The organism is Thalassobacillus sp. C254 (genome assembly GCF_001310615.1).
Genome location: NZ_BAXQ01000028.1, coordinates 1 through 48,970 on the forward strand (window position 1 = coordinate 1; position 48,970 = coordinate 48,970).

General features: G+C 37.9%; 48 protein-coding genes and 13 pseudogenes. 13 read left to right on the forward strand and 48 right to left on the reverse strand.

From position 1 onward, the window contains the following. The first annotated feature begins 59 nt into the window (after positions 1-59). Entirely contained in the window at positions 60-572 is a 513-nt protein-coding gene (locus tag JCM19033_RS18655) for a TetR/AcrR family transcriptional regulator (protein WP_269758381.1), read from the forward strand. A 927-nt stretch (positions 573-1,499) separates the two neighbouring features. Here JCM19033_RS18655 and JCM19033_RS18660 read toward each other — a convergent pair. Further along, positions 1,500-1,700 (reverse strand): hypothetical protein, encoded by a 201-nt coding sequence (locus JCM19033_RS18660; RefSeq protein WP_054637439.1) that lies wholly within the window; start codon positions 1,698-1,700, stop codon positions 1,500-1,502. A gap of 312 nt (positions 1,701-2,012) precedes the next feature. Here JCM19033_RS18660 and JCM19033_RS18665 point away from each other — a divergent pair. After that, positions 2,013-2,632, forward strand: a pseudogene (locus JCM19033_RS18665) (NAD(P)-dependent oxidoreductase). Between the two features lie 102 nt (positions 2,633-2,734). Here JCM19033_RS18665 and JCM19033_RS18670 read toward each other — a convergent pair. From JCM19033_RS18670 to JCM19033_RS26555, 4 genes and pseudogenes are all read right to left on the reverse strand, one after another. Beyond that, a complete protein-coding gene (locus tag JCM19033_RS18670) occupies positions 2,735-3,682 on the reverse strand; it encodes an SDR family oxidoreductase (RefSeq protein WP_054637440.1) in 948 nt (315 codons plus the stop codon). 110 nt (positions 3,683-3,792) lie between these two features. After that, positions 3,793-4,292, reverse strand: a pseudogene (locus JCM19033_RS28470) (rhomboid family intramembrane serine protease). 409 nt (positions 4,293-4,701) lie between these two features. Next, positions 4,702-4,977 (reverse strand): hypothetical protein, encoded by a 276-nt coding sequence (locus JCM19033_RS26550; RefSeq protein ID WP_269758383.1) that lies wholly within the window; start codon positions 4,975-4,977, stop codon positions 4,702-4,704. Between the two features lie 11 nt (positions 4,978-4,988). Beyond that, a complete protein-coding gene (locus JCM19033_RS26555) occupies positions 4,989-5,276 on the reverse strand; it encodes a TetR/AcrR family transcriptional regulator (protein WP_269758384.1) in 288 nt (95 codons plus the stop codon). A gap of 344 nt (positions 5,277-5,620) precedes the next feature. Between JCM19033_RS26555 and JCM19033_RS18690 the strand changes: the two genes are divergently transcribed. After that, the gene (locus JCM19033_RS18690) at positions 5,621-5,833 is read left to right on the forward strand and encodes a hypothetical protein (protein WP_054637443.1); all 213 of its coding nucleotides are present in this window, start codon (positions 5,621-5,623) and stop codon (positions 5,831-5,833) included. A 204-nt stretch (positions 5,834-6,037) separates the two neighbouring features. On the opposite strand, the gene JCM19033_RS18695 is transcribed toward JCM19033_RS18690, so the two are convergent. The 12 genes and pseudogenes from JCM19033_RS18695 to JCM19033_RS18745 all read right to left on the reverse strand — a co-directional run bounded on the left by JCM19033_RS18695 (position 6,038) and on the right by JCM19033_RS18745 (position 13,423). Beyond that, positions 6,038-7,153: a D-alanyl-D-alanine carboxypeptidase family protein gene (locus JCM19033_RS18695; RefSeq protein ID WP_054637444.1), complete on the reverse strand. Its 1,116-nt coding sequence runs from the start codon at positions 7,151-7,153 to the stop codon at positions 6,038-6,040. Positions 7,154-7,640: 487 nt separating this feature from the next. Continuing rightward, the gene (locus JCM19033_RS18700) at positions 7,641-8,261 is read right to left on the reverse strand and encodes an RsiV family protein (protein ID WP_054637445.1); all 621 of its coding nucleotides are present in this window, start codon (positions 8,259-8,261) and stop codon (positions 7,641-7,643) included. A gap of 772 nt (positions 8,262-9,033) precedes the next feature. Beyond that, the gene (locus tag JCM19033_RS18710) at positions 9,034-9,417 is read right to left on the reverse strand and encodes a VOC family protein (protein WP_054637447.1); all 384 of its coding nucleotides are present in this window, start codon (positions 9,415-9,417) and stop codon (positions 9,034-9,036) included. Positions 9,418-9,509: 92 nt separating this feature from the next. After that, the gene (locus tag JCM19033_RS18715; protein WP_054637448.1) at positions 9,510-9,788 is read right to left on the reverse strand and encodes a helix-turn-helix transcriptional regulator; all 279 of its coding nucleotides are present in this window, start codon (positions 9,786-9,788) and stop codon (positions 9,510-9,512) included. A 238-nt stretch (positions 9,789-10,026) separates the two neighbouring features. Then, the gene (locus JCM19033_RS24500) at positions 10,027-10,203 is read right to left on the reverse strand and encodes a hypothetical protein (RefSeq protein ID WP_198153573.1); all 177 of its coding nucleotides are present in this window, start codon (positions 10,201-10,203) and stop codon (positions 10,027-10,029) included. A 28-nt stretch (positions 10,204-10,231) separates the two neighbouring features. Further along, the gene (locus JCM19033_RS18720; protein WP_054637449.1) at positions 10,232-10,699 is read right to left on the reverse strand and encodes an SRPBCC family protein; all 468 of its coding nucleotides are present in this window, start codon (positions 10,697-10,699) and stop codon (positions 10,232-10,234) included. A 344-nt stretch (positions 10,700-11,043) separates the two neighbouring features. Then, positions 11,044-11,154 (reverse strand): annotated as a pseudogene (locus JCM19033_RS28475) (ArsR family transcriptional regulator); the annotation flags it as partial. Next, a complete protein-coding gene (locus tag JCM19033_RS18730; RefSeq protein WP_054637450.1) occupies positions 11,155-11,595 on the reverse strand; it encodes an SRPBCC domain-containing protein in 441 nt (146 codons plus the stop codon). 241 nt (positions 11,596-11,836) lie between these two features. Next, the gene (locus tag JCM19033_RS18735) at positions 11,837-12,409 is read right to left on the reverse strand and encodes a class I SAM-dependent methyltransferase (protein ID WP_269758394.1); all 573 of its coding nucleotides are present in this window, start codon (positions 12,407-12,409) and stop codon (positions 11,837-11,839) included. A gap of 20 nt (positions 12,410-12,429) precedes the next feature. Continuing rightward, the gene (locus JCM19033_RS27690) at positions 12,430-12,684 is read right to left on the reverse strand and encodes an FAD-dependent oxidoreductase (RefSeq protein WP_306301400.1); all 255 of its coding nucleotides are present in this window, start codon (positions 12,682-12,684) and stop codon (positions 12,430-12,432) included. Further along, entirely contained in the window at positions 12,632-12,988 is a 357-nt protein-coding gene (locus tag JCM19033_RS27695; protein ID WP_306301401.1) for an FAD-dependent oxidoreductase, read from the reverse strand. Before JCM19033_RS27695 ends, JCM19033_RS27690 begins: the two co-directional genes overlap by 53 nt. 33 nt (positions 12,989-13,021) lie before the next feature. Further along, positions 13,022-13,423: an Rrf2 family transcriptional regulator gene (locus JCM19033_RS18745; RefSeq protein WP_054637452.1), complete on the reverse strand. Its 402-nt coding sequence runs from the start codon at positions 13,421-13,423 to the stop codon at positions 13,022-13,024. Between the two features lie 877 nt (positions 13,424-14,300). Between JCM19033_RS18745 and JCM19033_RS18750 the strand changes: the two genes are divergently transcribed. After that, positions 14,301-15,302, forward strand: a complete 1,002-nt coding sequence (locus tag JCM19033_RS18750) for a tRNA-dihydrouridine synthase (RefSeq protein WP_054637471.1) — start codon at positions 14,301-14,303, stop codon at positions 15,300-15,302. A 107-nt stretch (positions 15,303-15,409) separates the two neighbouring features. On the opposite strand, the pseudogene JCM19033_RS18755 reads toward JCM19033_RS18750, so the two are convergent. The 10 genes and pseudogenes from JCM19033_RS18755 to JCM19033_RS23780 all read right to left on the reverse strand — a co-directional run bounded on the left by JCM19033_RS18755 (position 15,410) and on the right by JCM19033_RS23780 (position 23,600). Beyond that, positions 15,410-16,128 (reverse strand): annotated as a pseudogene (locus JCM19033_RS18755) (polysaccharide deacetylase family protein). Between the two features lie 218 nt (positions 16,129-16,346). Continuing rightward, entirely contained in the window at positions 16,347-16,955 is a 609-nt protein-coding gene (locus JCM19033_RS18760; protein ID WP_054637453.1) for a response regulator transcription factor, read from the reverse strand. Positions 16,956-16,973: 18 nt separating this feature from the next. Beyond that, complete coding sequence (locus JCM19033_RS26560; protein ID WP_269758385.1) at positions 16,974-17,138, reverse strand: hypothetical protein; 165 nt, start codon at positions 17,136-17,138, stop codon at positions 16,974-16,976. A gap of 2 nt (positions 17,139-17,140) precedes the next feature. Continuing rightward, positions 17,141-18,079 carry a sensor histidine kinase gene (locus JCM19033_RS18765; RefSeq protein WP_269758386.1) on the reverse strand — a complete coding sequence of 313 codons (939 nt, stop codon included), beginning with the start codon at positions 18,077-18,079 and terminating at the stop codon, positions 17,141-17,143. A gap of 49 nt (positions 18,080-18,128) precedes the next feature. After that, positions 18,129-18,815 carry an ABC transporter permease gene (locus JCM19033_RS18770; RefSeq protein WP_054637454.1) on the reverse strand — a complete coding sequence of 229 codons (687 nt, stop codon included), beginning with the start codon at positions 18,813-18,815 and terminating at the stop codon, positions 18,129-18,131. Next, entirely contained in the window at positions 18,812-19,549 is a 738-nt protein-coding gene (locus tag JCM19033_RS18775) for an ABC transporter (protein ID WP_083465585.1), read from the reverse strand. The genes JCM19033_RS18770 and JCM19033_RS18775 overlap by 4 nt, the downstream gene beginning before the upstream one ends. After that, positions 19,546-20,493 carry an ABC transporter ATP-binding protein gene (locus JCM19033_RS18780; protein ID WP_054637455.1) on the reverse strand — a complete coding sequence of 316 codons (948 nt, stop codon included), beginning with the start codon at positions 20,491-20,493 and terminating at the stop codon, positions 19,546-19,548. The genes JCM19033_RS18775 and JCM19033_RS18780 overlap by 4 nt, the downstream gene beginning before the upstream one ends. A gap of 944 nt (positions 20,494-21,437) precedes the next feature. Further along, positions 21,438-22,553 carry an ABC transporter permease gene (locus JCM19033_RS18785; RefSeq protein WP_269758387.1) on the reverse strand — a complete coding sequence of 372 codons (1,116 nt, stop codon included), beginning with the start codon at positions 22,551-22,553 and terminating at the stop codon, positions 21,438-21,440. Then, a pseudogene (locus tag JCM19033_RS18790) lies at positions 22,546-23,448 on the reverse strand (ABC transporter ATP-binding protein). The gene JCM19033_RS18785 and the pseudogene JCM19033_RS18790 overlap by 8 nt, the downstream one beginning before the upstream one ends. Then, on the reverse strand, positions 23,445-23,600 hold the full coding sequence (locus JCM19033_RS23780; protein ID WP_157049970.1) for a hypothetical protein: 156 nt from the start codon (positions 23,598-23,600) through the stop codon (positions 23,445-23,447). The pseudogene JCM19033_RS18790 and the gene JCM19033_RS23780 overlap by 4 nt, the downstream one beginning before the upstream one ends. Before the next feature lie 869 nt (positions 23,601-24,469). Here JCM19033_RS23780 and JCM19033_RS18795 point away from each other — a divergent pair. Further along, on the forward strand, positions 24,470-24,718 hold the full coding sequence (locus JCM19033_RS18795; protein WP_054637456.1) for a hypothetical protein: 249 nt from the start codon (positions 24,470-24,472) through the stop codon (positions 24,716-24,718). 848 nt (positions 24,719-25,566) lie between these two features. Next, positions 25,567-26,949, forward strand: coding sequence for an NADP-specific glutamate dehydrogenase (gdhA, locus tag JCM19033_RS18800; protein ID WP_083465586.1), 1,383 nt, complete (start codon positions 25,567-25,569; stop codon positions 26,947-26,949). 98 nt (positions 26,950-27,047) lie between these two features. On the opposite strand, the gene JCM19033_RS26565 is transcribed toward gdhA, so the two are convergent. The 4 genes and pseudogenes from JCM19033_RS26565 to JCM19033_RS18815 form a co-directional block, all read right to left on the reverse strand. Next, positions 27,048-27,602 (reverse strand): MFS transporter, encoded by a 555-nt coding sequence (locus JCM19033_RS26565; RefSeq protein ID WP_269758388.1) that lies wholly within the window; start codon positions 27,600-27,602, stop codon positions 27,048-27,050. 56 nt (positions 27,603-27,658) lie between these two features. Continuing rightward, positions 27,659-28,260, reverse strand: a pseudogene (locus JCM19033_RS26575) (MFS transporter). Between the two features lie 59 nt (positions 28,261-28,319). Beyond that, positions 28,320-28,694, reverse strand: a complete 375-nt coding sequence (locus tag JCM19033_RS18810) for a hypothetical protein (protein WP_054637457.1) — start codon at positions 28,692-28,694, stop codon at positions 28,320-28,322. A 689-nt stretch (positions 28,695-29,383) separates the two neighbouring features. Next, positions 29,384-30,165, reverse strand: a pseudogene (locus JCM19033_RS18815) (class III extradiol ring-cleavage dioxygenase). 180 nt (positions 30,166-30,345) lie between these two features. Here JCM19033_RS18815 and JCM19033_RS18820 point away from each other — a divergent pair. The 3 genes and pseudogenes from JCM19033_RS18820 to JCM19033_RS18830 all read left to right on the forward strand — a co-directional run bounded on the left by JCM19033_RS18820 (position 30,346) and on the right by JCM19033_RS18830 (position 32,595). Further along, positions 30,346-30,886 (forward strand): annotated as a pseudogene (locus tag JCM19033_RS18820) (helix-turn-helix domain-containing protein). Between the two features lie 383 nt (positions 30,887-31,269). After that, positions 31,270-31,620, forward strand: a complete 351-nt coding sequence (locus tag JCM19033_RS18825; protein ID WP_054637458.1) for a hypothetical protein — start codon at positions 31,270-31,272, stop codon at positions 31,618-31,620. A gap of 312 nt (positions 31,621-31,932) precedes the next feature. Next, positions 31,933-32,595 carry a hemerythrin domain-containing protein gene (locus JCM19033_RS18830; RefSeq protein WP_054637459.1) on the forward strand — a complete coding sequence of 221 codons (663 nt, stop codon included), beginning with the start codon at positions 31,933-31,935 and terminating at the stop codon, positions 32,593-32,595. 593 nt (positions 32,596-33,188) lie between these two features. Here the strand turns inward: JCM19033_RS18830 and JCM19033_RS18835 are convergent. From JCM19033_RS18835 to JCM19033_RS23785, 6 genes and pseudogenes are all read right to left on the reverse strand, one after another. After that, positions 33,189-33,395 (reverse strand): hypothetical protein, encoded by a 207-nt coding sequence (locus tag JCM19033_RS18835; protein WP_054637460.1) that lies wholly within the window; start codon positions 33,393-33,395, stop codon positions 33,189-33,191. A 246-nt stretch (positions 33,396-33,641) separates the two neighbouring features. Beyond that, positions 33,642-34,352 carry a hypothetical protein gene (locus JCM19033_RS18840; protein WP_054637461.1) on the reverse strand — a complete coding sequence of 237 codons (711 nt, stop codon included), beginning with the start codon at positions 34,350-34,352 and terminating at the stop codon, positions 33,642-33,644. A gap of 70 nt (positions 34,353-34,422) precedes the next feature. After that, positions 34,423-35,235: an ABC transporter ATP-binding protein gene (locus tag JCM19033_RS18845; protein WP_054637462.1), complete on the reverse strand. Its 813-nt coding sequence runs from the start codon at positions 35,233-35,235 to the stop codon at positions 34,423-34,425. Continuing rightward, entirely contained in the window at positions 35,232-35,603 is a 372-nt protein-coding gene (locus tag JCM19033_RS18850) for a GntR family transcriptional regulator (protein WP_054637463.1), read from the reverse strand. The genes JCM19033_RS18845 and JCM19033_RS18850 overlap by 4 nt, the downstream gene beginning before the upstream one ends. Before the next feature lie 858 nt (positions 35,604-36,461). Further along, positions 36,462-37,360: pseudogene (locus JCM19033_RS18855) on the reverse strand (macrolide 2'-phosphotransferase). Continuing rightward, the gene (locus JCM19033_RS23785) at positions 37,353-37,496 is read right to left on the reverse strand and encodes a hypothetical protein (RefSeq protein WP_157049971.1); all 144 of its coding nucleotides are present in this window, start codon (positions 37,494-37,496) and stop codon (positions 37,353-37,355) included. Before JCM19033_RS23785 ends, JCM19033_RS18855 begins: the two are co-directional and overlap by 8 nt. Positions 37,497-38,458: 962 nt before the next feature. On the opposite strand from JCM19033_RS23785, the pseudogene JCM19033_RS26580 reads away from it, so the two are divergent. Both JCM19033_RS26580 and JCM19033_RS18860 read left to right on the forward strand, forming a co-directional pair. Next, a pseudogene (locus JCM19033_RS26580) lies at positions 38,459-38,656 on the forward strand (MerR family transcriptional regulator); the annotation flags it as partial. Between the two features lie 54 nt (positions 38,657-38,710). Then, on the forward strand, positions 38,711-39,193 hold the full coding sequence (locus tag JCM19033_RS18860) for a hypothetical protein (protein WP_269758396.1): 483 nt from the start codon (positions 38,711-38,713) through the stop codon (positions 39,191-39,193). Positions 39,194-39,223: 30 nt separating this feature from the next. On the opposite strand, the gene JCM19033_RS18865 is transcribed toward JCM19033_RS18860, so the two are convergent. The 3 genes from JCM19033_RS18865 to JCM19033_RS18875 all read right to left on the reverse strand — a co-directional run bounded on the left by JCM19033_RS18865 (position 39,224) and on the right by JCM19033_RS18875 (position 40,886). After that, a complete protein-coding gene (locus tag JCM19033_RS18865) occupies positions 39,224-39,874 on the reverse strand; it encodes a CPBP family intramembrane glutamic endopeptidase (protein ID WP_269758390.1) in 651 nt (216 codons plus the stop codon). Positions 39,875-40,290: 416 nt separating this feature from the next. Further along, entirely contained in the window at positions 40,291-40,680 is a 390-nt protein-coding gene (locus tag JCM19033_RS18870) for a TetR-like C-terminal domain-containing protein (RefSeq protein ID WP_054637465.1), read from the reverse strand. Continuing rightward, the gene (locus tag JCM19033_RS18875; RefSeq protein WP_054637466.1) at positions 40,677-40,886 is read right to left on the reverse strand and encodes a TetR/AcrR family transcriptional regulator; all 210 of its coding nucleotides are present in this window, start codon (positions 40,884-40,886) and stop codon (positions 40,677-40,679) included. The genes JCM19033_RS18870 and JCM19033_RS18875 overlap by 4 nt, the downstream gene beginning before the upstream one ends. Positions 40,887-41,083: 197 nt before the next feature. Between JCM19033_RS18875 and JCM19033_RS18880 the strand changes: the two genes are divergently transcribed. Further along, positions 41,084-41,575, forward strand: a complete 492-nt coding sequence (locus JCM19033_RS18880) for an isoprenylcysteine carboxylmethyltransferase family protein (protein WP_198153574.1) — start codon at positions 41,084-41,086, stop codon at positions 41,573-41,575. A gap of 211 nt (positions 41,576-41,786) precedes the next feature. After that, positions 41,787-41,912 (forward strand): annotated as a pseudogene (locus tag JCM19033_RS22700) (recombinase family protein); the annotation flags it as partial. Positions 41,913-42,279: 367 nt separating this feature from the next. On the opposite strand, the gene JCM19033_RS18885 reads toward JCM19033_RS22700, so the two are convergent. The 8 genes and pseudogenes from JCM19033_RS18885 to JCM19033_RS18910 form a co-directional block, all read right to left on the reverse strand. Beyond that, on the reverse strand, positions 42,280-43,332 hold the full coding sequence (locus JCM19033_RS18885; protein ID WP_054637468.1) for a homocysteine S-methyltransferase family protein: 1,053 nt from the start codon (positions 43,330-43,332) through the stop codon (positions 42,280-42,282). Between the two features lie 94 nt (positions 43,333-43,426). Further along, positions 43,427-44,345, reverse strand: a pseudogene (locus JCM19033_RS18890) (LysR family transcriptional regulator). Between the two features lie 680 nt (positions 44,346-45,025). Further along, positions 45,026-45,774: pseudogene (locus JCM19033_RS18895) on the reverse strand (ATP-binding protein). Then, the gene (locus JCM19033_RS26585; RefSeq protein WP_269758391.1) at positions 45,774-46,409 is read right to left on the reverse strand and encodes a hypothetical protein; all 636 of its coding nucleotides are present in this window, start codon (positions 46,407-46,409) and stop codon (positions 45,774-45,776) included. Before JCM19033_RS26585 ends, JCM19033_RS18895 begins: the two are co-directional and overlap by 1 nt. 325 nt (positions 46,410-46,734) lie before the next feature. Beyond that, positions 46,735-47,052 (reverse strand): hypothetical protein, encoded by a 318-nt coding sequence (locus JCM19033_RS26590; RefSeq protein ID WP_269758392.1) that lies wholly within the window; start codon positions 47,050-47,052, stop codon positions 46,735-46,737. Next, positions 47,049-47,315, reverse strand: coding sequence for a hypothetical protein (locus JCM19033_RS26595; protein WP_269758393.1), 267 nt, complete (start codon positions 47,313-47,315; stop codon positions 47,049-47,051). Before JCM19033_RS26595 ends, JCM19033_RS26590 begins: the two co-directional genes overlap by 4 nt. A gap of 732 nt (positions 47,316-48,047) precedes the next feature. Continuing rightward, positions 48,048-48,383: a hypothetical protein gene (locus tag JCM19033_RS18905; protein ID WP_054637469.1), complete on the reverse strand. Its 336-nt coding sequence runs from the start codon at positions 48,381-48,383 to the stop codon at positions 48,048-48,050. Between the two features lie 37 nt (positions 48,384-48,420). Next, positions 48,421-48,672 carry a hypothetical protein gene (locus tag JCM19033_RS18910; protein ID WP_054637470.1) on the reverse strand — a complete coding sequence of 84 codons (252 nt, stop codon included), beginning with the start codon at positions 48,670-48,672 and terminating at the stop codon, positions 48,421-48,423. Between the last annotated feature and the right edge of the window lie 298 nt (positions 48,673-48,970).

Genomic DNA, 48,970 nt, shown 5'->3' on the forward strand with positions numbered 1-48,970 from the left:
TATATGTTATTTACAGCTACATTTTTTATAATAAATTTACTAAGTAAGTGGGAGGATTTATGAGTAGGCCATCTGGAATTAATAGTGAAGATACCAAAAAGTTAATTGAGGATAAAGCAACTAAATTGTTTGAATTAAAAGGCTTCGCAGCGACATCTATGTCAGATATAAAAACTGAAACACAATTAAGCAAAGGAACTATTTATTACCACTTTAAAAATAAGGAAGAGCTTTATTTATTCTGTATAGAACAAGCATTAAACAAATTTATTAACGAGTGGGAAATACTGATGGTAAAAGAAGAGTGGGCTACTGATAAATTATACTTGTGGGCGCGTTTATGCAGTTTAGAGATTCACAATCCTTTAATCACAACATTATCGGAGTATATGATATCAACAAAGAAAGAAAAATCTTTTGTCGTAGAACTGTTCAAGCCTGAATTTGAGGTCGTTTCGGAGATAATTAAAGAGGGTATTCGTAAAAAAGAGTTCAATAAGGACTTAAATGTTGAAGAGATAAGTGTCATTCTATTAGCCTCATTTCCGGATTATACGATACAGCATTATTAGCGTTCAATACTCAAGAATCTAAAGAGCTTCTTTATAAAAAGGCCATAGACACTGTTATCAACGGAATTAAAACTAACTGACAAATTGTTATTGCGGTTCACCTTTAGTGGAATTCCATACCTTAGATAACGGTCATCTGAACAGTACCTTGCTCGGGCTTATAAAGTTACCAGGGCTTCTGTTGAAGAAGCCCAAATGGACGGATACATTTCCCTGCGTCAATAAAGTATTCCTTTTCTACACCCTTGTAGTCCATTTGGACATCACCCTTTTCCTGAATGTAAGAGATTCGCATTAGTCTTAAACAATGGAATGTTTTTCTAAACGGCCGATGCATTGATACCATAAGTTTTTCAAAATGCTTTTGTAAAAGATATATTAATACTTACGTGCAACATCCATCACCTTGAGTCTAGTTATTAACCAATTTTTAAGCGGCTGCTGTCTGTACGTACTTTATAATAACAAAATATGGAATATATACATAAGAGCGAATATTCTTGTATAGTGAGGAAAATTTGTACATGAAAATTCATTACCCAATCTTGATTTTAAATTCACAAATGCAATTTACAAATGACCTACAACAATACTAATATGATTTAACAAGCGAGAGCCTTTGAACAATGAAACCCAAAAATTCGATTCCTCTAACGTTAAGGAATCGAAATTTTAGGTTGAATTTTATTTAGTGTACAAAATTTCCGAAGTGTTGACGAGAATCTAGAAAGAGACGACTTTTATGAGTAACAACCAAACGGTCACAGTGAGTTTTCATATGTCTCTTCTCATTTTTTTAGACGTAATTTTGGCATCACAAAAGGTGACAACAATGAAGAGTTTATTTTATGGGCTTATGGGACAGCCCTTTGCTGTAGCGAATTCCCCCTGTCACTAAGGCGAATACGAAGTAAGGGCAAACCTTTGCTATCGTATCGCAGCCTTCTCTGTTCCTTCGGGTATCTCGTGTACAGCATCCATGAGCCGAAGAGAAGCTGGGTGCTCAAGCTGATAAAGGTTATTAATATTATCGATATTTTCCATAATTCTACCGTTATCCGTTACGGCGACAGAATCTGCAATATATCTAACCACTTGAAGATCGTGAGATATAAAAAGGTATGACATATAGAATGTTAACTGAAACCAATTTCCTTCATAAAATAAACCTTTCTGAATATACCATATAACTATTTTAACAATTTATTAAGTTTCATTAGAGAATAAATACCAATAAAAAAAGGTAATTAATGTATACGCGATTTGCTATTTTCTTTAAAGATTGGTTTAGTATAGCGAATTTATCAACAGCATCAATCTACTGTACAGTAATGACTCTGTTGTTTTCACCTTTCTTATTAAACATACACAGCGTTGAATAAGACAATTGTATAGATTTTATAGTAAACTATTAGTATTTGCAAAAGGAGGCTCATTCTTATGAATATTTTACTTTTAGGGGCAACTGGACGAGTGGGAAGTCATTTAGTTACTCACGCCCTGGACGCCAGACATCATGTTACTGTATTAGTCCGTACTCCAGAAAAAATTCAAATAAATAATGAAAATTTAAACGTTATTCAAGGGAATGTTTTAAATAAAGAAGATATCGCACAGGCTATGCATGAAAGTGATGTGGTTGTAAGCGCATTAAACACTGATGGCACAACCACTCTATCAGAAAGTATGCCACTTATTATCGAAGCAATGGAACATGAAGGTACAAAACGTATAATAACTATAGGAACTGCAGGTATCCTGCAAAGTAGAACCACGCCAACTTCCCTGCGCTATCAATCAAATGAATCAAAGCGTAAGTTAACCCGTGCAGCGAAAGAACATCATAAAGTTTACGATATGCTCAAACAATCAGCCTTGAATGGACGATTGTCTGCCCTACCTACTTGCCAGATGGCGAAAAAATAGGCAAATATCGTATAGAGCGAAATTTTTTGCCGGAAGATGGAGTTAAAATATCCGTACCGGATACCGCGGAATTTACATTCAGCCTGCTTCAAACAAGCGATTATATAAAATCACGTGTAGGGATTGCCTATTAATAGTACTTTTATACTACTTCCGGATTGGGAATTGCCTCAGGTGAAGATTGTGTTCTTTCATATCAATACTTAAGTGCAACACCCATCACCTTGAGTCTAGTATTAACCAATTTTTGAGCGGCTGCTGTCTTTACATAGTGCCCATAGTTTATCGCTAACATTTGTGTTCTCTTCATAAGCAGGATAAACACTGGTACCAGTAATTTGTTTCATTTGCTTGATGAAACCCGGAAATTCTTTTGGTGACGGTTGCATGATTTCCAGTTTATCGTTGAATAGTTTCCCGGTTGTACGTTTAAAGTCTTCCTCTGTACAAATCTTGAAATACTTATCAGCCATATAGGAAGCCGGTGGAATGAATAAATTTTGTACCCAGGCGATCATTTTGTACTTTGGTTTGAATTTTTGAATCGTTTCCTTAGACATTTTTGCGCCATTGATTTGTAAGGCATTGACTTTGATCCCGTCTTGTTCAAACTTCTCAGCCATCTTAAACGTTAATAAAGTGAGTGCCATTTTCGATTCGGCATACATTTTATACACACTGAATGACTTAATGATTTCTTCGTGCTTACCATCCAAATAATCTATCTTTCGTTTTGTGTCAAAGAAATGCTTAATGATATTGCTTCCTGCATGAAGGATTCTCGGATCTTCAGACTTTCTCAATTGATCCAATAATAAGTGTGTCATAAGAAACGGACCAAAAACATTGGTGGCAAATGTGAGTTCAAAACCATCAGCACTCTCTCGGTATGGTTCTCCGTGGTTAAAATAAGCAGCGTTATGAATAAGAATGTCCAGCTGTTCATAGGAACTTTGAAAGGCTGAGCAAAACTTACGAATCGATTCGAAGGAGGATGTATCGAGTTCCATCAGCTCGACTTGATTATTGGTAGTGGCTTCTATGATTTCTTTTTGCACTTTTCTACTAATATCCAAGTTGCGACAGCCCATAATAACCTTGTAACCCTCTTTAGCAAATCGTAACGCAGCTTCCTTCCCAATTCCCGAATTTGCCCCGGTAATGATCACCGTCTTGTTTTTCATTTTTATATTCCTCCTCGAATATACCTTTCCTTGTTTTCTTCCTTATGCAGGCAAAGCGCCATGTTTCCTCCTAAATAAGAACAAGCATATTGTCCCTGCAATTCCACCTGCTAAATGAGGATATGACCAACAGAACCAAACAAACCAAAGACAATAGCTATAATAGAAACTCCAAATAAAATAATAGGCAATACAACATTCGGCAGTTGAAAAATCAACTCTTTATCCCTCGGGAATGCCAAATAATAATAGAATAGTAGTCCAAATCCTGCCCCACTAAATCCAATACCAGCTTCTCTCCATAACACAATGGATAACCCGCCTGCCAAAATACATAAAACAATCAATGAAAAATACCTGTTTTCCCTAGTAATTGTTCCACCCACGGGCCTACTAACAGCAACACTGCCATATTTAATAAAAAATGATAAGGTTCTACATGTACAAGACCATGGGTAAGGATTGTGTACCATCTTTCTGGTAGCTCATCATTATTTAATGCTAGAAACCGTATATGTTCTGGGTCACTTAAACGGGCAACAAGGAAGATCATCGACGATAACGTAAAAAATAACAAAGTAACAGGCGACTTTTTCAACCTTTGGATCATTTCCAATTGTCTACTCTCCTCTTCCTTTCTTTACATCTATAGCTTTGTTGGTCCCCTCTTTCCCGCTTCTTACATTTCATTTAAAATAACATATGTTATATATCATGTATTATTTTATATGCCGAATCATGTTTTTGTAAATACATTTTCATTGAAATTTTTTCCTTTTTTATTTTCATTTTCATTTAATTGGGTTATGGGCGAAGGGAAAACTGGAAGTTAGACGTAAAATTGCATAACGTAAATCACTGAATATTAACATTGAAAAAAGAGGGCACCCAAAAGTGTATAAATTTTGGGCACCCTCTTCATCTCAAATGTTTGATACGTGTAATAACATTACCTTTACTGTAAAAAAACGAACCAAGAAAACTTGATATTCAAGCTTGGTTCGGGTAAGCAATTCCAATTATTCTTTTTCTTTTCGCACTCGAGTAGCAATCATCACATCTTCAGCAACATCGTCTGAGATCGCAATCATTTTGTCCAAATCAAATTCCTTCGGGAGCAGCCCGTTGGCAACCATGATCGTAAGTCCCATTTGAAAGGCTCTCATCTTAAATAAAATCATCATCAGTTCGTCATCTGTAAAACCTTCAAGCGTTGCATCCTTTTTCATATGTTCTACAAGGTCACTACCCATTTCTTTCTCATGATTCTGAAAGTAATCGTTTGGTTTCATCACAAAATCCCTGATCAGAACTGGATATTCCTGAGCAAAACGAAGACTGGCAACCCCAATATCTCGAAAGGTGTTCCCGGAATTTCTTCATATATCATGTGTTGGCTTAGTTGAACGACTTTATTTGCTACGGCCTGTTTAAGTTCATCAACATCATTAAAATTTACATAAATTGGTGCAATTGAACTCCCTAAACGATCCGCTACTTTCCGTATGGTGATACTGTCAATTCCTTCGCTTTTTGCGATTTCAAATGCTGCATTAATAATTTGTTCCTTCGTAAATTTCGTCTTAGGCGGCATGGAAGTACATCTCTCCTATTTACATACTATAAATATCAACCAATATATATCAGTTATTATATATTAATTTTATCATGTATCATAGTACATTAGCAAAAGGGCAGACATGGGCGAACTGGAAGTACGCAACGTTGTTAGTCCTGGAAAAGCTAAAACGAACCAATGAATATCTTCTTAGGTCATGACCTAATGGTAACAATATTCTAGTTCTTCACAAATAATGTAGGAAAAAAGTTCTTTTTAAAACAATGTAAGCGCTTAATATGTATTTTTCTGCCAATCTATTATAAAATATGAAAAAGGTCACTTATGCAAATACAGCTTCCCAAAAAGGAGGTAGAAAAATGAGGTTTATGAGTTTTCAAGATCAAACAAACGTAATCAAAGTGAATGACGAAGATTATGGCAAAGCAATAGACCAGTTTATCGAAGAAACGAAAAGAAGCGAAAACACAGATAGAGTGACAATGTTAAATATTAACAAAGTAGAAGATGAAGAAGGTGTGTATTCAGTGCATTTCCGTGTGTATAAAGATAAGAATAAAATTGGCCATTAGCATCAATTGGATCTAATTTTTAACAGAGTTTGATCCCTTTTTCTCTAGGCTTCTTTCATAGGGTGACTGTTTCTGTCAACACTTGTTCTCACCTTCTTTCCTTTTAGTCAAGTACAGTAGTAAAAACACCTCCTCAATTTTTTTATGAGGAGGTGTTTCTATAGTTGGTTTAATTTTTATCAGGTCCTTATGGTCTCATTAAGCCTACCCTGCTTTGCTGGAACTGGGCCACTTTGTCCAGTCACTGTATTTTAGTTCTCTCTCAGCCGATTCAGTTTCCAGTCCCTCTTTTTCTTTTTTTAGAGACTCTTTATTCCTCTTTGGCAAATACACTTCATAAATCTCATCGTTACCATCTTTTATTTTCAGGAGCCCCTTCTCTTCATCCTCTACATTGAAACCTGGTTCTGCTCCTTTTTTTAAGGAAAATTTTATTTCATGAGGTGCATAAAAGAGAGTCCCTTCTTCTGAAGAAAACTCTTTACCTTCAGGAAGTGTTTCTTGATCGTATGCCTTATACCCATAATCTAATAACTTTTCTGTGTCCTGATAACTTTGCTCAGCCGTTCCACTCTTTAACACTACAGCAATCAGTTCATGTCCGTCTCTTTCGGCAGCTGTTACGAGTGTAAACCCTGACATTTGGACAAAACCATTCTTCACGCCAAACGCTCCCTCGTAACGCCAAAGCATGCGGTTGTGGTTGTAAATGTCTGTTTCCCATCCTTCACCGTTCCATTCCATTTCTTTCGTGGAAACTATATTTCGAAAGTCATCATTTCGTAAAGCATACCTTGTGATTTCAGCCATATCATAGGCTGTCGTATAATGGTTTTCATTAAAAAGCCCGTGGGGATTTGTAAAGTTAGTGTTTTCAACATTTGTCTTTTTCCTTACAAACTCATTCATTTTCTCTGAAAATTCTTCTTCACTGTCTGCAATATGTTCTGCAATTGCGTGACCCGCGTCGTTGCCTGAATTAATCATTAACCCTTGAACCAATCGCTGCAAGGAAACTTCCTCGTCTTCTAGAAGATAAACACTTGTTCCTTCCACCTCAGTAGATTTCTTACTAATGGTAACCCTTTCTTCAGGGTCTGCCATTTCCAGAGCCATGATTCCCGTAACTATTTTTGTAATAGAAGCAGGATACATTTGTTTATGTCCTTGCTCTTCGTATAATACCTGGCCTGTTTTACCATCCATTAAAAGAGCAGCTTCACTGTGAAGAGTAATCTCTTCCTGTGCGAAGGATTGGATTGATAAAGAAGTTGATAGTGTGATTATTGAGAAAATGACTACTAGAATTCTTGCTAACATGCGTATGATTTCTCCCTTTTATTAATTTTGTGATAAAAGTAAATATCATGGAAACTATACAGATAATTGTTTTACAGGCGGGAGTATTTATTATACCGCTCAATAAAACAAAACCTTCTCATCCTAACACTAAATAAAAAGTATGAAAAAACTGTGAAGAACGAAAACCAATAGGGTGTACATGGGATAGGATTTGTCTTTAAAATAATTCTTTCAACGAAAAAAATTTGCAGAACCATGTCAAATAACATTTTACACTTTTATATAAAAAGTAAAAGAGCAATAACATGACTAACAACTTTTACATCACTCACGATTCATATGAGGTGTTTACTTACGCTTTTCCACCCAGGCATAAGAGCGTCACTTCGTGCATACTAAACGTAAATAGCTGCTTCCCGCGAAAGGAAGCAGCCATCACTTATTACTATTATCTAGTATTACTAATGTTTTATTTCCAGAAACTTTCGTATCAATATTTTTGCTTCTATCCTCTCATCCTTGCTAAAGGACCTTCTTCATTTATGATATCGTCAAGCTTATAAATAGGAATGGGAAACATTGGATAACCTGCATAGCCAGGACTGATCGAATACCTCTGAAAAAAGATGACAAGAGATTTATCAGCGATATAAAAGTCCTGGTTTTCACTCACTGTTACAGGAGTTTCAAAGACCGGTATTTGAAGCTCTTCTATCTGCTCATTAACTAACAAGGATAGCCGTTCAGTGTACGGACTCCCTGGTATAAACAAATCCTTCAGTTCGTATTCTTCTCCCGTCTGTAAATCAAAACTGAGAGAAGAAAATGCACTTGCAGGATGTGCCATACCAGGCATCTTGGCTTCACTACCAAGAGTAAGACTCAAAACATTTCTCTGCAGGTTTTTTATTTCAAAGCAGCCATTTACCGACGTTTTTCCCCAATGAAGGTAACCTAGTTTAGCGAAGCTTTGAAGAAGCTCTGTTACTTTGCTCGTAATCTTTCGGTTTATTGTTTGTTGGGTAATGAATGAAGGCACGCCAAACAATTGAGGAAAATAAACCACAGACAAGGGAAACTTCCAGGATACGGTGACCACTATAGGAGGAACAGGAAAGGAATTCATCAAATCACCTCATTGTACATGAATTCCTTTAAAGGTATTCAGGGACAAGAGAAGATATTTCATTTCCTTATTTACTATGTAGTAAATTTGTTTTTAAAAGCTCATGAAATGCATCTTATTTTTATATTTTTTTCAGAAATATGTGTGAACCGCTCCCTTTTAAAACCAGGAGTTCGCTACTTTTTTGTACTATTTTAGGAATATCTATTCCGAATCCTACTACACTTTTCAAAAAGTCTGTCCTAACAATATCGCAAATACTAGAAAGATGAGAGCCCTCGCCACACCCTGTATCAAGTATAGAGATTATTTTTTTGTCATAAGGAATGAAAAGGTGTTCATTTATAATTTTTGGCAATTTCATGGCTTAATGGTTTATAAAATCCACCTTCGGTAATAAGTTTCCTTTGTGCTACCTTTGCTGTACTTGGTGTTTACTGTGTGAGTTGTCAAGTTCATATATCCTTGCTTGGCAAATCAAACGTATGGTAAGTTGAGCAGTTTAAACTTTTAAAATCAATAACCTTCATAAACGATTTACATATTGGACAAGCAAAAATTATGAGAGCTTTATTTTTTTTACTTTTGTGTTTCTTAATTAATGATTGTGGCAATGATTTATTTGATAAAACTAAATATGATAAGTCATCTTTTGAATAAAAAAAGACAATTACTTTTGGCGTAATCGTCTCAAGATTGTTGTTGTATAGCTAATATGGTTGTACTATGCAGCAAAAAACTTTGTTTGGTATTTGTTCCTTCCCAAATGAATTTACTGCTGTATTATCTGAATAAGGTTGCCGCAAGTATCATCGAAGACAGCTATTGTAATTTGTCCCATTTCTGTTGGACCCATAGTAAACTGCACTCCTTTTCCCACTAATCGTTTATACTCCTTGTGAATATCCGAAACACCAAACATTGTTACTGGAATTCCATCGTCAAATAATTTCTGTTGATACTCTTTTGCTGCTGGGTGTTCATTCGGTTCGAGTATAAGCTCAGTTCCGTCTTGTTCATCTCGTGAAACCACCGTAAGCCATCTATGTTCTCCTGTAGGAACGTCATGCTTTTTTACAAATCCCAACGTTTCTGAATAAAATTCTAATGCCTTGTCTTGGTCTTCTACGAATATACTGGTAACAATAATCTTCAAATGTTTTTCCTCCCTTAATATTTAATTGATGCTCTACTATTGATCGAGCTTGGAGCATAAACCCTAAAAACCGTTAAATGTTTTTAGAAAAGTTACTCAATCCAGCCTTTCAGCAAATTTTTAAGTGGCTCATTGTTAAATATAAGTACTCGATATTTCCCCTTTCTTTTTGATTTTACGAGCTCAGCATCTTCCAATGCAGTAAGATGTTTTGCTATCGCTTGTCGTGAGATGGAAAGGTCGTGCTTCATAATGAGACGTGTTGTAAGTTCATACAACGTTAATTCATTGCGTTCAGATAGCTCGTCTAATATAAGCCGCCGAGTGGAGTCACTAAGTGCTTTGAATATAGCGTCTTTGTCCCAGTTCATATATCGAGTATAAGCAACCATGAGGTTGCGTGTCAATCATAAGCAACTAAAAGGTTGCATAATAAACTAAAGAAGTTATCATTCAAATCATTTTATAAACTAATTAACAATGTGCAATAGTCTCTGTTGGAAAAACGCTTTAGGAAAATGAGCATCCTATCTGCTTTTATAACTAGTTTCTTTCTCAAGACACATCCTTCATCCATTTATTGCTGGTCTTTCATATAAGTAATATTGGTCAACCTTGCTGCACAGTGTCTGTCAAATACGAAAGACGACCACCCAAAAAAGTGATCGCCTTTTTAATCATTACCAGGATATTTGTGTCTGCAACAAATAAGCTCATACGTGAATTCAACAGAAATAAACGACCAACATTGTTGATCGTCAATCTTATTGTGCATTCGACTAACATATATGTAAGATAACTAAGTAACCTTTTTTTACAAACTTTTTTTGTAGTATTCACGTAATTCAAGTGCATTATTTTCCCATACTATTGTACGACCGTGAATTAATTGACCAAGGACATCCAAGCACCTATGCCATCCTGCAGCTATATATAACGCCATCGTTCGATCATCAAACGTATGTCTAAACGTCAAGGCGCACCCTTGATCATCTTCATGTAGGCTTATCTCTAACAAATCATCAACTTCCCGAAAACAAAAAGAATATGGAGGATTTAGTTCGGTAATAACCGCCTCATAAATTGAACCTTCACCGTCATCGAACTTTATCTTTCCACCAACCCTAAGATCCATATCTCCAGTTGCAAATGGATACCACTGTGTGAAGTATTCTGGATTCGTTATAAAACGAAATACTTTTTCAGGACTAACTGGATATTTGCGTTCAAAAACCAAAACGGGTCTTCCTTCTTTTTCATGGAGACTGCCATAGTTACTCATGTGTGTTACCTCCTTTTTTCTAATGTTAATATTCCACGTGTGTCAATGGTAAACTATATAAAATTTAATAATCATAACACTAGGGGCTTAAAAAGTCCTAGAGAGATACGCAACTGCTTCGCTCTCCGATCGCCTATGTTTTAAAAATCCACTTATGTCATCGCCTAAAAGCGGGGCAGCTGCTAAGCTCCAATCCAGAGTGATGTCTAAAAAGTAAAAATCGAATTTGAGACACCACTTGCCATTGTAACTACCATTATTCACGGTCCGCTTCTGTATCTTTAAAACAATTTTCATTATCATTTTCAACTACATGTTTAAGGATTGACATCTTATTATTCCAAATATGAAGTTATTTCCGAGATTGCTAATTCCTTCTTGGCAAGCAAGCGGAGAACCTCTCTTCTAGTTGGATCAGCAATAGCTTGAAAGACATCATGCTTTACTGCTGTCACTTATCCTTCAACAACCTTTCGAAGTCCTTCATTAACAATCCCATCCCAACCATTATCCATTCTTTCACGAATAACAGAACTTTTCTCGTTTGCTTTTGGAAGGACAGTATCTGGAGTTTTCCAACCAGCATGTATAAGTGTAAATTCCGTTTTTTCACCCAAGTCTTTAAGTAGAAAAGAAACGACCCAACCATCTGTGTCCCATGAAAACGAAATTTTGTTCGGTTCATCCACTTCTAAAACTATACATGGAGATGGACCAAAAGGGGATTGTACATGGAACTCATGTCCAACTTTAGGTTCAAAATCATTTGGCATAAACCATGATTCAATCCCTTCGGAAGTTGATACCATATCCCAAACTTTTTGTATAGGCGCTTCAAATACTACTGTTTGCTTAATATCTTGTAGTGTTTCCATTTTTATTACCCCATTTAACATAAATTAAATTAAACCATTTGGTTTCATGTCTACAATACGTTCTTTTTATATTTCCTTTATTGTTGCACAGTATCCGTCAAATACAAAAGACGACCACCCATAAAAGTGATCATCTCTAAGATTTTTTATCTTACCAGTATTGTTGTACTGTTCAGTAAAAAATCATTTGTGTATTATATGAAGAATCAATTACATACTTTAGAGACACTTAATATCCTTAATTAGAGGAAAAAATAATTGCTTACTCCGTCTTCTGCGCAACTAGCATGTATAGAGATTCTGCCGGAAAGAATTTCCCCATTACTTTGAATCCTGCTTCGTTCATTTCACGCTCCATTCCTTCCAAGGTAATTCTCGGCACTTTCCCGGAACTTATCTTTGGTTCAAGTTCTAGACAGATTAGATAGCCTTCATTTTTCAGTACATTTTTCATTTGCTGTAATAGCGCTGAGAGGGGCTGAATTTCATGCAGGACCAGAGAAGCAATAATGATATCGATAGAACCATCTGCTAAAGGAAGTGCCTCCATACTCCCCTGCACTGGGACAATATTTGTCACCTGTTCCTCCGCAGCTTTCTCATTTATTATTTCCAGCATAGCAGCGTCGATATCAAGTGCGTATACGTTGCCCTTAATCCTTTTCGCCGCAGGGATGGAAAAATAACCGGTTCCAGCGCCAAAATCCAACATGCTATCCGTTTCTTTTAAAGGAATCATGTTCAGCAGTTGCTCTGGAGAGAATTCCTTTCTCCTTTCGGGACTTTCCAAGTACGATACTTTTCCTTTACTGTGTTTACCATGTGAGTGATGCATCAAATAAATCCTCCTATTTTCTATTTCTCCTGGCTAAATTTTTCTTCAATAAGTGCTGCATTCACAGCAATGGCAGCCATACTACCTTCCCCTGCCGCATTAATTAACTGGGAAGGACCGGCAATTCGCGTATCACCGCAGGCATACAGTCCTTCTATGTTCGTGCGTTGCCAGCTGTCAGTTGTAATCCCTCCCTGCTCATTTAACGTATAATCGAGTGAATCAAAAGAAGCAGCCTGTTTGTTTCCACTCCGCAGTGATAAACCCTCCTTCACGGAGCACTGATACTTCCCCGTTTTCTGTTTCTACTTGAAACAAGTTGTTTTCTTTATTTATACGATACACCCGTTGCCGTTCCAACCTCACGTCCGGGTACCTACTTAATTCTTCTTGGGCAATCCTTTTGAATTCCTGGGGATGTATACCATCCCTTGTGATAAACCCGTGGGACTCAGAAGTCACCGCATTTCTCGGTTTGTTGTCATCAAACAGGACCATTTTACGTCTTGATCTTCCAAGTACTAAAGCAGCATTTAACCCAGCCGGTCCTCCGCCAATCACAGCGCAGTCTAATATCATCTTGTTCCCTCCCTCAATAAATGTATATTTTTCTTATTTCTGTTTTGATTCTGCCTCTTTAGCAATATCGATCAGAAGCTTTGATGCCAGTTCAGTTTTCATATTTTCCTCTGCCTGTCTCATGACGTTCTCAATCAAGCAGCCTTGATGATGAATGGAGCAATCGAATAAGCTAGTCTCTCCTTCAATCGCATGAATAACATCCAAAAAGGATATTTCATGTTTTGTTTTGGAGATTTTATAACCTCCCTTCGCGCCAGGAGTCGATTCAATCAAACCCGCTTTCGTAAGTTTGGTTAAAACCTTGGAAAGATACGTCGGAGAAAGGTGCTGCATTTCGGCTAATTCCTGCACTCCCACTGAGCTCCCCCCAGGCTGCAGCATTAAATGGACCATCGTATGCAGAGCGTAGTTTGTAGCGTTTGAATACCTCATACATAACCTCCTTACACTTAAAGGATATTAAAGACTCTTAATATCTATAATGAGGTTGAGTTTATCACTTGACATAAAGGAAGTCAACTTGAGGGTTATTAAACGTCGACTAAAATCCATTACCTTAAGTACAATATTTCACAAAATAGAAAATTTTATTTGTTCGTTGCCCAGTATCTGTCTAATGACAACCACTCTTTTTGAATTAGATATCTTTTATACTATTCACGTTTCGTTCATGAGAAATTTTGGCGTACCTTAGAGCTGGATCAGGTGATCTGTGACCTAATAATTTTTGAATAGCTAGGAGTTTTGCTCCATTATTTAATGATAATATTACAAAAGCATGTCTTAAAAAAATATGGATTTATTGTATCTTCCAAAGCTGTCCTTTTAGCTCTTCCCGATTTCTCTTAGACTTCCCCGTTTAGATAATCCTCTATGGGATTTTCTCTCTTTGGCCATCAAGGCTTTACTATCATCTTTTTCGTTCTTTTGAATATTTATTAGTTTGGCATGTAACGGGAAGCTTTGTTCTAATCATAATCAACACAACTTTATTGCACTTCGTTGCTTTATTGGTGGGTTTTCGTTACGCATCTTGCTAGCGTTTTATAATGTGGAAAAGAAGAATGACGATTACTCTAAGCATAACTGTCTCTTAATGATTGAAATTGCCAATATCGTTGTACTGTGCAGTGATCTTAGAGGGGTAGCTTTAATAAAGTTATGGATGAGTTATACACTTGAACTTTTTGATTGATGCTATTAAAGTATATATACAGTGAAGGACTGTCATTAGTAATGAATAAGCTCAATATTTTCAACTTTTATTTTCAGGAACACAGTTTCCTTTGAGAAAGGGTTCGGATAGATGATGAAAGAAAATTTTTGGCATGAGTTGCCTCGTCCATTTTTTGTATTGGCACCAATGGAAGCGGTGACGGACGTCGTGTTCCGTCATGTTGTCAGTGAAGCCGCTAGGCCTGACGTGTTTTTTACAGAGTTTACAAACACAGAAAGCTTCTGCCACCCGGATGGGATTGACAGTGTGCGAGGGCGTCTGACGTTCACAGAAGACGAACAGCCAATTGTTGCTCACATTTGGGGAGACAAGCCTGAAAAGTTCCGAGAAATGAGTATCAGAATGGCTGAAATGAACTTTCGTGGCGTAGATATCAATATGGGGTGCCCGGCGCAAAATGTTGCGACGAAAGGGAAAGGTTGTGGACTGATCCGGCGCCCAGAGCTGGCAGCAGAAATTATCCAAGCTGCAAAAGCAGGCGGACTCCCCGTCAGTGTAAAGACCCGTCTTGGGTATACGGAAGTTGATGAATGGCACGACTGGCTGAAGCATATCTTGGAGCAGGACATTACCAATCTGTCCATCCACCTCCGCACGAAAAAGGAAATGAGTAATGTTGATGCCCATTGGGAGTTGATTCCCGAGATCAAGCAGCTCCGTGATAAAGTAGCTCCGGATACGTTACTAACGATCAACGGAGATATTCCTGACCGACAAAAGGGATTAGAACTCGTTGAAAAATACGGCGTGGATGGTGTTATGATCGGACGGGGTATCTTCCACAACCCATTTGCCTTTGAAACAGAGAAAAGAGAGCATACCAGTGAAGAGCTACTCGATCTCTTGAGGCTGCAGCTCGATCTTCATGATAAATATTCCGAAGAACTCGAACCACGGATTTTCAAACCTCTCCGCCGCTTCTTCAAGATTTATGTTCGTGGTTTCAGAGGTGCGAGCGAGTTGAGAAATCGATTGATGGAGACGAACTCCACTGATGAAGTGCGGGCCATACTTGATGAATTTAATAAAGAGAAAGACGGAGTGAAAGAGCAGAAAGGATTTTCTGTTTCTTAAATAGACAAAAGAGAGAGGAGAGCTAGTGCTTTCCTCTTTTTTCATTTAGAAAAAGAAAAACGTTCCTGCTCATGACAGAAACGCATCCATTGAGGATTTTTACAATATCATTCTTGCACTTCATATTTTAACAGTTCCGAGATTGTTACAAATTTATACCCTTCCTCTTTTAACGAAGTAATAATACCTTCTACTGAATTGAGAGATTCTCTTCTACTTTCATACATGACATGCAATAGAATGATTGAGCCAGGTTCTATATTCTCTTCAACATGGTTTACAATTTTTTTTCATCATCAGCAATTTCGGGATAAGAATCAGGCTCGATATTCATATAAATCGTATTTCTATCTTGCTTGGATAGATAATACGGTAACAAAACTAACCTTCTCCCAAAAGGTGGACGGAAAGTGATTTCTCCCCCATAACCGATTTGTCGTATTAGCTCATCCGTTTTATCTATTTCAGCTTTAATAAAAGATGGAGATTTAAAAACCATTCTTTGATGGGAATAAGAGTGATTTCCAATTTCGTGTCCTTCTTGCACGATTTTACTCGCATCTTCAAAATTTTTTTCAATTTCATAACCTGTTAAGTAGAAAGTACCTTTGACATTATGTTTTCCTAGTATATCTAAAATTTCATGAGTATTTACCCCAGGCCCATCATCGAAAGTTAAGGCTACGACTTTCTCGTCTGTTTCTACACTAGTAACTAAACCACCAAAGAATTGGAACGATCTTGATTGAGATAATTCATTTATTAAATAACTGACAGCAATCGATAATATGATGATAAAGATGCTGATTTTTATTATTTTTTTCATTTGTCCCCCATAATTAAACGATATTCCACTTAATACAATGTTTCCTTTTCAAAACAGGTATTCTGTCTTTCTTAATTCTAGCTCTTTTAAATTAACACATCCGGTGTAGCAGCTTATTATTACCATCTTCATACGTGTATTATCAGCTCTCACCTGAGGAACCCCATGGGCAATCTCCAGTATCTGATTTGTGCTTTCTCCTTTGCTCCCTTCCCACCTCAAGTCTTTTTCCAGTAGTAAATCGCCAGCTGGGTCCGGTCGCGAAGCTCTAATTTTTCCAATATTATCGACAAGGTGTTTCTGACTGTCCCTTCCCCAATAAACAGCTGTTCCGCTATTTCCTTGTTGGCTAGGCCCTGGGCAACCAGTACAACAATGTCCTTTTCACGTGAAGTCAACAGCTCCAACCCTTCTCTTTCTGCCGGTTGGATGAGCTGTTTCAGCACATCCGCACCTAAAATTGTGGAACCGGACATTAGGGCGCGAAGCTGCTGTGCCATGCTTGATACAGAGGTTGATTTGATCACATACCCCTCTGCTCCTGCAGAAATGGCGAGCCTGATATTTTTTTCATCTTTAAAGGTTGTCAGCATCATGACACGAACTTGCGGCCAATTTTCCTTTATCTGCCGGGTGGCTTGAATGCCGTCCATAACTGGCATCTGGATATCCATCAGCACAATATCGGGCAGGTCCTCACGGCATAAGCTGATCGCTTCAGCACCGTTGCCTGCAGTACCATGAACCACCATATCTTTTTCGCGAGAAAGAAGCACCTTCAAGCTCTTGCACACAAGCGGATCGTCATCTGCAATTATTATTTTCAAGTCCTGGTCCTCCTCCGTCTATTTTCTATCTAAAGGAAGTACACATATCAACCGGAATCCATCGCCGGCATCTGTAGTGATACTGCCGCCAACAGCTTTTGCTCTTTGGCGGAGGTTTCTCAGGCCGACTCCGTCAAACCTTTTCCCCTTTCCATCTACCACCCCATCATTATAGACGGACATCCTCACGATGTATGGCTGATGTCCAACGTCACCTCGACCTTCGTTGGGTTAACCGCATGGCGGAAAATATTGGTCAGCCCCTCCTTTAAGCACGGGTAAAGAACAGTCCATAAATGTGAAGGCACAGTGGAAGTATCCCCATAAACGTGCAAACGGACAGCACATAACTCAAACCGGCGGCAGATCTCCTCCAACCCATCTATACCTAGTTCTTTGACAGGCTTCATGTTATGTACTGTTTCCCTCAGATGGAAGGCACTGTTATTGATTCGTTGCTGCGCCTGGGCGAACATTTCCTCTGACGCGGGGTCCCCTTCTTTCCAGAGCTGTTCAAAAGCCTGCAAAGCCAAAACTGATGCGGTGAGTTCATGACCAACCTCATCGTGAAGCTGCTGGGCAATTCGATTCCGTTCACTAAGCTCTGCCATCCGCACTCCTTGTACATTCGCTGCAAGAAGCTCTTCTTTTAAGTTCTCCAGTTCGTACCGATCCTTTCGCTGCCGGTCTGCTTCCCGCTGGTATTTCTTTGTCTCTTCCCTCCAGCCGCCGATAATAGCCCCAGTCACCCCTGCTTGAATGAATACAGTAATCAATGATAAAGTCACTGCTTCTGGAAAAACAAAGACGAATATAATTACGGGAATACTACACCATAAACATCTGGCTAAAAAAGCTTCGAACAGCGGCAGAGCCAGTAAGAAAACAGCCGGAGGCCAAAAGATAAATGCAACGAAGCAGGCTACCTGGTCAACGAGGACCGCCGATTCCGGCACATTGAACCTCCAGCGGGCTATGGACATGACTGCAAGAAAAACTAGAAGGATTATACCAGCTTCACTGCCATCACTTCTGAGCCACAGCAGGAAAAGCAGTAGTAACCCCAGGCTTCGGCAAATAAGCACAACTGCTCCTGAAGTCCATTTCTCCTTAAGATCCATCATTCTCGCACACACTTTCCTCTAGTTTCTGCCATCTATTATACCAAATGTCTCAGGAAATCCTTCTTCTGCTTCCTAAAAGCAAAAATGCTGCACTGAACAACAGCATCATGACTAAAGGCACAGCCAGTTCTTCCACTGGCACATCAAAGGAAACCACCCGCATCGCTTCCGCTAACCAGTATGTGGGAATCACCATGACCACGCGCTGGAGAACTTCAGGCATTAGTTCCACCGGCCACATGACTCCCCCAGTCATGGCCATAAGGACAATCACACCACTAACCACAGCAAATGCAGTTTCCTTGTTATGGAAAAGAGAAATCCATGCTAAAGCAAACCCTAAAGCTGTCAGTGTAAAAAATGAGTAGATTATAAACAGAAGGACTGGTGATGGAGTATTATTCCCATGCACAATCACACCTGTTAAAACAGCAGCAATGTTCACCAAGGTCAGAATGAGAAAATAAGCTAACAGGTTTTGCAGCAAGTATTGAAAATGAGTAACCGGTGCAATACTTAGGCGAAGCAATGCTTTGTCGTAACGGTCTTGCATGATGATACCAGCAAGTTTAGCAGCAATAAACATAAGCAAAATGCCATAGTATTGAAAGCCAAGTGGAATCGGAGGCCATTCCCCCTCAGGAAGAAACATCACTCCTACCGGCAGAATAAGCAGAAAAAGCAAATTTGATCTTTGGCGGAAAAAACGTTTAAAAACAAAGGTAAAGATAGTCATAAAAGCCTCCGTTTTCCTAGATAAGAAGATGTAATTAGGAGAATGACAGAAGAAAAAAGCAAGATTCCAATGCTAATGATTCCTATTTCCAGGTTTTCCCCTGCCATGCTGGCGTACGCCATGTTTTCTCCAAGGGAAAGGGGGTTGCCATAGGTAGACAGAAAGTTAAATATTAGGTTATCTGGCAATGGGAACCATACCCCTGCCACCACCAAAACAGCAATACCGTATGTTGTCCCTAATCTATCCGCCGTTTTGTATTTCTTAATGCCTAATACAAGGTTCAAAAAGACAAGTTGGGAGAATAGTGCAACAGCTGTCAATGTTAATAAGATAAAGAAATGATTGCCCCAATCAATACTGTACATAAACTGGGTATACAAAATAATGACGTAACCTTGAAGGATATTAAAAATTGTACTCGTCAACAAGATGGATACCGCATGCCACTGTATTTCAATTGGCAAAGCATACATTCTCCATCTTGACGAGGACAGGAGATCCTCTTTTATATATTCCATCGTATAAAAACCGCCAAATAGCTGGAAGGCAAATATAATCGTAAAGGCAACTTCGGCCTTTACTAATATTCCAAGCTGCTCATTCACCGCATCGTCAGCTAAAAAGCCGAGCAATGTTATTAGCGAGATAGGAATTAATAGTAAAATAGCAAAACCAACATAGTTCCTTAACATCCTGCGGAACATAAAATAGCTGGATCTTAAGATAATCACTTTTCATTCCCTCCGTCCCGGAGCTGCTTTCCTGTTAAAGTTAAAAATACATCTTCGAGTGTAGGCTTATCCGCTGTTACAGAATGGATGCCGCCAAACTCTTTTGCAACAGTAAGCGCCCTGTCGAGGGTCCCGGCCCCTGCCTGGGAAATGATCTGAATTTCCTTCCCTGTTTTCGATACTTGTTTCACCCCATCGAGTTTTCGCAGCTTTTCTAAAAGCTCATCATCTGGCTCTGCTACCTGGAGCTTGATTTTTTCTTCATGATGAATTTTTTCAACCAGCTCTTGGATTGTACCCTGGGTAATAATATGACCCTGGTCCATGATCACGACCCGTGAGGCAAGATTCTGAATTTCCTCCATATAATGGGTAGTATAAAGGATGGTTGTCCCCCGACGGTTCAATTCACGGATAGCGTCGAGGATATGGTTTCGTGATTGTGGATCTATCCCTACAGTCGGTTCATCCATAATCAGAAATTTCGGCTCGTGAACAAGAGCACAGGCAATGTTGAGCCTTCGCTTCATACCGCCGGAAAATTTATCCGGAAGCTTACTGGCATGGTCTATAAGCCCAACAAATTCAAGCGTTTCTTCCACACGTTTTTTTAATTCCTTTCCTTTCAAACCGTAAATTCCACCGAAAAATTCCAGGTTTTCCTGTGCTGTTAAATCGGTAAATACGGATATCTCCTGTGTTACCAGTCCAATTTCACGCTTGATATCGAGTAAATTAGCCTTCTGTTCCTTGTTGAACACGCGAATGTCACCAGAATCTATCTTTATAGTTCCAGCCAGTGCATGTATCAACGTGGTTTTTCCCGCTCCATTAGGACCCAACAACCCTAAAATCTCACCTTCAGTAATTTTAAGGTCCACATAATCCAACGCTAAATGTGAACCATACCGCTTCACTATATTTTCCATATTGACGATTCCCATCAACTTACCCTCCCAGATAGTATATGTTTAATATTTTTATCTTAAAGAAAGGCGATTATAATGAGTAGTTACAAATGTAATGTTTGAAAGATGGGAGCTTGGTGAAGCTTAGGTTTTATAGCTTTCTACACTGGAGTAATAGGTTATTAATCAAAGAAAACATAACCGAGCATTCTTTGGATAAGAAGTGTATTGGTAAGGACCATAACGGAAATTTACAATTCAGCACTTCACAAGTACAGCACGTACTATTTCTTTCGGACCCTTGTTTCCAACTACCAATTTAATATTGGATCTTAAAAAGATAAAAAGAGTTACCGCTTCTTGTGCCATTGGGATGAAGAAGGAAGGGTTTACACACTATAATTAGAAGAACAATATTATCGAAGGTTTTTTAAAAACAGGCAATACAGAAAGGACTATAAGGAGATAAATTTATTGAGAATATTAGAATAAGGCAAAAAAAACACATAAAAAAACTAAAACACATGTTTATGAATATCCTCTGATTTCTTATTTTAACAGTTATAATTATGGGGGGATATAACCCCCCTGTGAAATACATAGATCTGGTCTGTTGACACTCTTATAATCAATACCCAATTCCATATGAAATAAAAAAAACAAGCGAATACATATTCCTACCAAAATTATTTAATGTAGTGGGAAAAACCACTTTATTTGTCCCTTTAATAAAATGGAAGTATTTATCAGACGAGGATGAAAATTGTTCCATAACAAATAAGTTTCGATTAGACCAGGGTAATCTAATCCATCATTATACTTTCATAAAGAAAACCTCTAAATTCATTATCTTTCTTTTCTCCCTAAGCGGAGAGCTTGCTTCATGCCTCCTTTAAAGGAGAATTTCCCGTACATCAGTACTCCCCCCTTATAAATTCTCGCAGCTAGCAGGTTGACTAAAATGACACTGATAATTAATATCATGAAAATAAGAATAATTTCCCATATAGGATAGTTGTCATTCCCATTCTCAGAAATAATAATTGTGGGGTAAAAAAAGGAATATAGGATAAGATTGTTACAAAAGGGGCATCCGGAACGTTCAGGCCAAATATAGCAAGGAAAAGTGAGATCATGGCCAAATAGATTAACGGTTGTAAAGCCTGGTTCACCTCTTCAGCCCGACTGACTAACGCACCAAGCATCGCAGCAATGCCCCCGTATAATAAATATCCTAAAACGATAAGTATAACGGCAAATCCTACTAAGGATAATTGAATCTCTTCTCCTCCAAGCATTTCCAAAAACGTTGCCCCACTAATGAGATACCCAATAAATGCAGCCACAACTATAGTCAGGATATTAACAAATCCTGCGATTCCGATCCCGATTATTTTGCCAAACATTTGTGTAATTGGGTTCACACTAGATACAATGAGTTCCATCACCCTCGAAGACTTCTCGGTGGCTACCTCTGTAGCAATAATTGAACCAAATAAGATGATAATCATATAAATGACAAAAACAAGGCCATAAACCATCCAATACGATTGCATATGGGTTTCCTCTGTTTGTACCGCATCATTTTCACCTAACGAGGATTCTTGAAAAGAAATGGGATTGTAAATCATGGAAAGTTCTTCTTCATCTAACCCTAATTCATTTGTTACCACCGTTTCTTTTACTCGTTGAACATCCATTTGAACCTGTTGACCTAACATAAAATCAGATCCAGTTCTAAAAAACTCTGCTTCTAGCTGTTGAATGGCCCCTGATAATTCTAAGACATAATCAATCTCATCATTTTCTGCCGCCTGTATGGCCGAATCTGTGTCTTCGTCCGCATAATTCAAATAAGTTAAGTCTCCACTATCTAAAGACGTGAGCAATTCAGCTACCTCTTCGTTCTCGGTTTCGCTTATCACTGCCACAGTAGAGGTATCTGTTTCCTCATCACCACCAAAGGCAGTGATAAGGTTTTCAACATTCATTAAACCTATTACAATCAGTGAAATGAGGATTGTCGACCAAACAAAAGCTTTTGATGTAAGCCTATTTCTTGCCGTATGTTTAATTGTGATCCAAAAGTTATTCATCTTCCTCACCTCCTACTTTAGAGATGAAAATGTCATGCAAAGATGGTTCTTCTATTTCAAACTTCCGTACAAACCCCTTCTCAAATATCACACGAAACACATCTTTCTCAACTTCCTCGTTTACTACTTTTACTATAGCCCCGTCTGTTGTTTTATTTACCGATAAGATTCCTGGCAGTGCTTCAAAAAACTTAAGTCATAGTCAGCATGAATACTAATACTTTTCAAACCAAAGGAGCGTTTTATATCTTTTAATCTTCCTTGTAAAACAGGCTTCCCTCTTTTTAGCATAATAAGATCTTCGCACAGTTCTTCTACATTGCTCATTTGATGACTAGAAAAAACTATTGTCGTGCCCTCACGGTGAAGGTCGAGTACCGCTTCTTTCAGCATCTCCGAATTAACAGGGTCAAGTCCACTAAATGGTTCATCCAAAATAAGCAATTCTGGCTTATGTAACACGGCAGATATGAACTGTATTTTCTGTTGGTTGCCTTTAGACAATTTCTTCTATTTTTTTATTTTCATAATCTAAAACTTGAAAACGCTCAAGCCAAAGACGCAGTTCTTTTATGATTTCTTTCTTTTTCATCCCTTTTAAGCTCATTAAATATAACAATTGTTCTTTTACTGTCAGTTTTGGGAAGAGACCACGTTCCTCCGGCAAGTACCCAACTAAATGTGTTCTTTTGTAGGTTATTCGTTTTCCATCCCAGGTCACGTCTCCTTCCGTAGGGTCAAGGAGTCCGAGGATCATTCGAAAGGTGGTTGTTTTTCCAGCCCCATTTGCGCCAAGCATTCCAAACATCTCTCCCTTTCCAACTGTAAGAGAGATATCATTAACAGCATAAGTACTATCAAACTTTTTCTTTATATTGCTTATTTCAAGCGTCATGTTCCATCCACTTCCTTAGTCACATTTTTCCCTAGGTTCATTTTTTCTTTACTTACTTCTTCAAATAGCAAGAAAAAAGGAATCCAGGAATGAGCATCTTCCATTACCCCAACTAGTAGCACTTCCAACGATATGGCCACTGATTGTTCCATTAGAAAGTAACACAACAATGATTTAGCACCATAGTACGCCTACTTCCATGTGTATATGTTTATATAAACACCATAACACTTAGGTGAAGAAAGCAAAAGTATTTTTTCTACCTTTGGTAAATTATTATTCTACTCCCCCTTTTTGAAAAACAATTTATATACGGTATAACTCTCTTCATTTAATAGAAGAAAGTATGATTGCACCACCACACTTTTTTCCTTCTACAGTGTGATTACAAAATAACAATACCCAGGATGATAAGTAATAGCCAGGGGGATCGACCTTATTAATGCCATCAGGGACAAACATACATACGGTTATTTCTACCATTACGTTTCACTAGAGAATAAAATATGTTAATAAGTAAACACCTTTAACCAACTAAGAAAGAATGGTCTACTCCCCATCCTTTTTTAGGTTATCTTAGAAATTGATCAGCAATAAAAATTAATCAAAAAAGCTTTTTCTAAATATCTTTTCTCCAGCTTATTCTACTCATGGTAAAGGTTATAACGGGAGAAAAATTGACCTGTTTTTACCTTTATATTAACTCGTCAAAAGGCAGCTTTAGATTTACATAGCTGAAAGGGATGTAAATAATGGAACGAATAGAATATAGTATGCCCGCGCTAATTAATTCAACCAAAGAAATTAAAGTCAGAATGAATACAGGTACAGAAGTTTTATCTTGCAAAAATATTTTAAAAATCGTTTCCAAAGAATTTCAAATGCGATAATCCCAAAATTTGACACAAACATAGTGGTAAAAAACAGGGGAAGGTAGTTGCCCAATCTAAGGACATTTTACATTTAGTAGACATAAGTAGATAATTACAATTGTCAATCTGAAAAACTGGAATTTATTAGATTGCAAAATATTAGTAAAGTTAGAACCCATCCCAGGGCAAAATTTAAGATAGGTTCAGATGAATATAAAATAGAAAGAGATCTTGGGGATATGACTACAATTTTATTAAAAAGTGGCGTTAAAATTGTTGAAATGAAGTTTGACAAAAGAATGCCTCCTCGAAATGTGGAGATTCTTTTTTTAGAGGAAAAAGATAATATTCCAATATTGTTATGCATATTACATACGTACGAACTATCCAGAAAGTAAGTCCACGATTAAAATAAAATCAACGAGTTCAGCTCATGATGTAATGGTAGGAAGTTTGTAAAAGTTTTTTTTATGTATACGTTCTTCATTAGATAACCTGTCGAAGTTGAATTTCTCTTCTGGTAAATATAATTGGCCTATGTTCATAAACTTGTGATAGACGCTTATCATCTCTAATGTAAAGTTTCCATTATATCTCTTTTGAGTTTCTGCTTTCCCTGCTAACGTAAGCCAATTATCAAGTGACTTTCTCTGTTAGCCTTTCATCGTAGAAAATATGTAAAAAAGACCTTAATGGAGACAATGTTAAAAAGACTCTCTCTCAAAGCTCATTTTTCCCTAACCTCAGATATTACATATTACCAAGGTGTCTGTAAGAAATCCTTCCATAAAACCAAGTGTGAATATTTTTCTTGTAAATTTTAAATTTTTGTGACAATTGATTTAATGTTTCTACCACAAAAAGGAAGTATAACTCCCTCCTCCCTCCTCTTACCAAAGTTAATCTCTTCTTTAATTTCCTTATATTACTTGCACGTAATCATGTTTAGCACGTTGAGGAGACTCAAAAAAAGCCTTAGAATAGGTTAAGAATGCCTGTGGTAACGGTTTCTAAGGTGCAAACAATGTATGTTTTGGAGGGGACTGCATGACTTATTGCTAATCCAGCTCACCATTCATGCGCTTTCGGCATATAATTAATCTAATTTGTATATTGTTCCCTTATCTTTTTAAACATAAGATAATAAATAGGTTGTTAAATTTTCTTACAATTAATTTATAGGATGACAGAATTGAACGTCAGAAAATCTTACTAAAATATTTACGTGTTCAAAGGGGCGTTACGATTGACTACTTTTCAAGCAGTAAAACAAGTTGAGTTAGAAATCACAAAGCAGTATGTAGATGATGTTTTTGAAATAATGAGAAGACGGAATCCAAATGAGCAAGAATTTCACCAGGCCGTGAAGGAAATTTTTGACTCGCTCGTTCCTTTTTTAGCAGAGAATCCTGTCTACCGGAAAAACAATGTACTCGAGCGTATGATTGAACCCGAAAGAATGATTACTTTTAGTGTTCCATGGATGGATGATGAGGGTAACGTAAAGGTTAATCGTGGATTTCGTGTCCAGTTTAACAGTGCGCTTGGACCGTATAAAGGCGGACTCCGCTTTCACCCTTCCGTCTCTGCAAGTATTATTAAATTCCTGGGGTTTGAGCAAATCTTTAAGAACTCCCTGACTGGCCAGCCCATTGGCGGAGGAAAAGGTGGATCGGATTTTGATCCTAAAGGAAAATCCGATACAGAAATCATGCGATTTACGCAAAGCTTCATGACTGAATTATCAAAGCATATTGGACCAGACACCGATGTTCCTGCCGGAGATATTGGCGTAGGTGCTCGTGAAATCGGCTATATGTTTGGTCAGTATAAAAAGCTTCGTGGTGCATACGAGGCAGGTGTCCTAACTGGAAAAGGCTTTGAGTACGGAGGAAGCTTAGCTAGAAAAGAGGCAACAGGGTACGGAACGGTTTACTTTGTAGATGAAATGCTAAAAGATAAAGGACTTTCTCTAAAAGACAAAACCGTAGTTGTATCCGGATCAGGAAATGTTTCTATTTATGCAATGGAAAAAGCTCAAGAATTAGGAGCAAAAGTAGTCGCATGCAGTGATTCAAGCGGATATATCTATGACAAAAACGGTATAAACCTTGATCTCGTTAAAAGACTGAAAGAACAAGAAAGCAAAAGAATCAATGAATACTTGAACGAAAACCCTCAAGCTGAATTTTATGAAGGCTGTAACGGTGTTTGGACGATCCCTTGTGATATTGCTTTGCCATGTGCTACTCAAAATGAAATAGATGATACCTCTGCTAAAATTTTGGTTAGTAACGGAGTAATTGCCGTTGGTGAAGGAGCAAATATGCCGTCTACCCTTGAAGCGGTTGAAGTATTTCTAAATAATAATGTATTGTTTGGCCCAGCAAAAGCAGTTAATGCTGGAGGAGTAGCAGTTTCTGCATTAGAAATGGCTCAAAACAGTGGCCGTATTTCCTGGACATTTGAAGAAGTAGACGCTAAGTTGAAAGAGATTATGAAAGATATCTACAGTACTTCGATGGAAGCTTCTGAAAAATATGGTGATGCCGGCAACCTGGTTGTTGGAGCAAACATAGCAGGGTTTAAAAAAGTTGCTGATGCTATGATTACTCAAGGAGTCATATAAAAAACGACACATACATTCTGCTCACTGAGTAGGATGTATGTGTTTTTTTGTTTTCAATTTGAGAAAGTTGGAAGGAAAGAACGGTTCAAACAATCTATTTATGCTCCAGTATGGTGAGAGATATGAGGGTCTTTTAGTTTTACTGCATGTTTTCCATGGATGACATAATAGGCAAATGCACAAACAATAACAATGATGGATAAAGAGAAATACAAATTTTGGTATCCGATAAGTGGAATAAAAAAGCCAAGAATAAACGGTCCAATTCCTATTCCTATATCATTAAAGATAAAGTAAGTGGAAGCCGCAAGCCCCGCTCGGTGCGGAGGGGCTTTTTTAACTGCGATCGCTTGAATAGAAGATTGAAGGTTTCCATATCCGAGCCCCGCTAATATACTGGCTAGTATTAAAGTGAAACCTTGGTTTGCTTGACCCAGAACAATAAAGCTAGCCGCAAAAAGAATAAACGCTGGGTACATCACAATATTATCTCCTTTTGTATCAAGTATTCTGCCAGTGATTGGTCTGGAAATGAAGATGCAGGCAGAATAGACAATAAAAAAGAAGCTCGCAACATACGTTAAATTAATTTCCATTGAATAAGAAGCAAGGAATGTGATAATACCAGAGAAACATAAAGCTAAAACAGTCATTATTAAGGACATAGATATTGCTTTTTTTTCAAAGAACTGACTAAAATGAAACCCTTTTAATTCTTTGAGTTGTTCTTTTTGATCACTACTTTAGGTAATGTGGTAAACAAGGTTAACAAAATACCAATCCCCGTCAAAATCGTACAAGTGATAAAAATCATGTTAATACTTGCTAACTGAATCATTAGAAGGCCCAGAAAAGGTCCAATAGCTGTTGCTAGAATAAAACTTAACGTATAATAACTAATTCCCTCCCCTTGGCGTTTAACAGGATGATATCGATTACCGCGATTTGCATCACGGTCAGCACGATACCAACGAGTGCACCATGCAGAAAGCGAATGAATAGTAAAAGATTTAAGTGCCCCGCTAGAAAGTAAAGGAGTGTACAAAAAAAGGCTAAAATCAATGCGATAAAAAGCAGCTTTTTCCTGCCGATGATGTCAATATATTTTCCTGTCAGGATTCGAAAAGTAAGAACTCCAATAACAAAAATACTTGCAGCTAGTCCAGCTATTCCTTCAGTGGCATTAAAACCCTCCATTGCGTACCCAGCTATGGTTGTTATCGTTAAAAAATAAGTGAGTGCAATAAAAAAAGTGATCAATGACATGAGGATAAAATCTTTACTCCATAACTTTGGTTTTGATGTTTCCATGTGTATAACCTCTTAACTTTAAACATTAAATTGATAAAAAATTTATTTTAACGAGTTTATTAATTGCTTGTTAGATAAAAAGACTCCGATTCTTCTTCCCACTTAATGGTTACTTCTAATTCATCATTCTCGTTAGTAATAGTACAACCACTACAACTATTATTAGTATGCTCTACATAAGCATTTTCGTTTAAGGCAGCACCAGTTACTTCTAAACTATCAATTTTGTAATTAATAGTATCTGGAGGAGAATTAGAACCAATATATCTTATTATGTAATCAATATCTTCTTGATTTTCTCCCTGAATGTGAGCAGTGTATTTAACATCCCAGTTATTCCCTTTCCCTACAAACTCTACCGACCTTTGGTCACTGCATCCTATTATAAGACTATTAATTGTTATGAAAGAAACAATAAAGAATGTTACTTTCAAAGTAAATCCTCCTAATTTGATATGACAAGAATTATTATGTTACAGGTAGTGGTAATAAAGAGAACCCTAGCAATCACTAGGGTTCTCTTTATTTTAGCACAAATTTCTGAAAGTTAATGTTTACGAAGTTTTTCTACTACCATTTATGGAAGGAGACAGCATGAGTTTGAAAGTAAGAAACAAAGGGGCACTCATAATAGGTGCAGGGGTGTTAATAGCTTTTCTTTGTTTTTTCTTCCCCATTTTATTACATTATTTGTCCCTTCATACGTTGACTACATAGCTAATATTTTTATAGTTGTGATAGTGATAGGCGTTATAATATGGATGAAATTGATAACAGAAGAAAAAAAGTAGTGAAAATAGGACGGAGCCTCCATTAAGCTAACAAGTTTGTTTGTAATAAGAAAATACAAATGCATACAAACAAAGTGGTCCTTCTCTGCATTTTGTTTATCTTGATTTCAAGATAATTAAGCTGGTACCGCTATTGAGCTTTTGTCTACTTTCCCTCTAAATATGACTTTGTTTTAAAGCTGAGCTGGCAGTTGAACGGTCACAACGGCTCCTATCATGATAAGACCTAATAAGCTAGACGCTATTCAAGTCCCAATGCCTAGGATTAAGCAATTCCTTCAACAAGCTCGACGTGAGCGACCACGTATGCTATCAAACCGAGAGCTGTATTTTCACCCAAATTGCCAAACACTATGGCTAAGGTTTCCGTACCGGTAGCTTCGATGCAATAATGTTGCACTCTGTTCATCGTCTGCTGCCCCCATGGCGTAAAATAATGGAATAAAGTGTTCCCTCCCATAAGGTGGTACGGCAAGTTCAGCATTTGGAGCTAATGAATGATAGTTGAAAAGAGTCTCTACCTCCCAGGTCGTTATTTGTTGTTCTAACCATGTGTCAAATTCTCGCGCCCATTGATCTATTGTTCCATCATCACTCCCCATTCTTACTGCTCCTAAATTATGAACCAATCCCCCACTTGCTACGATCAAACATCCTGTTTCCTTAAGTCTAATAGAGACTTTCCGATTTCATACTGTTTTCCGGGTGTTAGGTTCGGATCTACAGACATTGAAATCACCGGGATATCAGCATTGGGATACATTAATTTAAGAATAACCCAAGCTCCATGATCTAATCCTCGTTTTGTATCTAGCTCATAAAGAATTTCTCGTGACAAAAAGCACTCTTCTATTTCCTTTGTAATGGAATGATCTCCTCTGGCCGGATACTTGATCCGATACAGCTCCTCTGGAAAACCACCGAAATCATAAATGGTTTCAAATTCATCTACCTTGCTTACTTTTTGAATACGTGATTCCCAGTGTGCTGAAAACACCACTACTGCTTTCGGCTTTGGGTATTTTCTTCCTATTTGCTCTAAAAATTGGGTGTAAACATTATTCTCAATGGCTAAAATAGGCGCTCCGTGGGCAACAAATAATGATGGCAGCATGTTTTATTCCTCCTCACTAATGGTGATTTACTTTCTTTTCAGAGTTAAAATGGAACTGTTTGTTTTTGCATATGAATAATTATTATCTATAGATTAACAATTATATCTGTAGATTGTCCATAGAATTGTTTGCTATTATGTAAATAAGTTTTTTATTAGTAAACATTAGAGGTGATTACGCTGGAAATTGGAACTAAAATTCGTTCAATCCGTAATAGAAAAAAAGTTACTATCGCGCAAATGAGCGAAGGAACCGGCCTTTCAAAAGGTTTCATTAGTAATGTAGAAAACAATAATACCTCCCCTTCAATTAGTACCTTAAGTATGATTGCCACCTATCTTGGAGTGCCTATGCCTTACCTCCTATTAGAGAAAAAAACAGCACATGCGTGTAGTTCGTAAAAATTCAAGAACCAAATCAACTTTTAACGGATTAAACGTTGAGCATTTATCCTCAAAAGGAGGCCTTAAAATGTTGATTGTTGAACTACCACCAGGAGCGACAATAGGAGAACCTCATGCCCATGAAGGCGAAGAATGCCATTTTGTATTAGAAGGAAAAATCCTCGCTGAACAAGGGGAAGATACTGTCATTGCAGAAGCGGGAGATTCATTCAGTTGGAATGCAAGTGTCCCCCACTTTGTAAAAAATGTTGGAGAGAAAAAAGCCGTGGTGTTAATCTCCATATATTCAGATGCAGATTTACTGGATATATTGTAGGAACCTTTTAGAGTGATGAGGGTCGTGCCTTCCATGCACTTATCTGCTGATTATTAAGCTTTTGATATCTTCTGCCGAAAGTCATTACCAGGAATTAACTTTGCTTACTGAAAACGTATTCAAGTTTAATAAGTGTATGAAGAAACTTTCATACCCTGTTTATTCGCTTTCACAGTATGGCTTCATTTTTGAAGTGTTTATGTGAGGATTCATCACCTATCTTCCTTACACCCTTTTGCATACCTAAGTTCTAAGCTTTTTTGATTGTAAAAGGCTGCTTCGTAAGTGAAACCTTCCCTATTACTTTAACCAAGCAACCACCTCCACAAATGAGCATATGAATATAAAAAATGTTTCTAGGGGGACCCAAAAGTGGTGAGAGCATGACAAAGAACAACTCAGCTGATATTGATAAGCTCGTTGAGACATTAAATAATATGTTTGAAGGCCTGTCCTCTGATCAGTCTAAAAATCCCTTCGAAGTGAGTTTTAGTGCAAGGCTCGGTCTGCTTGCTGCCATTATTACAACACTTGGAGATGCTTTATCTATAGTCGCAGCAAAAGCAGCCATCGAAGAAGAAATAAAAAGCAACATTGAAGCACAAAAGGCCGATAAAGAACAGGAGGAAAAGTTTAATAATATGCAAACTCAAATCGACAAGATTCAAGAACAACTAGCTACAATGCAACATGATACTGAAAATTTAAAAAGGGGAAGCGATTGGAAAAGGTAAATAAATAGTTCAGAAGTAGTATCTTTCATTTACAGAAGAGTAGACACGAGGAGACTCAGAACAGAGAAAATTCATAGCTCTAACAGGTAATTTCTCGGAGACAATGAAGAGGTGATAGAACAGCTTAAGGCTTCTCTATCACTTCTCTACAGCCAACGCCAATGATTTGTTCAACACTACACAGTTGCAAAAAAATTTTAGTTACAAAATTACTGGAACTTCAATCGTGATACATATGTTGTAATTATCAGTTATTTCTAGTACAATTCACACAGGTACAAAATGGTAAAATATTGAATTAGGGGGAATTATATGAAATATGAATTATTTATGCCAGTACATAAAGGACTTCGTTTTGCGTTAACTAATCTATTGAACCAGGCAAATCAATTAAACTTTGAGAATAATGAAAGACTAGCAGCTTTTTCAAAAAACTTTCTCACACTATCTGCTGTTTTACACTCCCATGCAGAACATGAGGATGAGCACGTAGAACCCGCTGTCATTAAATATGATCCAGAAGTAGCAAGAAAAATGGATGAAGAACACAAAGCAACAAATGCACTTTTAATTGAATTAGAGAATTTGGTGAAAGAAATAAACGAAAGTCCTACCAAAAAAAGACGAGAATTAGGTGTTGAATTTGTTTATGCTTATAATAAATTCCTGGCAGCTTATTTAAATCATTTGCAAACGGAAGAAGTCGATGTGATGGATGTTCTTTGGAATAAATTAAGTACAGAGGAATTGGAAGAAATCACTGTAGCAATACGTTCTGCTATCCCACCTGAAATTTTAATGGATTACTTCCGTTATATGATTCCGGGTCAAAATATTTTCGAACGAGTTGAAATGCTTACAGGGATGAAAAAATTTGCACCAGAAGAATTATACAAGGAAGCTTGTGATTTAGCTGAATCTGTTTTGCCGGATGAAGATTGGAACGAATTAAAAAAAGAACTAGATGCCGCTTAAATTAATTATAAGCACCATCATAACCAACATGACAAGTGTGATCAGCGGGTGCCCATTTTAATGAAGTTGTTAGCGGGTGAGGTAACCACGTATTTCTCATGCTCATGAGCTGCCGGCTCTCTCCCCCACAAATTTAAAAAATATACCTGTGTTACATCCAAGGTGAAAATGTCCATGTTGGTCACTACCTTTATTAAAGTCTGGCATCTGGCTTTCTACCATCTGATCTTAAGTACCTTGTCTATTTGTAATGTGCTATATAGTTGTAGTAAAAAGGTCTTTTCCAAAGTAAAAATTAAGCTTAAATAAAGGTATGAAGAAACGTTTATTTCTTCATACCTTTCATAATTCATTCAATAGGTAATTTCTCTTTGGAGATGCCAAGATATTCAGGTTCTGTTTCGTGACATTTGATCCTGAGAAAATTAATCCTAAATGCTCCCACCTGTAGTATTTTTTCATAAATGAAAGTAGTGTTATATGTATTCAAGATAGTCAAGTAGACATCCAAAACCCACCTTCTTATCCCATTGTTGCACGCTTATTAAATTTGAGTTAGTTTATTTTATTCTGGAGGTGAATGGATTAAATGACTAGCTCTTCCCCGAAGTTAATTTGATTGTTTTCTTTCTTAAAGTCACAAAATTTCCTATCACTCCAATTAACCCAGTAATGGCAAACAGATAAGCAACCACCAAAGGTATTGAAACAAGTGATTCAGTAAGTATTCTAAACATCCCAACTACAAAAATAAGGAAACTGCCTATAAGCGTAATAGTGGTTCGAGTGTTACTATTCAATTTCAGACCACCCTCCCAAAAATAATCTCGAAATGTTAACCTGCACCACCTCCCATGTTTACATATTTTAAAATAGGCTGTTTGTTCGTTCAAGGCTGAAATAATCTCTCGTTTAAATAAACTAACCCAGCCAATTCTCTTCTTCAGTCAAAACGCCTTCATAGATTATTAGAAGACCCGTGAGAAAAAGGTCTCAGTCGTCACATTTTTTGCACGTCTTAAGCCTTGAGGATACAGTGTGATGATCTATTTTGCAGACGCATTCTCTTTCAAATATATATTAAGCCGTGTCACAAACAGATATGGAGCTGTAAATGCCAGGACAGCAATGGCTATCGGCAGTCCAAACAGTTCCAAAGTCCCACCGGTCATAACCCAGTAAATTACCTCTCCCCAAAACATTTCACGCCCAACCGGGAAAATAACACTGAGCGCGATTATCCCACTTAAAATCATGAACGGTATACCTCCGTACCTGTAGTACACAATAGAAAATGCAAAACTTACACCGAGAGCCATAAGACTAACAACAAAATCAAACAGGACTACTGAGAAAATCATTTCTTCCACAGGCAGCCACTCAAGTATGTGCAGAATCTTCATGCCGTTGGTGAGTGATCCCGTTAGCATTCCCATGGAATAATAGACAACCATGTGAATTATCGTTCCGACTGCAGCAAGGATAATTGCGCTAATGACTACCCCAGTGTAAAGCTGGTGACGCGTACTTCCCATGGTGGAACCATACGTAATCCCAAGTTTGAACAATTGGGCCCCAATCACGAAAAAATAAATATACATAGCTACATTTGTTACAAAAATGACTTCTTCCGGGTCGTACCAAACAGAAAAGGTAATACCGAGTCCTACAAACCCGAGGAGAATACTCCAAAACCAGACAAACGACTTGCTCATTTCAAACCAGATGATCCGCCAGATACCCCACTGTTCCTTCATGACCAAACCTCCTCACTTTTCCGATCTGTTTTTCTGAGCAGGTATTCCTGCAGACTCGGCGTTTCAGTTACTATCTCCTGCTTCTGTGCCAGTGCCCACGCATCGCTGTTCTTTTCCAACAGGACTGAAGCGGTACTGCCAGTGTCTTGACTTCAAGAGCGTCCGAATGATGAATTACCTCTTCAAGCTTCTGCTTCTGGCCGGTCACATACACCGCCTCCTCTCGGATCAACTCGATCGGTTGATGGAGCACAAGCTCACCATCATGAAGCACTACCATTTCCTCAATATACGACTGTAATTCCTGAATAAAATGGGTTGATAGTATCACAGTCCGCTCGCCCTCCTCTAACTCCTCGATCAGGAGGTTGTAGAAAATTTCCCGCACCGCCGCATCCAGACCATTCGTTGGTTCATCGAATATCGTAAACGGCGCCTTACTGGCCAACCCAATGGTGAGAGCAACTGCCGTCCTCATTCCCTTGGATAGAGCCTTTACCCTTTTCGCTGGATCCAGAGCAAATGCCTCAAGAGTTTCCTGAGCAAGTTCGTCATCCCATTTCGGATAAAAGTAAGAAGCCACTTTCATTACGTCACGGATTCTCCACGCCGGATTAAGAGGATGGTTTTCCTGAATAAAGCAGATTTTTTCTAGTGTTCGCCGGTTTTCAAACGGCCCCTCGCCAAACACCAGCACGGTACCTTTTTTCGGTTTAAGAAGCCCGGTCATGATCTTCATGAGTGTTGTCTTTCCTGCTCCATTACGCCCCCACAGTCCATAGACTTTTCCTTTTTCAAGTGAGAGAAAGAGATCTTTGATTCCTTTTTTATCCTTGCCATGGTAAAAAGACAGGTCTCTGATTTCCACTACCGGTTTAGTCATTCCTTCTCCACTCCTTTATTCAACATCTCCGATATTTCCTCAGGCTCCATGCCAATCCGTCTCGCTTCTTTAATGAGAGGTCTTACGAAATCATCGTAAAATTTCTCTTTTCTCAGGCTCATCAGTTTTTTTCTTGCCCCCTCTGCCACAAACATGCCAATCCCCCTCTGTTTAAATATAAGACCGTCGTCCACTAGCGCCTGAATTCCTTTCCGGGCCGTTGCTGGATTTATGCTGTAGAACTTCGCCAGCTCATTTGTGGAGGGAATTACCTCTCCTTCAGCAAGCTTCCCCTCCAAAATATCCTCTTCCACCCATTCTTTAATCTGCTGAAAGATCGGACGGTTTTCATCGAGCTTTTTTTTCATTGCCTCACCAACTTCTTTTTCAAATTCAGTATACCCTTAGTCATTCAGTTAGTTACTTGAGTGATTAACCATAATACTACACATCCATTTGAGATCAGTCAATTGTTTTTTTAAAAAGAAATTTCTTTTTTAAACATGCACGTAATTTCCCATTTCCTTGATACGTAAAGGTACTGATATTTTGAGAATGGAACTTCCTTGGCTGAGGCTAAACAACCTATTATCCCTCTCAATAAGAAAAACCTAGCTAAGGAAACACCAAAGCCAGGTTTCTTAATAGATTATTACTTACCTTATTACCAACAGATTACAATTAAAACTACCGTGCCACTGGGGGCTGGATCGCAAGACGTTTCCCGTCAATGATGTTTCTACACGTTCTACTCTTTGTTCTCGCGGCTCTCCTTTTGGTCACTTTTTGGCTACTATGGTTCTATTTTAAAGGGCTAAACTGTTTTACTTTTTTCTAGGATATTTTAATCCTTTCCTTCCATTGACCACTTACCTAATCCTTGTTCGAAGCGATCCTTTTCTACCAAGTCAAATCTCACGTCTAATAAGAGAGCTTTATTCGGTAAAACGTAGGAAGAATTATAGTTAACTATGAGTTGAATCTAACCACTATAACAACCTTCCCCCCTTGATACTTAAAGCCAGAAGGTGTTTGCAGCAAATTAAAACAGGAAAGCGAAGAGCTGATAAATGCTCTACACTTTCCTGTTTTGTGGCTAGGAATAAAAGTACGTTTTAGCATATTGAGTTCTTTTTATTTACTCCTTTACTCCATACCGAATTTCCTTTCGTGAATGGTCAAACATAGAAAACAGCAAAAAGGAATTAGTTTGTTTTAAATTGTTGCTACTTTTCTACACTTAAACTTTCTTTAGCCATCTGCTCATACTCTTTTGAACCAGAGGATTCGGCAAACTCAGCCAGATCGATTGCTGAAGCTGCCTCGTACTCAATGATATGGTCTTTCATGAGCGGCCATGTGATTCCACCTGCTTTATCATAAGCCGTTATGATTTGTTGTAACGCTTGTTCTCCGTGCGTCATGTAAGGGCCGACAAAATCTTTGGACACATCTGTAATCGCCGCTTCTGTCCAATCAATCAACCCAGTCACTTCTGCTTGCTCATTGATCAAAGTATGACCAGCATGCACATCACCATGAAGAAGCCCGGTTTGCTGAGGCCACATCTTATCATTGTCCACCCACGCCTGCCACCTTTTCCATAACTCCTCGCCAACACCAAATTTTTCTTTTATTTTCATCATTCTTTTTTTCATGGCATCCCTCGCTTCATCCACAGATTGTACCTTCAACCCCTGGACGTGGATGGACTCTGTTGGAACCTGGTGGAGTTCAGCTAACACCTTCCAAGTGAGTTGATGTAGTTTTCCGGAACATTGTGTTCATCGAATTCCCACACATAGTTTTGTATTTCCGGATCAACTGTCCCTGCCGGGATACCTGATAATTGTTTATATGCAATCATTGCATCCGTATACACAGTCCATACAGGCACTTCAAAGGAAACAGTGCGGCTCACAAGATCCAGCACTTGTTTTTCCACTTCTGTTTTTGCCATTGAATCATCTCTTCTTGGTAATCTGAGTATCCATCGGTCACCTTTCTGGTCAGTTGCATGAACGACTTGAAAGTCCAGGCCGGACTCGTTGATTTTAACGGAATCTTCTTCAATGATAATTCCGTTTCTCTTTGCACTCTCCGTAATTTTTTTTATTTTATTCATTATGAACACCTCTGCCTTCTATTTTTAACTGTTGCTCTTCAATACCGTAAACAACGTCAGCAACACGCTCAACAAACATCCGGTCTTCCGGCTCATTGAACTGGTGCACTGATAAATGATTGATATCCAGGATCACCTTATCTAAATACGATGCTTCAATTTTTAATCATTCTATACATAATTGTTCCATCATTCGTTACCACCCGTTTTTCCTAATAAAAAATCACAGGCCAGCTGCCTGTGATTTAGAGTAAACGGATAGAGGATCTACAAATGTGGTACAGCCGCATAATCGCCTGGCCCAATAAACCTATCTTTTTAGAATAAGAAGGAAATAAATATGGCCGCCTGCCTTCATTAAAATATACATTTCCCTTTTAAAAAGCATAAAAAAGAAAGGCAGAACGGTCCGACTTTTCTACATATAACATATCCATATGCAAAATGAAGATTATTAAAAAAGGACAGACTAATCCCGTTTACTCTGCATACACAAGCAGAGCCTTTGAACGTATGAAATTACTTGTTCAAAGCACGGAACCAAATTCTAGGTAACATTTTTAATAATCCTCCTAAACATTAAATAAATTACTTTCAAAAGTTTATCCCTGTATTTTTGATATGTCAATAGAGTTTTTTCTTTTAAGCAACCTTCCCAGTATCTCGATACTTGTCAGTTCTTTCACCGTTTTAGTACGCTGGCCTGTATCCCGCGTTTCCTTACTAACTAATTTGATAAGATGTTTGGCTTATTGAATTGATATAAAGGATTAATCTTCAATGGTGTCTTGCGTTGAGTTGACGAATGTAGTTAAAAAAAAGAGAGTCAGGAAATCATACTTTCTCATCTCTCAATAGTGACGTCTATCAAATCTACGATGATAAACTTAAAGTATAAACAATAACTACCCTAAATTTTTGAATAGGACTTTGGAAGAAAGTAGAGAAAACATGAAAGAAGAGTTTTTCATAACATATCCCAGGAATTATTATAGGGAAAATATTTAGGTTAGCTCTTATTATTGAACGAATGCCCTGAAATTCTACTTCATTACGTTTACCTGCAACATACACTTTATATTTATATAGGGAGGAAATATGTATATAACAAGTGGGGAATTGGCAAAGCGTTTCAATGTATCCATTAGAACCATCCGATATTATGATCAAATTGGCCTGGTATGTCCTTCTAAATTAGGTGAGGGAGGCAAACGGTTCTATTCAGCGGAAGACTGCCTAATTCTACAAAAGGTCCTGTTGCTTAAATCTCTTGCGCTCCCACTCGAAGAAATAAATAGGATAATCACAGATCAATCCACAGAGAGTATTCTAATGGTGCATAAATCATATTTGGAAGAGCAAGTATCTAACATACAAAAATCAATTGCACATACAAATTCGTTACTGAACATTCTTACTTTGGAGGGGACGATTAATTGGGAAGATCTCATCTCCCTGGTAACCCCTCCAAAACAAAAAAGAACCTGGAGCTCATATTTTTCTGCTGATGAGCAAGAAAAACTACGCGAGAGTCTGCCCAAATTAGAGATGGATACTCCCTCTATTAAAAGGTGGATTAATCTTGTTAGACGAATTGAGCTATGTATACAAGACAATATCTCCCCAGGTTCAGAGCATGCTAAGCTTATTATAGAAGATATTGAGATTCTCTCACAGGAAACTTTTCAGGGGGACCAAAACCTGATGGATAAGTTTTGGAGAGTACGCCGTTCTCAAGAATTATCAAATGAACTAAATCTGTATCCGATCAACCAGGAAATCATCGATTTTCTCGAAGAGGCTTATGCCCTCACCCAAGGGCAACTAGGATGATGAAAATTCCATTCGTTGTCCCATGTATAATCATTGCTGGAACAATGGACCCTGTTTTTCATACGTCCAGGCAAATATAAGTCCGGATACAAAATTTAATAAGAGGGTATTGTATGTTGGAATGTGTACGATCATAAAAATAAATGAACTAGCCAACATGCTAACAGGTACTCCGTATCTGCTGCGTAAGAAACGATAAAGGAATCCTCGGTAAAATATTTCTTCATATACAGGGGAAATAATAGCTGCTGATACAAACCCAATCAAGAAGTTAAGAGGTGTCATTCTCGACTGCAGGCTTTCTGTCTTACTATTTTCCGAACCAATCCCTAGGAATAGCTCTATAACTATAACCATTACAAAGGCTATTGAGATAATTGCAAATGTCCATGCAACAATGGGTTTCCAATACCTTGAAGTAAATCCTCTCAGACCGACTTCCTTCCAGCTAAGATTTTCTGGCTTTATGGCCAAGAAATAAAGTCCGAACATGAAGGTGATGGCCATGATAAAACCTGTTAATATTCCTGAATAAAAATCATTTTGCAATACTTCTGTTAGATACCCCATTAATAGAAATTCTATAAAGATAGGAACCAGCACTAGCACCAATATAAGTAATTTTATTACGACTTTCCAATTCCACGGTGATGTTCCAAAAAAACAATCGTGATTTTGCATTTTTATCCCTCCCTTATTTAGACAGTAAAGGATGACGTTGCGTAACCTGCAAATTTTTTTTAATTTTTTAATGTGAAACCTTCTCATGAGGGTCGTGTCAATTTAATATTCATGGGTTTTAAGATTAACTTTGCACTAAATTATGCAAAAAGAAAAAGAGCATGATACCAATAAGGTATTTGCTCTTTTTTAACTAACGCTAACCCGTTACTTCAATGAAAACGGTTATTCTATATCCTTAAATGGTTGTCCTTATATAATCATTCCCCAATCCTTGGCAGTTATCTTCCGTTTAAACACCGCTTTTTTCCATGAACCAGTCTACCACTCTATGATCTATCTTCCGATCATAATAAGATAATCCTGAAATATGTCCTATCTTCTTACTAGGCATGAAAGTAGTGAATATCGACGAATTACTTCCACCTTCCAACTGCTAATGGTCCATAAAAATTCATACTTGAAATAATATGTGCCATCTCTTGAGGTGATTCTTTATGTCCAGTTTCAATCCAGTGCTGAACAACTCCTAAATGAGCAGAAACCAAGTATGCGACTAAATAATCTGGTGGGAACTGTGTAACATTTTGCTCTACATGAGCAAATCTAGATTTTATTTGGTTTGCAATCAAATATTTCATTTTGCTTGGAAAGGCTGGATCCCCTTTAGGACCTAGAATGGCTTTCAGAAACATCGCGTTTTCTTTTAAGAATGCAAAATATTTTACTGCTGCTGAAGGAGGAGCAGTTGTTTTATCCCAATCTCCAACATCCAATGTATCCAGTTCCTTTGCTATCTTTTTCATTCCCTTAAGAATTTTTCTTCACTTTGCTCAAGAAGATCATATTTATCTTGAAAATGTAAATAAAACGTTCCTCGGTTAATATCAGCTCGTTCTGTAAGATCTTTAATAGTTACACGATCCAAACCTTTTTCCACAATTAATTCAGCAAATGTATTTCGAATGAGTGTTCTTGTTCGGGCAACTCTCCGGTCGTTACTATTCAGCACCAACGCCTCCAAAACTAGTATAGACAGTATTTAGCCTTATGTTTTTTAATCAACATAAGGCCAAATACTGTTTATTGAATTTAAGTAAAGCTTAATTATAATGGGATATAGAACATTACTCAACACAGTGTTCATTACTATTTTAGGGAGTGTGTATGGTGGCAACGAACAAACAATCTTCAGTACTTTCTCATTTCGTGTCAATATTACTTTTACCTCTTAATGTTACAGTTATTATCCCTGCACTATTATTATTTTTCTTTCATAATTCTGTCGGTTGGGGTGTGGAACCTCCTATCACTATATTAGTTGTATTGATAGGGGCAATAATTATGATTTTAGGGCTGTTACTGGTCATATTAACTATTTTTCAGTTTGCAACAAAAGGGAAAGGAACATTAGCCCCATGGGATCCCCCAAGAAAACTAGTTGTAAGCGGTCCGTATCAATATACTCGGAACCCTATGATAAGCGGAGTGGTATTCATATTACTCGGTGAAGTGATTATTTTTGGTTCCATTTTTTTACTTGTATGGTTTCTCTTTTTCACGATCGTAAATTATACTTATTTTATTGTAGGAGAAGAGCCTAAACTTCAAAAACAGTTTGGAGAGGACTACGGGGAATATAAAAGGAACGTACCTAGATTGTTCCCTAGACGTACACCATGGACGCCAGGAAAGAAGTGAAATATGTGCATTTATATATTGTAATAAGGTATAGATCCTGTCCAGTAAACGTAGCATGTGCCCGTTTCAAAGCACTTTCAATAAGTGCACGGTCTTTGATTCCAACATCCATAATCACTGCTATCCTCTACGATCCTTTTATAAAAAACGATAACGTGGTCAGTATTTATAACCTTCATTATTAGTTGCAATTGAACTTAGTGGAATACCGGAAAAGAACGTTCACCTTGTCATCATGGATATGGGAATTGATACAAGAACCCCTACCGGTAAATTCTTTCTAACAGTCATGAGTGGATTTAGTGAATTAGAACGGAGCATTTTAAAGGAAAAACGCCTTTGAGGCGTTTTCTTTTTTATGACTTGTATCCCTTTGAAACTACCGAAAAGTTTGAATATAAAGCTCACAGAAAATCGATTTTATTAATCCCAGAAATCTTCATAATCCACGTCAAAACCCTCTTTTCGTAAAGCCTTAATGATCTTTTTAGAATTTTTCATATCCTATTGTGAGTACGGCCGGCGTTTTTTACCACGTAGCAATCTTTTGTACCAGCTTTTGCGGAGACCTTGCCAGTCTTAAAAATGGATGCAGCTTCAGTTAATGAAGAATGCATCCATTTTGTTCAAATAAGAAGCGCTCGAGTAAAGCCATATTTATTTTCGCTTTCCTGCTTACCCTCTTTCAATGATCACCTTTTGACTTATGCTTTTTTACTGTAGTTTAGATTATGATCCTTTAGCGTTTTATCTTTCCCGAATAAGAAATGTTTCTCCATATCCGGTGAATATTTGGAATTAATAGATTCGTATCCTACCGCTTCTGCTACTGCTCTTATCATCGCAGGTGAGGCCCCGCAACAAAGACCAATATAATTAATACCAATATCTTTTGCTTCTTTCGCCCATTCCGCTAATTCGTATCGATTGTGATAAAGGGGGTCTAAGGATGTCGGGAACGTGGTTTCGGTCGGCAAAGAACAACTGCATCCTCCATCGGGCAAGTTGAAGAACGTCGGGTGTTCTTCTGTCGTGCGATATGGAATAGGCAATCCACCGACATATCCTTCTACCTCATTTCTAATTCCCTTCAGGTATGGCTGCATCGTATTTGGTCCGCGGAAACAGTTCATCCCAACCACTAACGCACCTTTTTCAGAAAGAATTTTACAGGATTCTTCAACGGTATAACCATCCCGCAGTATATTTTCTCCCATCAGTCCTAATGTAACTACTGCCGGCAGACCTTGTTTTTGAATTTCCTCTAGCGCAATAACAGCCTCTTCATGGTAATAAAAAGTTTCCGCATTTATAAAATCGACGCCTTCTTCTTTACACCACGTGGTCATTTCTGCAAATATACTTCTTACTTCTTCCGCAGAATCAGCATCTTTCGAATCAAAAATATTCGTATTCGAAATGTTGCCTGCAACTAACGCTTCTTCTGTAGGATGTTCCTTCGCCACTTCCTTCGCCAAACGAATCGCACTCCGGTTTAACGGCTCGTGTAAATGTTCTTTACCTATAATTCTCATTTTTTCACGGTGGGCATTATAGGTGAAAGCTAAAACCACATCTGAACCGGCATTCATGTAATCTCGATATACTTGCTTTAAAACCTCCGGGTGCTCCAGCGCTACTTCTGGTACAAACGATCCTGCCTGTAAATAACCTCTGCGCTCCATTTCAAATAAATATCCTTCGGCTACAACGACTGTGCCTTCGTTTAATCTTTGTTCTAAACTTCTTTTCCCCACTGTTAACCCTCTCCTTTAGTAATGTAGGGTCAGTGTAGCATTAAATAATGGTATAGCATAACACGTAAATTCTATGCTTTGTCATAGCTTTAACCTATAGCAAAGGTAGTTCTTCGGCAATCGTTTCCTTTAAGAAATTAATATAAATCGTTGCCAGCGGCTGTTTGCCACATTCTTATGTTGAATATACCGACTGTAATGCTCTCATTCACCTTAAGCGGCACCGCCACAATATCATCGTCGTTGATGTCATAACTGATTACCCCTGTGGAAATCGTGTATCCATTCAATCCTATCAGCAGGTTAAACAACGTGGCCCGGTCACTGACACGAATATTTTTGCGCCTTGAGATGGTGCTTAATATCTCCTCGGAGAAATGAAACGAATTATAGTCCCCTTGTTCAAATGACAAATACGGATAAGGATCCAAATCAGCTAAGGTAACATACTTCTGAGACGCAAGTGGATTAGTTGAACTGATGAACACATGCGGCTTGGCCTGAAATAGCTCATGAAACGTTAAATTTCCTTCTCTCAGAAACTTCCGAATGACCTGTTGGTTAAAATCATTTACATACAAAATCCCAATTTCACTGCGAAGGTTTTTTACGTCATCAATGATTTCATACGTCCTCGTCTCTCGTAACGTAAACTCATATTCATCCCGATTATAATCTTTCAACAGCTTCACAAACGCACTGACCGCAAAGGCATAGTGCTGGGCAGATACAGAGAAATGCTGCTGCGGGGATTGAGTCGCATTGGCATAGCGGTTTTCAAGCAAGTCTGTCTGTTCAATCACCTGCCTGGCGTAACCTAAAAACTCCGAACCCTCTGACGTAATAACAATCCCCTTATTCGTACGAGAAAAAATCGCAATCCCCAGTTCATTCTCCAATTCTTTAATCGAATTCGACAGACTCGGCTGACTAATAAACAATCGATGCGCAGCTTTACTAATCGATCGTTGCTTCGCCACTTCAATTACATATCTCAATTGTTGCAATGTCACTTAAACTCCTCCTACCTTTGTTTTGAGATGGTGCGTTGGCTTTGCTCTTCTCCATGTAATTCAAGCATGCAGCGGTATGGGTACATAAAAAACTTCTGTAAACAAATGTCATGCCAAAAAGGGGGCACGCTCATTCAGTATACAGGAGGTTTGGTAAACGATTCTGCATAAGGTGGTAAAAGCTCCGCAAGGAGTGGTACAAAAGATTACAGTGCTGGTGCAAATTAAGTGCAATATTTATATTGTTTTTTTGATTTTCTAACGTACATACCACTCGTCCTTTTTAGGTATTATATCAGGTCTGTCTTTAAGGCATGAGTTAAAGGTAATATAACCTGAGTATTGCGAAGAGAATGAGCCAGCTATGCATAGATTTGAGCCGCCATTTGCGGAAAATTGAGCCACCAAATGCAGGAGTATGAGCCATGCTATATAACAGGCCACCAGAGACTATAATTCTCTGATGGCTGTTAATCATTTTACTTGAAGTGTTTGTCTTCTAAGTGATGATCTATAATTTGTATGGCTAATTTCACCAGTTTATCCTTATCTAAATCCTCTTCCTCATCAACCAATAGACACAACGGAAGAAGTCTTCCTTCAAGTTCGATTAGGACATCTTCCGGAAAGTATTGGCGTAAGAAATAGACAGTTTATTCGATGTTCTGCGTCTATAGGAATCATCTTGAGGCCGCCAATCCGTGGCGCTCTCTCATGGAGACTTCTCCGTCCATAAGTATTTTGTATGAATCATGGACAATACGATCAAGAATTGCGTCCGCAATTTGGGCCTGTCCCAACTTTGAATGCCACCCTTCGGGTGAGAATTGGGAACAGAAAATCGTTGAAGCTTTTTTCAACCTTGCTTCAATAATTTCAAAGATATGAAGGATGTTTTCTTCAGATAAATCGGTTAAAAGCCACTCATCCAATATTAATAAATCTACCTTTCTATACTTTTGAATCAGTTTACGGAAGCTGCCATCTGCTTCATATTTTGCTACTGCCAGTTCATCCAATAATTCAGGTAATCGAATGTATTATAAAATTGACGACAAGCCTGTATACCAAAGGCATTAGAGATCCACGTCTTACCGTTCCCTGAGGCTCCCATCAAGATGATATTGTGGTGATTTTGAATGTAATTTCCCGTTGCTAATTCAAGGATAAGTTCTTTGTCCAGCTTTCGGTCTGGATGGTATTCGATATCTTCAACTGCAGCTGTAGGATCGTTGAATGTTGCCTGTTTGATCAATCGTTCCAGTTTATTTGTTTTGCGGCGATCGTACTCATGATCGACAAGCAAGTTAAAACGGTCATCGAAATCCATCTTACTGTATTCTTTATTTATCTCCTGTTCACGGTATAGTTCGGCCATGCCGCCCATTTTCATTTCCGTTAATTTGCGTAGCGTTTCCTGGTTCATCATCACTTATCCCTCCCAAAGTATTGTGCGCCTCGTACAAACCCATAATCATCAGTCTTGTCGTTTGAATGAAGGTGATTTAAAGATTGCTTTTGCTTCCGTTTTTTCTGTCTGTCCAATATACCTTTTAAAACAGCCACCGTTGGGTGCTGTGAAATTTCAAGGAGAGTTTCAGTAGCTGATTCCAAATCCTTGTTTGAGTGTTTCATTGCTAAATTCCTTAAAGTACTTAATATATTTAAAGCCTTTTTCTCTGTGTTCATGTCTAAAATATTTGTCACGAACTTATTCATGTGTGGCCCTATTGTTTCCGCCCATTTCCGGTTATTTTCAGGATTGTGATCCAGGTATAAGCGATGATGGTCGGGCATATGATCACTGTTGGTCGAATATTGTCCAAATTCACCCGATAATCGTTTATGGGATGCAATCCGTGCATCTCTGAAGTAGAATTCAATTAGATCGGTGGTAAGTCGAATATCGACATACTCCCGAACGTATTCGTACGGAACGGAATAGTACATGCGTTCAACCTGGATGTGGTAGTTCAGTTGAACCTTTGCGGTTTTCCATTCCGTCATTTTGTATCGTGTTTGAGGAAGAGGGTGAAGGTAGGATTTCTCTTCTTCTTCAAACACTTTTTTCGTGATCCCGGGCGTTTTTGAAAGCCTGCGCTATTGATCTCGTCTAACTTGTTAAATATACGGTTATTAAGATCTTCGATATGGAAGCACTGGTAATTTCGGAGTGGAGCGATAATTTGCCGGGAGATATATCCGACAGTCCCCTCCACACTAGCTTTATCCTTAGGCTTACGAACCCTACCAGGAACGATAATTGTCCGATAATAATCTGCCAGCTCTCGATAAGCTTCATTGAGAATAGGCTCACCCCGGAGGGGTTTAGTAACTCCTGTTTTTAAATTATCCGGTACAATTGTCTCAGGCACGCCACCAAGGTATTCTAATGCATGAATATGGCTGTTAGCCAGTTGGTTGATTTCATATCGAGAAAGCCTTCTACGTAACTGAATTGACTGTATGGCAAAGTCGCAATAAAAAGATATACCGGAATCGCTTCACCTGTTGAACGGTCTGTTAACTGAAGTGTTGATCCTGCCCAGTCCACCTCCAAGATTTCACCTGGTTTTCGATGGATCGGCATGGTTGTTTTATACTTTTTCGCATAGTGACCGTATTTTTCGGTAAACGTACGGTAGGCATAAGGAATCTTTCCACCTTCACGCGCCTCCGCTGCGTATTCATAATGCAATAAAGTCAACGTAACATTCTTCTTTTGCAGTTCTTTATGAACCTTCTCCCAGTCAACGGGTAGTACCCTTTTTCAATTGCTTGCTTCTCCGGAAACAGTAATGCTTCAAGCCAGGCATTCGTCATTGTGTCACTAAGGCTTTGAACACCGCGTGATTGGGCTCGTTTAATCACTTCAGAGACAGTGTTTCTGGAGTGCCCAATACTCGAACTGATGGTTCGCTGGCTAACATTATCGAAGTGAAGTTCCAGAACTTTCCGATAATTAATCATAAAAAACCTCCCTGTATATGAGTGTCATGCTACAAAGCATGCTTCTACATTATACAGGGAGGTTCGACATTATTATTATTATTGGTCCTCATGTCCGCAATCAGTGGCTCAATTTTATGCAATGACTGGCTCAAATCTTCGCACAAGTGGCTCATTTCATCTGCAATATTCATAACCTCTTTATAACCTTTCTTTTAGTAGGTCAGCGTCTTTAAACATTTGTGACCATTTATTATTCTCTTCTTTTTTATACCCGTGTTAACTCAGAGTACACCCTGACTAAACAAATAGTAGAACTGTGATATCAAGGTTTTCAAGTGTTCAAACAGACTTGTGCAAAAGGGAGAAGACAATTTCAGATAGTTGTTCCTGGCAATGACAGGCAGTTAGGAGGGATATCCATGTCCCGCAGTCAGCAAAACAATCGGATCAAACGAGGGGAAGGGGGAAAATTTCTCCAAGAAAATAAATAGAAGAGTAGGATACTCTTTTTTAATTGAAATCTCAAAGACTAACCTCCGTTATTATTAAAACGGAGGTCGAACTTTTCAATCTAAGTAATGGAAGTTCATATTGACAATGAGCTCATCCATGTTGATCCCAGTGTCTTTTGAAAATGTTGAAGATCACTCCAAAAAGACCACTGGTGTTCATTATTAGGTAATTGAAAAAATACATTTTCATTTTCGTCAAATTCTGGCCCACCTAACAAATTTTCCCTTAATAAAATCTCTAAATGTTTTTTACCTCTTCTCTACTCCCACCTGTTACTTCTTCAATATTGTCCAGGTAAATATCATTACCAGAGGAGTTTGATTTCTTAGAATGTTTTATTACTATACTGTAAAGTTTTCTTGTTTTAGGAGGGATAGGTTTTAATTGATTAATACATTTATAAATATCCGCAAGAGTTTCCTTAAATTCACTATCAGATAAGTTGTGCTCCTCTCCTAAAAAACTGTTTAAAGTTGATGGGAAACTAATTGGTTGTTTCTCAGTTACATCCTCGAACCCTTTTTGCATTTGCTCTAAAAGGTTGGAAAACCTTTCCTCGTGCTGTGATTTCATTTTCTTTAAATCTTCTACTGTATATTTTTCAACATTATTAGTTCTTTATGATGATAACCACACAATAAATTAAATTAGATATTTCTCTTCTTTCTTCATTAGTTTGAGTAGGGTTAAATCTTTCACTATTAGGTAAAGCTCCCTCTATATGAAAAACCTCTCCAAATAAAGTCCCCTCTTCATTCACTATAGAAATGCTACACGTTGGAAAGGCACACTTGTTGCCTGATTTCACAAAAAGCTCTTTTAGTGTAGATATTTTTGGATCTAAACGTTTTACCTTTTCCATATAATCCCTCCTCTATATTTGATTTTTTTGCTCACCTTGTAGTTAGAAAAATCTTTAAATTTTGTGGATATTTATTATAATAACCTCACAAACTTTTTTTCCTCGCAGAATCATTTATTTGTTTCCTCATTTTTATTTATTCAATCAAACTTAGTTAAAAAGGTAGGTCATTTAATTGTTATTTCATTAATTTTGTTTTCTATATCTTCAATATACTGTAACAACACTATACTTCTTTCTGATACTCCGCTCGGTAACGAGTCTAGTAGAATTAGATAGTTTTCAACCAAACTTGAAT

Coding starts and splice junctions, on each gene's coding strand:
- JCM19033_RS18655 (WP_269758381.1), top strand. CDS start 60: ATGAGTAGGCCATCTGGAATTAATAGTGAAGATACCAAAAAGTTAATT.
- JCM19033_RS18750 (WP_054637471.1), top strand. CDS start 14,301: ATGAAAGAAAATTTTTGGCATGAGTTGCCTCGTCCATTTTTTGTATTG.
- JCM19033_RS18670 (WP_054637440.1), bottom strand. CDS start 3,682: ATGAAAAACAAGACGGTGATCATTACCGGGGCAAATTCGGGAATTGGG.
- JCM19033_RS18905 (WP_054637469.1), bottom strand. CDS start 48,383: ATGAAATCACAGCACGAGGAAAGGTTTTCCAACCTTTTAGAGCAAATG.
- JCM19033_RS18850 (WP_054637463.1), bottom strand. CDS start 35,603: ATGAAAAAAAAGCTCGATGAAAACCGTCCGATCTTTCAGCAGATTAAA.
- JCM19033_RS26595 (WP_269758393.1), bottom strand. CDS start 47,315: ATGATTAATTATCGGAAAGTTCTGGAACTTCACTTCGATAATGTTAGC.
- JCM19033_RS23780 (WP_157049970.1), bottom strand. CDS start 23,600: ATGGAACAATCAGTGGCCATATCGTTGGAAGTGCTACTAGTTGGGGTA.
- JCM19033_RS18690 (WP_054637443.1), top strand. CDS start 5,621: ATGAGGTTTATGAGTTTTCAAGATCAAACAAACGTAATCAAAGTGAAT.
- JCM19033_RS18865 (WP_269758390.1), bottom strand. CDS start 39,874: ATGCAAAATCACGATTGTTTTTTTGGAACATCACCGTGGAATTGGAAA.
- JCM19033_RS18845 (WP_054637462.1), bottom strand. CDS start 35,235: ATGACTAAACCGGTAGTGGAAATCAGAGACCTGTCTTTTTACCATGGC.
- JCM19033_RS18765 (WP_269758386.1), bottom strand. CDS start 18,079: ATGATGGATCTTAAGGAGAAATGGACTTCAGGAGCAGTTGTGCTTATT.
- JCM19033_RS18780 (WP_054637455.1), bottom strand. CDS start 20,493: ATGGGAATCGTCAATATGGAAAATATAGTGAAGCGGTATGGTTCACAT.
- JCM19033_RS18770 (WP_054637454.1), bottom strand. CDS start 18,815: ATGACTATCTTTACCTTTGTTTTTAAACGTTTTTTCCGCCAAAGATCA.
- JCM19033_RS18660 (WP_054637439.1), bottom strand. CDS start 1,700: ATGTCATACCTTTTTATATCTCACGATCTTCAAGTGGTTAGATATATT.
- JCM19033_RS18745 (WP_054637452.1), bottom strand. CDS start 13,423: ATGAGGTATTCAAACGCTACAAACTACGCTCTGCATACGATGGTCCAT.
- JCM19033_RS24500 (WP_198153573.1), bottom strand. CDS start 10,203: ATGTTAGTCGAATGCACAATAAGATTGACGATCAACAATGTTGGTCGT.
- JCM19033_RS26565 (WP_269758388.1), bottom strand. CDS start 27,602: ATGACTGTTTTAGCTTTATGTTTCTCTGGTATTATCACATTCCTTGCT.
- JCM19033_RS18825 (WP_054637458.1), top strand. CDS start 31,270: ATGACAAAGAACAACTCAGCTGATATTGATAAGCTCGTTGAGACATTA.
- JCM19033_RS18870 (WP_054637465.1), bottom strand. CDS start 40,680: ATGAAAAAGATAGCAAAGGAACTGGATACATTGGATGTTGGAGATTGG.
- JCM19033_RS18695 (WP_054637444.1), bottom strand. CDS start 7,153: ATGTTAGCAAGAATTCTAGTAGTCATTTTCTCAATAATCACACTATCA.
- JCM19033_RS18735 (WP_269758394.1), bottom strand. CDS start 12,409: ATGCATCACTCACATGGTAAACACAGTAAAGGAAAAGTATCGTACTTG.
- JCM19033_RS26555 (WP_269758384.1), bottom strand. CDS start 5,276: ATGCCGCCTAAGACGAAATTTACGAAGGAACAAATTATTAATGCAGCA.
- JCM19033_RS18840 (WP_054637461.1), bottom strand. CDS start 34,352: ATGAAGGAACAGTGGGGTATCTGGCGGATCATCTGGTTTGAAATGAGC.
- JCM19033_RS26560 (WP_269758385.1), bottom strand. CDS start 17,138: ATGTCCGTCTATAATGATGGGGTGGTAGATGGAAAGGGGAAAAGGTTT.
- JCM19033_RS18910 (WP_054637470.1), bottom strand. CDS start 48,672: ATGGAAAAGGTAAAACGTTTAGATCCAAAAATATCTACACTAAAAGAG.
- JCM19033_RS27695 (WP_306301401.1), bottom strand. CDS start 12,988: ATGATATTAGACTGCGCTGTGATTGGCGGAGGACCGGCTGGGTTAAAT.
- JCM19033_RS18715 (WP_054637448.1), bottom strand. CDS start 9,788: ATGAACTGGGACAAAGACGCTATATTCAAAGCACTTAGTGACTCCACT.
- JCM19033_RS18720 (WP_054637449.1), bottom strand. CDS start 10,699: ATGAGTAACTATGGCAGTCTCCATGAAAAAGAAGGAAGACCCGTTTTG.
- JCM19033_RS18830 (WP_054637459.1), top strand. CDS start 31,933: ATGAAATATGAATTATTTATGCCAGTACATAAAGGACTTCGTTTTGCG.
- JCM19033_RS18700 (WP_054637445.1), bottom strand. CDS start 8,261: ATGAATTCCTTTCCTGTTCCTCCTATAGTGGTCACCGTATCCTGGAAG.
- JCM19033_RS18730 (WP_054637450.1), bottom strand. CDS start 11,595: ATGTTAAATGGGGTAATAAAAATGGAAACACTACAAGATATTAAGCAA.
- JCM19033_RS18785 (WP_269758387.1), bottom strand. CDS start 22,553: ATGAATAACTTTTGGATCACAATTAAACATACGGCAAGAAATAGGCTT.